The 52770-nt window shown below is 69.2% G+C and carries 61 protein-coding genes (1 of these 61 cut by a window edge); 26 read left to right on the plus strand and 35 right to left on the minus strand.

From position 1 onward, the window contains the following. Positions 1-528: WD40/YVTN/BNR-like repeat-containing protein (locus M1L36_RS15570; RefSeq protein ID WP_369694262.1), on the minus strand; the 528-nt coding region annotated here is incomplete at its 3' end. A gap of 123 nt (positions 529-651) precedes the next feature. Here M1L36_RS15570 and M1L36_RS15575 point away from each other — a divergent pair. The 6 genes from M1L36_RS15575 (at position 652) to M1L36_RS15600 (ending at position 6574) form a co-directional block, all read left to right on the plus strand. Then, positions 652-2586, plus strand: coding sequence for an ATP-binding protein (locus M1L36_RS15575; protein WP_250874661.1), 1935 nt, complete (start codon positions 652-654; stop codon positions 2584-2586). A gap of 102 nt (positions 2587-2688) precedes the next feature. Then, entirely contained in the window at positions 2689-3108 is a 420-nt protein-coding gene (locus M1L36_RS15580) for a universal stress protein (RefSeq protein WP_250874662.1), read from the plus strand. Positions 3109-3189: 81 nt separating this feature from the next. Further along, positions 3190-3606: a MoaD/ThiS family protein gene (locus M1L36_RS15585; protein ID WP_250874663.1), complete on the plus strand. Its 417-nt coding sequence runs from the start codon at positions 3190-3192 to the stop codon at positions 3604-3606. A 41-nt stretch (positions 3607-3647) separates the two neighbouring features. Continuing rightward, positions 3648-4343 (plus strand): helix-turn-helix domain-containing protein, encoded by a 696-nt coding sequence (locus tag M1L36_RS15590; RefSeq protein ID WP_250874664.1) that lies wholly within the window; start codon positions 3648-3650, stop codon positions 4341-4343. Positions 4344-4451: 108 nt separating this feature from the next. After that, positions 4452-5120, plus strand: coding sequence for a nitroreductase family protein (locus tag M1L36_RS15595; RefSeq protein WP_250874665.1), 669 nt, complete (start codon positions 4452-4454; stop codon positions 5118-5120). A 185-nt stretch (positions 5121-5305) separates the two neighbouring features. Continuing rightward, on the plus strand, positions 5306-6574 hold the full coding sequence (locus M1L36_RS15600; RefSeq protein ID WP_250874666.1) for an acyl-CoA dehydrogenase family protein: 1269 nt from the start codon (positions 5306-5308) through the stop codon (positions 6572-6574). A 40-nt stretch (positions 6575-6614) separates the two neighbouring features. On the opposite strand, the gene M1L36_RS15605 is transcribed toward M1L36_RS15600, so the two are convergent. Continuing rightward, the gene (locus tag M1L36_RS15605; RefSeq protein WP_369694268.1) at positions 6615-7568 is read right to left on the minus strand and encodes a DMT family transporter; all 954 of its coding nucleotides are present in this window, start codon (positions 7566-7568) and stop codon (positions 6615-6617) included. 141 nt (positions 7569-7709) lie between these two features. Between M1L36_RS15605 and M1L36_RS15610 the strand changes: the two genes are divergently transcribed. After that, positions 7710-8345: a ribonuclease HI gene (locus tag M1L36_RS15610; protein ID WP_250874668.1), complete on the plus strand. Its 636-nt coding sequence runs from the start codon at positions 7710-7712 to the stop codon at positions 8343-8345. A gap of 106 nt (positions 8346-8451) precedes the next feature. Next, entirely contained in the window at positions 8452-8739 is a 288-nt protein-coding gene (locus M1L36_RS15615; RefSeq protein ID WP_250874669.1) for a hypothetical protein, read from the plus strand. A gap of 28 nt (positions 8740-8767) precedes the next feature. On the opposite strand, the gene M1L36_RS15620 is transcribed toward M1L36_RS15615, so the two are convergent. From M1L36_RS15620 to M1L36_RS15635, 4 genes are all read right to left on the minus strand, one after another. Beyond that, entirely contained in the window at positions 8768-9724 is a 957-nt protein-coding gene (locus M1L36_RS15620; RefSeq protein WP_250874670.1) for a beta-ribofuranosylaminobenzene 5'-phosphate synthase family protein, read from the minus strand. Between the two features lie 124 nt (positions 9725-9848). Then, a complete protein-coding gene (locus M1L36_RS15625) occupies positions 9849-10880 on the minus strand; it encodes a glycosyltransferase (protein ID WP_250874671.1) in 1032 nt (343 codons plus the stop codon). A gap of 94 nt (positions 10881-10974) precedes the next feature. After that, on the minus strand, positions 10975-11670 hold the full coding sequence (locus tag M1L36_RS15630; protein ID WP_250874672.1) for a glycosyltransferase family 2 protein: 696 nt from the start codon (positions 11668-11670) through the stop codon (positions 10975-10977). Between the two features lie 93 nt (positions 11671-11763). Then, positions 11764-12624 (minus strand): Rieske (2Fe-2S) protein, encoded by an 861-nt coding sequence (locus M1L36_RS15635; RefSeq protein WP_250874673.1) that lies wholly within the window; start codon positions 12622-12624, stop codon positions 11764-11766. 231 nt (positions 12625-12855) lie between these two features. Between M1L36_RS15635 and M1L36_RS15640 the strand changes: the two genes are divergently transcribed. Continuing rightward, positions 12856-14232: an NAD-dependent succinate-semialdehyde dehydrogenase gene (locus M1L36_RS15640; RefSeq protein ID WP_250874674.1), complete on the plus strand. Its 1377-nt coding sequence runs from the start codon at positions 12856-12858 to the stop codon at positions 14230-14232. Between the two features lie 122 nt (positions 14233-14354). On the opposite strand, the gene M1L36_RS15645 is transcribed toward M1L36_RS15640, so the two are convergent. From M1L36_RS15645 to M1L36_RS15655, 3 genes are all read right to left on the minus strand, one after another. After that, positions 14355-15206: a DUF2182 domain-containing protein gene (locus tag M1L36_RS15645; protein WP_250874675.1), complete on the minus strand. Its 852-nt coding sequence runs from the start codon at positions 15204-15206 to the stop codon at positions 14355-14357. A gap of 227 nt (positions 15207-15433) precedes the next feature. After that, positions 15434-15541, minus strand: coding sequence for a rubrerythrin-like domain-containing protein (locus M1L36_RS15650; RefSeq protein ID WP_250874676.1), 108 nt, complete (start codon positions 15539-15541; stop codon positions 15434-15436). A gap of 7 nt (positions 15542-15548) precedes the next feature. Next, a complete protein-coding gene (locus tag M1L36_RS15655; protein WP_250874677.1) occupies positions 15549-15992 on the minus strand; it encodes an SRPBCC family protein in 444 nt (147 codons plus the stop codon). Positions 15993-16095: 103 nt separating this feature from the next. On the opposite strand from M1L36_RS15655, the gene M1L36_RS15660 reads away from it, so the two are divergent. Further along, positions 16096-17745: a thiamine pyrophosphate-binding protein gene (locus M1L36_RS15660; RefSeq protein ID WP_250874678.1), complete on the plus strand. Its 1650-nt coding sequence runs from the start codon at positions 16096-16098 to the stop codon at positions 17743-17745. Between the two features lie 51 nt (positions 17746-17796). On the opposite strand, the gene M1L36_RS15665 is transcribed toward M1L36_RS15660, so the two are convergent. The 4 genes from M1L36_RS15665 to M1L36_RS15680 form a co-directional block, all read right to left on the minus strand. Further along, positions 17797-18060 carry a hypothetical protein gene (locus tag M1L36_RS15665; protein ID WP_250874679.1) on the minus strand — a complete coding sequence of 88 codons (264 nt, stop codon included), beginning with the start codon at positions 18058-18060 and terminating at the stop codon, positions 17797-17799. Between the two features lie 65 nt (positions 18061-18125). After that, complete coding sequence (locus M1L36_RS15670; protein WP_250874680.1) at positions 18126-18587, minus strand: hypothetical protein; 462 nt, start codon at positions 18585-18587, stop codon at positions 18126-18128. A gap of 51 nt (positions 18588-18638) precedes the next feature. After that, complete coding sequence (locus M1L36_RS15675; protein ID WP_250874681.1) at positions 18639-19007, minus strand: DUF7977 family protein; 369 nt, start codon at positions 19005-19007, stop codon at positions 18639-18641. Beyond that, positions 19000-20046 carry a zinc-binding dehydrogenase gene (locus M1L36_RS15680; RefSeq protein WP_250874682.1) on the minus strand — a complete coding sequence of 349 codons (1047 nt, stop codon included), beginning with the start codon at positions 20044-20046 and terminating at the stop codon, positions 19000-19002. Before M1L36_RS15680 ends, M1L36_RS15675 begins: the two co-directional genes overlap by 8 nt. Positions 20047-20142: 96 nt before the next feature. Between M1L36_RS15680 and M1L36_RS15685 the strand changes: the two genes are divergently transcribed. Both M1L36_RS15685 and M1L36_RS15690 read left to right on the plus strand, forming a co-directional pair. Then, on the plus strand, positions 20143-20784 hold the full coding sequence (locus M1L36_RS15685; RefSeq protein WP_250874683.1) for a MogA/MoaB family molybdenum cofactor biosynthesis protein: 642 nt from the start codon (positions 20143-20145) through the stop codon (positions 20782-20784). Beyond that, entirely contained in the window at positions 20781-21662 is an 882-nt protein-coding gene (locus M1L36_RS15690; RefSeq protein ID WP_250874684.1) for an NAD-dependent epimerase/dehydratase family protein, read from the plus strand. The genes M1L36_RS15685 and M1L36_RS15690 overlap by 4 nt, the downstream gene beginning before the upstream one ends. On the opposite strand, the gene M1L36_RS15695 is transcribed toward M1L36_RS15690, so the two are convergent. Beyond that, positions 21631-21945 carry a cupin domain-containing protein gene (locus tag M1L36_RS15695; protein WP_250874685.1) on the minus strand — a complete coding sequence of 105 codons (315 nt, stop codon included), beginning with the start codon at positions 21943-21945 and terminating at the stop codon, positions 21631-21633. The genes M1L36_RS15690 and M1L36_RS15695 overlap by 32 nt on opposite strands. Before the next feature lie 154 nt (positions 21946-22099). Between M1L36_RS15695 and M1L36_RS15700 the strand changes: the two genes are divergently transcribed. Together M1L36_RS15700 and M1L36_RS15705 are read left to right on the plus strand one after the other, a co-directional pair. Further along, complete coding sequence (locus tag M1L36_RS15700) at positions 22100-22918, plus strand: aldo/keto reductase (RefSeq protein ID WP_250875580.1); 819 nt, start codon at positions 22100-22102, stop codon at positions 22916-22918. Between the two features lie 30 nt (positions 22919-22948). Next, the gene (locus M1L36_RS15705; RefSeq protein WP_250874686.1) at positions 22949-23869 is read left to right on the plus strand and encodes an MBL fold metallo-hydrolase; all 921 of its coding nucleotides are present in this window, start codon (positions 22949-22951) and stop codon (positions 23867-23869) included. A 45-nt stretch (positions 23870-23914) separates the two neighbouring features. Here M1L36_RS15705 and M1L36_RS15710 read toward each other — a convergent pair whose 3' ends face one another. After that, positions 23915-25027 carry a hypothetical protein gene (locus M1L36_RS15710; RefSeq protein WP_250874687.1) on the minus strand — a complete coding sequence of 371 codons (1113 nt, stop codon included), beginning with the start codon at positions 25025-25027 and terminating at the stop codon, positions 23915-23917. Between the two features lie 56 nt (positions 25028-25083). Here M1L36_RS15710 and M1L36_RS15715 point away from each other — a divergent pair, with 56 nt between their 5' ends. After that, a complete protein-coding gene (locus M1L36_RS15715; protein WP_250874688.1) occupies positions 25084-25509 on the plus strand; it encodes a hypothetical protein in 426 nt (141 codons plus the stop codon). Between the two features lie 13 nt (positions 25510-25522). On the opposite strand, the gene M1L36_RS15720 is transcribed toward M1L36_RS15715, so the two are convergent. The 4 genes from M1L36_RS15720 to M1L36_RS15735 form a co-directional block, all read right to left on the minus strand. After that, entirely contained in the window at positions 25523-25852 is a 330-nt protein-coding gene (locus M1L36_RS15720) for a DUF7126 family protein (protein WP_250874689.1), read from the minus strand. Next, positions 25852-26769, minus strand: coding sequence for a glutamine-hydrolyzing GMP synthase (guaA, locus tag M1L36_RS15725; protein WP_250874690.1), 918 nt, complete (start codon positions 26767-26769; stop codon positions 25852-25854). Before guaA ends, M1L36_RS15720 begins: the two co-directional genes overlap by 1 nt. Next, complete coding sequence (gene pyrG, locus M1L36_RS15730) at positions 26769-28412, minus strand: glutamine hydrolyzing CTP synthase (protein ID WP_250874691.1); 1644 nt, start codon at positions 28410-28412, stop codon at positions 26769-26771. The genes guaA and pyrG overlap by 1 nt, the downstream gene beginning before the upstream one ends. Before the next feature lie 146 nt (positions 28413-28558). Then, positions 28559-29011 carry an ester cyclase gene (locus tag M1L36_RS15735; RefSeq protein WP_250874692.1) on the minus strand — a complete coding sequence of 151 codons (453 nt, stop codon included), beginning with the start codon at positions 29009-29011 and terminating at the stop codon, positions 28559-28561. Between the two features lie 201 nt (positions 29012-29212). On the opposite strand from M1L36_RS15735, the gene M1L36_RS15740 reads away from it, so the two are divergent. Then, the gene (locus M1L36_RS15740; protein ID WP_250874693.1) at positions 29213-30100 is read left to right on the plus strand and encodes an Ig-like domain-containing protein; all 888 of its coding nucleotides are present in this window, start codon (positions 29213-29215) and stop codon (positions 30098-30100) included. Positions 30101-30141: 41 nt separating this feature from the next. On the opposite strand, the gene M1L36_RS15745 is transcribed toward M1L36_RS15740, so the two are convergent. Next, the gene (locus M1L36_RS15745) at positions 30142-30552 is read right to left on the minus strand and encodes a DUF5788 family protein (protein ID WP_250874694.1); all 411 of its coding nucleotides are present in this window, start codon (positions 30550-30552) and stop codon (positions 30142-30144) included. A gap of 89 nt (positions 30553-30641) precedes the next feature. After that, a complete protein-coding gene (locus M1L36_RS15750) occupies positions 30642-31247 on the minus strand; it encodes a dienelactone hydrolase family protein (RefSeq protein WP_250874695.1) in 606 nt (201 codons plus the stop codon). 108 nt (positions 31248-31355) lie between these two features. On the opposite strand from M1L36_RS15750, the gene M1L36_RS15755 reads away from it, so the two are divergent. The 3 genes from M1L36_RS15755 (at position 31356) to M1L36_RS15765 (ending at position 33790) form a co-directional block, all read left to right on the plus strand. Next, a complete protein-coding gene (locus tag M1L36_RS15755) occupies positions 31356-32207 on the plus strand; it encodes a PspA/IM30 family protein (protein WP_250874696.1) in 852 nt (283 codons plus the stop codon). A gap of 61 nt (positions 32208-32268) precedes the next feature. Next, positions 32269-32685 carry a hypothetical protein gene (locus tag M1L36_RS15760; protein ID WP_250874697.1) on the plus strand — a complete coding sequence of 139 codons (417 nt, stop codon included), beginning with the start codon at positions 32269-32271 and terminating at the stop codon, positions 32683-32685. 49 nt (positions 32686-32734) lie between these two features. Then, positions 32735-33790 (plus strand): DUF7972 family membrane protein, encoded by a 1056-nt coding sequence (locus M1L36_RS15765; protein ID WP_250874698.1) that lies wholly within the window; start codon positions 32735-32737, stop codon positions 33788-33790. A gap of 76 nt (positions 33791-33866) precedes the next feature. Here M1L36_RS15765 and thrS read toward each other — a convergent pair whose 3' ends face one another. The 7 genes from thrS to M1L36_RS15800 all read right to left on the minus strand — a co-directional run bounded on the left by thrS (position 33867) and on the right by M1L36_RS15800 (position 40631). Then, positions 33867-35795 carry a threonine--tRNA ligase gene (gene thrS / locus M1L36_RS15770; RefSeq protein ID WP_250874699.1) on the minus strand — a complete coding sequence of 643 codons (1929 nt, stop codon included), beginning with the start codon at positions 35793-35795 and terminating at the stop codon, positions 33867-33869. Positions 35796-36105: 310 nt separating this feature from the next. After that, positions 36106-36588 carry an HTH domain-containing protein gene (locus M1L36_RS15775; RefSeq protein WP_250874700.1) on the minus strand — a complete coding sequence of 161 codons (483 nt, stop codon included), beginning with the start codon at positions 36586-36588 and terminating at the stop codon, positions 36106-36108. Positions 36589-36740: 152 nt separating this feature from the next. Next, entirely contained in the window at positions 36741-37790 is a 1050-nt protein-coding gene (locus M1L36_RS15780; protein WP_250874701.1) for a dipeptide epimerase, read from the minus strand. Continuing rightward, complete coding sequence (locus M1L36_RS15785) at positions 37787-38794, minus strand: N-acetyltransferase DgcN family protein (protein WP_250874702.1); 1008 nt, start codon at positions 38792-38794, stop codon at positions 37787-37789. The genes M1L36_RS15780 and M1L36_RS15785 overlap by 4 nt, the downstream gene beginning before the upstream one ends. A 76-nt stretch (positions 38795-38870) precedes the next feature. Beyond that, on the minus strand, positions 38871-39314 hold the full coding sequence (locus M1L36_RS15790) for a universal stress protein (protein ID WP_250874703.1): 444 nt from the start codon (positions 39312-39314) through the stop codon (positions 38871-38873). Positions 39315-39358: 44 nt separating this feature from the next. Beyond that, positions 39359-40249 (minus strand): Vms1/Ankzf1 family peptidyl-tRNA hydrolase, encoded by an 891-nt coding sequence (locus M1L36_RS15795; protein WP_250874704.1) that lies wholly within the window; start codon positions 40247-40249, stop codon positions 39359-39361. A 22-nt stretch (positions 40250-40271) separates the two neighbouring features. Then, positions 40272-40631, minus strand: a complete 360-nt coding sequence (locus tag M1L36_RS15800; RefSeq protein ID WP_250875581.1) for a DUF5802 family protein — start codon at positions 40629-40631, stop codon at positions 40272-40274. A gap of 162 nt (positions 40632-40793) precedes the next feature. On the opposite strand from M1L36_RS15800, the gene M1L36_RS15805 reads away from it, so the two are divergent. From M1L36_RS15805 to M1L36_RS15815, 3 genes are all read left to right on the plus strand, one after another. Beyond that, a complete protein-coding gene (locus M1L36_RS15805) occupies positions 40794-41489 on the plus strand; it encodes a DUF1405 domain-containing protein (RefSeq protein ID WP_250874705.1) in 696 nt (231 codons plus the stop codon). A gap of 93 nt (positions 41490-41582) precedes the next feature. Further along, positions 41583-42401 carry a hypothetical protein gene (locus M1L36_RS15810; RefSeq protein WP_250874706.1) on the plus strand — a complete coding sequence of 273 codons (819 nt, stop codon included), beginning with the start codon at positions 41583-41585 and terminating at the stop codon, positions 42399-42401. Positions 42402-42515: 114 nt separating this feature from the next. Continuing rightward, positions 42516-43196: an ArsR/SmtB family transcription factor gene (locus tag M1L36_RS15815; RefSeq protein WP_250874707.1), complete on the plus strand. Its 681-nt coding sequence runs from the start codon at positions 42516-42518 to the stop codon at positions 43194-43196. Between the two features lie 15 nt (positions 43197-43211). Here the strand turns inward: M1L36_RS15815 and M1L36_RS15820 are convergent, their stop codons facing one another. From M1L36_RS15820 to M1L36_RS15830, 3 genes are all read right to left on the minus strand, one after another. After that, positions 43212-43925 carry a DUF2270 domain-containing protein gene (locus M1L36_RS15820; protein WP_250874708.1) on the minus strand — a complete coding sequence of 238 codons (714 nt, stop codon included), beginning with the start codon at positions 43923-43925 and terminating at the stop codon, positions 43212-43214. A gap of 119 nt (positions 43926-44044) precedes the next feature. Next, the gene (locus M1L36_RS15825; protein ID WP_250874709.1) at positions 44045-44524 is read right to left on the minus strand and encodes a DUF8526 domain-containing protein; all 480 of its coding nucleotides are present in this window, start codon (positions 44522-44524) and stop codon (positions 44045-44047) included. A gap of 41 nt (positions 44525-44565) precedes the next feature. Further along, a complete protein-coding gene (locus M1L36_RS15830) occupies positions 44566-44844 on the minus strand; it encodes a hypothetical protein (RefSeq protein ID WP_250874710.1) in 279 nt (92 codons plus the stop codon). A 186-nt stretch (positions 44845-45030) separates the two neighbouring features. Between M1L36_RS15830 and gatD the strand changes: the two genes are divergently transcribed. Further along, positions 45031-46287, plus strand: a complete 1257-nt coding sequence (gene gatD, locus M1L36_RS15835) for a Glu-tRNA(Gln) amidotransferase subunit GatD (protein ID WP_250874711.1) — start codon at positions 45031-45033, stop codon at positions 46285-46287. Then, complete coding sequence (locus M1L36_RS15840) at positions 46284-47201, plus strand: GNAT family N-acetyltransferase (RefSeq protein WP_379820474.1); 918 nt, start codon at positions 46284-46286, stop codon at positions 47199-47201. The genes gatD and M1L36_RS15840 overlap by 4 nt, the downstream gene beginning before the upstream one ends. A gap of 47 nt (positions 47202-47248) precedes the next feature. Here M1L36_RS15840 and M1L36_RS15845 read toward each other — a convergent pair whose 3' ends face one another. Then, complete coding sequence (locus M1L36_RS15845; protein WP_250874713.1) at positions 47249-47713, minus strand: hypothetical protein; 465 nt, start codon at positions 47711-47713, stop codon at positions 47249-47251. A gap of 150 nt (positions 47714-47863) precedes the next feature. Here M1L36_RS15845 and M1L36_RS15850 point away from each other — a divergent pair, with 150 nt between their 5' ends. Then, a complete protein-coding gene (locus M1L36_RS15850; protein ID WP_250874714.1) occupies positions 47864-48733 on the plus strand; it encodes an ELKS/Rab6-interacting/CAST family protein in 870 nt (289 codons plus the stop codon). Between the two features lie 48 nt (positions 48734-48781). Here the strand turns inward: M1L36_RS15850 and M1L36_RS15855 are convergent, their stop codons facing one another. The 3 genes from M1L36_RS15855 to M1L36_RS15865 form a co-directional block, all read right to left on the minus strand. After that, entirely contained in the window at positions 48782-49060 is a 279-nt protein-coding gene (locus M1L36_RS15855; RefSeq protein ID WP_250874715.1) for a ubiquitin-like small modifier protein 1, read from the minus strand. An 81-nt stretch (positions 49061-49141) separates the two neighbouring features. Beyond that, the gene (locus M1L36_RS21690; RefSeq protein WP_250874716.1) at positions 49142-50326 is read right to left on the minus strand and encodes a cation:proton antiporter regulatory subunit; all 1185 of its coding nucleotides are present in this window, start codon (positions 50324-50326) and stop codon (positions 49142-49144) included. Continuing rightward, on the minus strand, positions 50323-51516 hold the full coding sequence (locus tag M1L36_RS15865) for a DUF8167 domain-containing protein (RefSeq protein WP_250874717.1): 1194 nt from the start codon (positions 51514-51516) through the stop codon (positions 50323-50325). The genes M1L36_RS21690 and M1L36_RS15865 overlap by 4 nt, the downstream gene beginning before the upstream one ends. 121 nt (positions 51517-51637) lie before the next feature. On the opposite strand from M1L36_RS15865, the gene M1L36_RS15870 reads away from it, so the two are divergent. Continuing rightward, positions 51638-52770 carry the 5' portion of an NAD-binding protein gene (locus M1L36_RS15870; RefSeq protein ID WP_250874718.1) on the plus strand. The gene runs 40 nt beyond the window's last position, so 1133 of the gene's 1173 nt are visible here — the first part of the coding sequence; its start codon is at positions 51638-51640; the stop codon falls past the right edge of the window.

Here is a 52770-nt window from a genome sequence, read left to right on the forward strand (position 1 = left end):
GCCGCCGGTCGTCCCCCACAGCGTGTCGGTGTAGGGGTCGCGGTAGACGCCGTGGAAGTGCCGGACGTCGTCGCGTTCGTGGAACGTCGTCCACGTCACCCCGTCGTCGCGGCTGACGAGGACGCGGGCGGGGTCGTCGCCCAACGGGTACTCCGCGAGGTAGACGGCGTCGTCCGTGACGCAGACGGACGTCGGGAGGACGCCCATCGGCCCCGAGGAGGCGGGGAGTTCGTGGACCCGCCGCCAGGAGTACCCACCGTTGGTCGAGCGGAACACGTCCTGGTCGGCGGTCGCGAGGAGCGTGTCGTCGCGGACGTGCCAGACGTTGCTCGTCGTGATGGTGCCGGCGAGGCGGTCGAGGAGCGCTCGCGTCGGCCCCCACGTGGTCAGCGAGAACGGGACGTTCGTCGGGTCCGTCTCGACGGGGAGGCGACCGCGTCGTCGGAACCCCTCTCGCGAGGTCCACGTCCCCACGTCCAGCCCCTCGGTACAGAACGCGACCTCGCCCACCGCCTCGCCGAGCTTCATGGATTCGCACGTTCAGACACGAGTGAGCGACCTAAGTCTACTGGCGCGCGGTCGAGCGCTCGTCGCGGCCGTGACGGTGGAGCACAGGGAAACGGGTTTGTGTCCACGGGCCAACCGGCGGATATGACCGACCTCGGGGACTTCTCTGACTTCTCGGCGGACGACCCGGACGCCGACCACGCGGACGAGGCGGCCGCCGACGGCGCGGCCGAGCGACCGAGCGCGGACCGCGGCGAGCAGAGTTCCGACGGCGAGACCGGGCGGACGAACGGGGCGACGGGCGACACCACGACCGACCGCAGCGTCGAACCCGACGACTTCCAGCGCGTCGACCGGCCGAACATCGGGCAGGACCGGGGCATCGGGACGCTCTCTGCTTCGGCGGGGCTCGTCATCAGCGAGGACGAGCGCGACACCTGTCTCCGGGCGTACGTCACCGTCTCGAACCGCTCGGACGTGCGCATCGGCACCTACCTCCTCGCGCAGTATCCGGATGGTGAGCGTCTGTTCTGCCGTATCACCGCCCTGGAGTACGTCCAGGAGTTCCGCTCGGACGACGCCAACGAGATCCACGCCCGTCGCGCGATGCGGACCAGCGGTATCGACGAACAGGACTACAAGTTCATGGCGACGCTCGAACCCGTCGCGGTCCTCTACGACGACAGCGCGGGGTCGGAGCCCTCGCGAGCAACCGGCGAAGCCGGCGACGGGGGCGACCTCAAACGACGGATGGCCGACCGGGTACCGAAACCCGAGACGGTCGTGCGCCCCGCGACCGACCCCGAGGAGATCAAGACCGGCCTGAAGATGCCCGAAGACGGTGTCTTCCTGGGGCACCTCGCGGTCGGTGGCGAGAAGGTCCGGGCGGCGACCGAACCGCCGACGGTCGACTACCGGCTGAAAGACGACTACGACTCGGGCGACCCGCTCGTGTTCCGGCACACGCTCGTCGCCGGGGGGACGGGGTCGGGGAAGACCCACGGCGCGAAGAACGTCCTCCGGCAGTACCTCGGGCGCACCTACGAGATGGGCGACGGGCGCTCGCCCGAGACCGCCGTCGTGCAGTTCGACCCGCAGGACGAGTACGCCCAGATGCACGACGACAACCCCGACATCACCGACGAGGTGGCCCGCGCCTACGACGCCGAGGGCATCCGACACGGCGGTTACGACGACACCGTCGCGTTCGTGCCGCGAGTCGGGGACGCGACGTACGCCGCGAGCCACCACCGCGCCGAGCAGGTCGAGTTCACCATCCCGTTCTCGATGGTCCGGGACTCGCCGTGGCTGGTCGCCGGCGCGTCGCTCAACGACAACCAGTACGGCGCGCTCATCGAGCTGCTCAACCGGTTCTTCCGGCAGTACGGCGATTCGGGGACCTACCGCGAGTTCTGCTCGTTCATGGACGACCCCGGTCTGCGCGAGGAGTTGAACGAGTCCGGCCGGGTCCACGAGGCGACCTACGACGCCGTCCGCCGGCGCGTCCTCGGGTTCGGGTCGGTGTTCGACCAGGACGCCCCGCCCATCACCGAGCAGATCCACCAGTTCGTCCGGCCCGGTGGCCTGACGGTCGTTCCGACGTACCACCTCAACGACTCGCGGGCGAAAGAGACCGTCGTGCTGGCGCTCTCCTCGCTGCTCATCGACGAGAAACTGTCGAACGACCCTCGTTACGACCGCATCAAGGACACGCCGCTCGTCGTCGGGATGGACGAGGCCCACAACTTCCTCACCGACGCCGAGAGCGTCCAGGCCCGGAAGGTCATCCAGAAGTTCACCGAGGCGGCCAAACAGGGTCGCAAGGAGCGCCTCGGCCTGTTCCTCATCACCCAGGACCCACAGGACGTCGCCGACCCGGTGTTCAAGCAGGTGAACACGAGCATCGTCCTCAACCTCGGCGACGAGGACGCCATCAAGTCCGTCAACCTCCCCTCGTCGCTGGAGGGGAAGGTGCCGTACTTCGAGAAGGGCCAGATGGCCGTCTACTCGCCGGACAACTCCGAACCCGTCGAGATAATCGGGCTGTCGCACTGCCTCACCCGCCACGGACGGGACTGAGTCGGCCCGAACCCACGCCGCCTTTACACCCCGTACTCACCACCGGTTCGCCACCCGCTTCCCGCCCGAAGCGTTTTGTCCCCCGATGGCCGACAGTCGGGTATGCGACACGTTCTCGTCCCGCTCGACGGCTCCGAGCAGGCCGAGGCCGCCCTCGACTACGCCCTCGACCTGTTCCCCGACGCTCGGTTCTCGTTGCTGGCCGTCATCGACCCGGCGGCGGGGTTCTCGGGGACGGGTGCGCCGGGGACCTCGGAGGTGTGGTACCGCAACGCCCGCGAGGAGGCGAGCGACCGTCTCACCGCGGGACGCGAGCGAGTCGACGCCGACGGTCACGCCGTCGCGACGCACGTCGAGACCGGCCGTCCCGCCCGTGTCATCACGCAGTTCGCCGAGGAGCACGGCGTCGACCACGTCGTCGTGGGGAGCCACGGCCGTGAGGGCGTCTCCCGGTTGCTCATCGGCAGCGTCGCCGAGGCCGTCGTCCGGCGCTCGCCAGTGCCCGTCACGGTCGTTCGGTGATGGCCGACCGACGGCGACGAGCGGGTCCAGCCGAACACGTTCGGGACTCACGCCTCGTCGCCGGCGCGCCTCCCCGTCAGCATGGCCCAGCACTCGCACGCAACGCTCCCCGCCGACACGCACAACCGCTCCACCGTCCAGGAGACGACCGTCCAGGTCCGGTGTACCGGCCACGTCCGGACGGAACTGGGGACGCCCGGCTTCGAGTTCACCTTCCAGGGGACGACGCTCCGCGAGTTCCTCGCCGCGCTGTTCGACGTCTACGACCTCGAAGCCATGCTCATCGCGCCGACCGAACGCGAGGCGACCGCCCGCGGGTGGGCGCGCGTCGAGAACCCGCCGGGGACGTGGCGGAAGAATCCCGAGGGCGAGCAGACCCGCGCGTTCGCCCGCATCATGGTCAACGGCCGGTTCAACGAGCACCTCGGCGGGTTCGACGCACCGCTGACCGACGGCGACCGGGTGGCGCTGGTCTACCCGTTCATGTTCTGCTGTTGAGCGCCGACAGCTATTCGACGCGAGCGCGGCCACCCTCGGGTATGCCGCGTGCACACCTCCGCGTCGACCTGCCGGTCGGGACGTGGGTGGCCGACGTCTCGACGACCCACCCCGACGTGACGATTCGGGTCCTCGCGGTGTTCGCCGCCGAGACGGGCGTCGGTCTCGCGCGCTTCTCGGGCCCACCGGCCGCCGTCGCCGCGGCGCTGGCGGCGACGCGCGCAGCCCCCGGCGTGACGGCGCTCGACGTGCTCGACGACCACGACGGCGCGGCGGTGGTCCGCTTCGAGACGACGACGCCCGTGCTGGCCCGGGCCGCGCAGGCGGCCGCGGTGCCGCTCGAACCGCCGGTCACCGTCGTCGACGGTCGGGCGGACCTCGTCCTCACGCTCCCCCACGAGCGTCTGTCGGCGCTCGGTCGCGCGTTCGAGGAGGCGGGTCTGTCGTTCGAACTGACGGCGCTCTCGCCGGCGGTCGACGAGGAGTCGGTGCTCACCGACCGCCAGCACCGACTGCTCGCGGCGGCGGCCGACCGCGGGTACTACGATACGCCACGCGGGACGTCGCTGACCGCCCTCGCCGCCGACCTCGGCCTTGCGAAGTCCTCGCTCAGCGAGACGCTCCACCGCGCGGAGGGGCGACTGGTGGCGGCGTACCTCGACAGCGAGAGCGACGGTTTCGACAGCGAGAGCGACTTCACGGCCGGCCTCGCTCCCGAGCGACCCGACGACAGCTGACGGCGTGACTGGTCAACTACTCTGGAACTGGGCCGGTGTAGCGTACCCCAATCGGCCGATACTGCCGCCGCTGTGCGATTCAAACCCGTTCGGCCCCTCCTCGACGTGATGGCAACCAACGAACCAGTGACCGAGGCTCCAGACGCCGCCGAGGCAGTCATCCGGGACCGTCGGTCGGTTCACCAGTACGCAGAGGAGGACGTCGACGAGGAGACGCTCCGCGAGGTGTTCGACCTCGTGCGCTTCACCCCGTCGAGTTTCAACCTCCAGCCCTGGGAGTTCCTCGTCCTCACCGACGACGAGAACCGACAGGCGCTCCGCGAGGTCGCCAACGACCAGGAGAGCGTCACCGACGCGCCCGTCGCCGTCGTCGTCCTCGGGAACACCGACCCGGCGGCCCACGCCGACCGCGTGTTCCAGGACTGGCTGGACAAGGAGTACATCCCCGACGAGGAGACCCGCGACAACCTGCAGGGACTCGTCGAGGGGATGCGCGAACGGAGCGACGAGGAGAACCGCGTCTGGACGACGCGGTCGACTTCACTCGCGGCGATGACGCTGATGCACGCCGCCCGCGCGAAGGGCCTCTCGACGTGTCCGATGGAGGGGTTCGACGCCGAGGGCGTCCGCGAGACGTTCGACGTCGACGAGCAGTTCGAACCCGTCATGCTCGTGACGATGGGCTACCCCGAAGACGACGCCGACGACCGCGAGAACGAGCGGAAGTTCCGCCGCCCGGTCGACGAGATCGTCCACTTCGACGCGTTCGACGCGTAACTCGGCCGGCGATTCGCGCCGCGTCGCTCGTCGACTCCTCGCTTCTTCCGTGCTCTCCCCTCTTCTTCCGTCACCCTCGCGCGCTCCTCCGTCCCCTCGATGGAACGGCCGGAGTCGTCCCGTCGCTGGTGTGGCGACACGTACCGAACTCACCAATTTAGGTACCCGGCCCTCTGAGTTGTGCCATGGAGTATCACGACTCCGAGAAAGCGCAGGAGGTCGCCGGGCGCGTCGAGGCGTTCATGGACGAGGTGGTGTTGCCCCTCGAACGCGAGATGCTCGCCACGGGCGACACCATCTCGAACGACGAGTTGGCCGAGCTGTGGGAGATGGCGAAGGAGCGGGACCTGTTCGCCCCCCAGATGCCCGAGGAGTACGGCGGGCAGGGGCTCGACTTCGCGGACATGCTGCCGTCGTTCGAGCAGGTCGGGCGCTCGCTCATCGGCGCACACTCCATCCGGGCGAACGCGCCCCAGGAGGGGAACATGCACACCCTGGAGATGGTGGGTACCGAGGAACAGAAAGAGGAGTACCTGCGACCGCTGGTGCAAGGCGAGATGACCTCCGGGTTCTCGATGACCGAGCCGATGCAGGGCGGCGGGTCGGACCCGAAGATGCTGCAGACGACGGCCATCAAGGACGGCGACGAGTGGGTCGTCAACGGCCACAAGTGGTGGACCTCCGACGGCTGGGACGCCGACTTCTTCCTCGTCATGGCCCGGACGGACCTCGACGAACACCCCTACGCGGGCACCTCCATCATCCTCGTGCCCCGCGAGACCGAGGGCGTCGAACTCGTTCGCAACGTCGGCCACCTCGGTGCGCCCGAACTGCTGGAGGCGTCGGGCGGCCACGCGGAGATCAAGTACAACGACGTCCGCGTACCCGTCGAGAACACCGTCGGTGAGGAGGGGAAGGGGTTCCAGATCGCCCAGATGCGACTGGGCGGCGGCCGTCTCACCCACTGCATGCGCTACTCGGGGATGGCCGAACGCGCCCTCGAGATATCGAAGGCGTACCTCAGCGAGCGCGAAGGGTTCGGGTCGGACCTCGCGGAGAAACAGACGCTCCGCCAGCGCATCGCCGACGCGGAGACGAAACTCCACATGGCGCGCTGTGGCGTCCGCCACGCCGCCCGCGAACTCGACCGGAGCGAGGCGCGCATCGAGGTGGCGATGTCGAAGGTGTACACCGCCAACGTCTGTAACGAGATAATGGACCTCGCCGTGCAGTGTCTCGGTGCGAACGGCGTCGCCAACGACCTCCCGGTCGCCGCGTTCTACGGCGACGTGCGTGCGTTCCGTCTGTTCGACGGCCCCGACGAGGTCCACCGCCGGACCATCGCCCGCCACGCCTTCGAGGACGTGGCGACCGAGGAGATAGAACACGCCCTCCGGTTCGACGAGGACCGCATCGTCGACGAGTTGAAGCGCGAAGCGCCGGCCGACGACTGACCGCGAGCCGCCGTTTTCGACCCGTCACTCGGAACGACGGTCAGTCGCCCTCGACGGGTCGGCCTCGCGCCGACCGCACCTCCGCCCGGATGGCCTCCCGTTTCAGCAGGACGAAGCCGACGACGATGACGAAAAAGCCCACGACGGTGGTGGCGTCGATGGCCTCCCGTAAGAACAGATAGCCCGTCAGCGCGGCGAACACCGGCGCGACGTACGAGACGAGGTTGATTTCGACCGGGCCGAGGCGCTCCAGCAGGTCGAAGTAGACGAGGAAGCCGAGCGCGCTGGCGACGAGCGAGAGGTAGCCCAGCGCGAGCAGCGCCTCGGTCGTCAGTTCGACAGACGAGGCTGGCTCGCCGAGTGCGAGGCTGACGACGTGCATCAGGAACGCGCCGCCGAGCATCGCCCACGCCTCCATCGCCTCGACGTTGAGTCCGGAGTCGATGCGTCGGGTGAGGACGCTCCCGAACGCGAACGCGAGCGTCGCGGCGAACACGAACAGTTTGCCGACGACGTTCTCGCTGAGCAGGTTCGCCTGCCCGAACGGGTCGGCGATTATCACCGCGCCGACCAACCCGAGTAGGAGGCCGACGACGCCGACGAGGTCGAGGCGCTCGCTCGGCAGGAGTCCACGCGCGACGGCCGTCGTGAGGACCGGCGATAGCGAGACGATGGTCGCGGCCGCCGCGCTCGTCGTGTTCAACTCGCCGACGAACAGGAACGCGTGGTAGGCGGCTATCATGAACGTCGCGGCGACCGCCACCTCGGCGACCTCGGCGCGGGTCCGCGGGAGCGGGTCGTCGAGGACGAGGGCGGCGTAGCCGAGCATCAACAGCCCGGCCACGTCGTAGCGGACGGCGGCGAACAGGACGGGCGTCTCGAAGAACGGGCCGGGCGCGCCCGGTTCGCCCAGACCGGCCTTGATGGCCATGAACGCCGCGCCCCAGGCGGCGGCGAGGGCGAGGAACAAGGCACCGTTCCGGTAGCGGGTCACGCTCTGGTCACGCATACCCTCCGGACAGCGCCCGCCTCAAGGTTTCGTTACGGAGTGTTCCCGTGAGATTCTGTCCACAATCACTGTCGATTGCGGCAGTTCTACCCGCAACGTTAAGTCGGTCCGTGAGAATATGTTGTCATGGCCGCTTACGGTCGGCCGACACTGCGTGACCTGTTCGACGAGTCCCCCACGCCGCACATCGCGCACCCCCCGCGCACCCATCACCGAGACTACTACATCGCGACCGATGGGTCGTTCCGGGAGTCGAACGGCGGACTGGGTGTCGTCATCGAGACCCGCGACGGCGAGACCGTCGCACGGCGCTCGGTGGCAGACGCCGTCCCCGACAACAACGTCGCCGAGTACCGGGCACTCCACCTCGGCCTCGACCTCCTGGCCGCGCGTGCGCCCCGCGACGCCAGCGTGGGTATCGTCCTCGACCACGACGACCTCGCCGCCAACGTCAATCGCGCGGCGCTGGCCGCCCGTCAACCCCGACAGGGACCGCCCCACCCGTATCGTGTCCCCATCACCACCCGCCACCACTGGCGGGGCATCCGGGCACGTGTCGCCGGCTTCCGCGAGATTCGCGCCGCCCGCATCGACAGCGGCGTCAACCCCGCTCACTGCCTGGCGAACGCCCCCGACCAGTACGCCTTCGTCAACGACGAACCCGCTCGGTGCGTCCTGCCGTCGCTGACGACGGAGTCGCCGGGACCGCAGTACCCGCCGCCGTCGCGGGCGAACCGCCACACCGGCAACGCCAGCGACTGACCACCGCCCGTTCGCCCGCCTCCTCGCCCGACGCCTCCGCAAGGACGACGCTTTCCTCCGACGCTTCGCCCGAAGAGATTTAGTCTTCAACCAACAAGTCCGAACCATGTCCCTCGAGCAGACGGTCGCCGAGAACCTCGGGTACACCCTCCTGAGCGGTCCCGTCCTCGCCGCGCTCACCTACCTCGTCGGCTCGGCGATGTTCGGCACCGCGGCGGCGGTCGGACTCGCCGTCGGCGTCTACGCGCTCGGGATAGCGCTCGTGGCGCGCCGCTCCGAGGACGACGCCGGCAGCGACGGCGTAGCCGACGCAGACGACCCCGAGGACCGGGAGCGTCGACGCGACGACCGGGAGAAGGAGTTGGCGGCCGAGGCGAGCAACGGACTGTTCTGAGCGGTCGGCCCGCCCGTCGCCGCGACGCTCACCGCACCGTCGCGCCCTCGTTGCGTCCGGCGACGACGCGGACGTCGCCCTCGATGCCGACCTCGTCGAGCGCCCGCTGGCCCGCCTCCCGTGCGCCGTCGGCGTTCGCGCGGTCGGTGACGCCGTAGACGGTCGGTCCCCACGAGGACTGGCCGACGCCGCCGACGGCCGCCGCGTCGCCGAGGGCGGCGACGAGTTCGCCGGCGGGTGGGCGGTAGACGCCGCCCTGCTCGTCGGCGTACCACGCGCCGTTGAGGCGGCCGAACTCCCCGACCGCGTGACCGAAGCGGTCGCGGTCGCCCGTCGCGACGGCGGGCAGGAGACCGCGGACGAGCGTCGCCGCGAGGTCGTCGGCGATGGCGGGGTCGGCGCGCTCGACGACCGCGCGCATGCTGTCGTCCTCCGTCTGGCCGGACTTTCCAGTCCCCTCCGGAACCACGAGCAGGAACCGCCAGTCCTCGGGTATCGGGTGCCGTGAGACGACCGGCGGGACCGACCACTCGCCGCGAGCGGGCGGCGTCGTGGTGAACCGCTCGGTGGGGTGGCCAGCGTCGACGACGAACCCGCCGGTCTCGAACGTGGCGACGCCGACGCCCGAGCGCCCGCCTCGACCCAGTGCCGGCGCGAGCGTCCGCACCTCGGGGTCGCGGTCGTAGGCGTAGGCGACCGCCGCGAGCGTCGCCAGCGTGTGCTGGGTGCCGCTACCGAGGCCGACGTGCCGCGGGAGCCCCTCGATCAGTCGGACACGAGCGCCCGGAACGTCGAGGCACTCACAGACCGCCCGCGTCGTCGATTCGAGTTCCGGGTCTGCGTCGACGCCGTCGCCACGGGTCGCCTCGACGACGACCCGTGGCTCGTCGAGTGCGAGGCCGACGCCGCCGTAGAGGCGTTCGTGGGCGAGCGAGAGGTTCGTGAATCCGACGTGGAGGCGCGCTCCCGTCTCGACCCTGACCATGGTGGTGACTCGCGCGGTGGGTGAAAGGTCGTTTCGTCACCGGAAACGTTCGCCACTCCCGGCGACGTCGGCGTCGACAGTCCCCACGCTGGTCGACGCGACCGCCACCCGCCAGTCTGCCGGGTCAGTGCAGGTCGGCGAGGACGCGCTCTGCGACGACGTGGATGCCGTTCTCGAAGGGGGTCGGGTCGGGAGTGGACCCGACGGCCCGGACGACGCCGCGCAGCGAGTGGGCGACGCGGAATCCCTCGACGGTGTCGAGCAGACGGCCGACGCCGTGTTGTTCGTCGGTGAACGGCCGGACGACGCAGGCAGTGCCGGCGACGGCCGCCTCCATCACCGTCGAGTAGCCCGAGCAGACGACGACGTTCGCGCGCTCGACGTACGGGAGGAGCGAGGGAACCGGCTCCCACCCCTCGCCGCCGACGCTGGTCACGTCGCGGCCTGCCGCTTCGAGTCGGGCGACGAGGTCGGTCTGGTCCGAGGAGTAGGCGCTGGGGACGAGCAACACGTCGAGGTCCGGTACCGCGTCCGTTCCGGACGACGAATCGACGTCGCTCGCGTCGTCGGTGGTCGCCTCGGTGCCGCCGTCGGCGGCGACAGTTCCCACGTCTCCCACGTCCGCGGGGAGTGCGACCGGGCCGATTCGCTCGACGCCGGCGGGGTCGTGGTCGGTCGCCCAGACGGCGGGGAAGAAGAACGTCCGCGAGAGGCCGACCTGGAGTCGGGTGAGACCGTCGGTCGCGACGCGTTCGAGCGGGTCGTCGTAGAGGACGGGGGCGTTGTGCGTCAGGACGTACAGCGGCACGTCCGCGAGAGGGGCGGCCATCGCCGCGAACATGTCGTCGGTGACGACGGCGTCGGGGTCCTCGCGGCGCAGCCAGCACACCACGTCGCGGACGCGGCGGGCGGCGTTCGGAACGCTGTCGCCGAGGACGGTGCCGTCGCCGTACTGGTAGCTGTCGATGAAGTCGACGGCCGTCGGCTCGTAGGGGTCGTAGCCGTTCAGTTCGACGAAGTGGGTCCCGGGGCCGCCGCCGGCGATGGCGACGGTCGCGCCGCGGCGCTCGAACCCGCGGGCGACGGCGAGCATCCGGGTGGCGTGTCCCGCCCCCTCCGGATAGTGGACGACGGCGATGTGCTCGGGGTCGCTCATACCGATGGTCCGGGCGCACGGGAGTAAGAACCCTCCCATCCGACAGCTTCCACCGGTCGGGGCGAGCGTGTGCCACCCGAGAGCGACGGCCGACTCAGCGCCGCCGGAAGTAGCCGCTGTCGCGCGGTCGGTCCAGCAGGTACCGGGCGTAGCCGACGGCGTACTCCGCGAGCAGTCCGAGGTAGCCCTGTCGGTGCTGGCGACGCGGTGACGTGGCGACCCACGCGTGGCGGTCGTACACCGCCCGGCCCCGCCGAGCCAGACGCATCGAGCAGTCGGTGTCTTCGAGGAACGGTAGGGCCTCGTCGAACCCGCCCGCGTCGAGCAGCGCGCGGCGGCGGTACGAGCAGTTGTTCCCGCTGGCCTGGACGAACCCGACCGGCCAGGACGCGCGGTACCACCAGTCCGAGAGGACGCGGAACAGCAGTCGGTCGCGGCGACTCCCGTCGAGCGGGCGGAGCGGGCCGCCGACGCAGACGACTCTGGGGTCGTGGTAGTGACTGGCGTGGCGGGCGACCCACCCTGGCGCGACGACGGTGTCGGCGTCGGTGAAACAGACCACCTCGGCGTCGGTGGCGCGAGCGCCCTGGTTCCGGGCGGCGGCGGGGCCGGCCTCGGCCGTGTCGGGGAGCACGTGATCGACGGCGGGGTGTGAGCGTGCGACGGCGGCCGTCCCGTCGGTCCCCCCGACGACGACGAGCACCTCGCAGTCCGCGCCGACGAGCGAGTCGAGCGTCCGCTCGACCGTGTCTCGTTCGTCGTAGGCCGGGACGACGCAGGCCACGTCCATGGCGACCCTACCACCGCGCCGCGCAAAAACGTTCACGCGGGGCGAACCGTTCGAGACGGGTACCGTCGCTCCCACCGCACATTTCTCCGTCTGTCACTCGCCTTCCGGTCGGGGCAGGGCGACGAACGACTCGCTGACGAGGCTGAACGGGTCGTACACCGACTGGTGGCACGGGCAGTAGACGTCGTTCTCGGCGTTGAACTGCGTGCTCTGGGGTGTCGACTTGAACCCCGGAACGCAACAGAAGTGCGTGCACTTCGAGAGCCACGCCAGCACGTTCTCGGGGGCGGCGGCGTCGAGCCACGCGGCCATCGTGGGGTCCTGGCGCATCCGGTCGGCCTCCGAGTCCGCGATTCTGAGGACCTGTACGGGGAGCGTCTCCTCGCTGTCGACGCCGTCCGAGCGCCACGTCCCGGTCGCGGGTTTCCCGAGGCCGGCCTGCCCGATGCCGTTGCCCCACGAGTTGTAGTCCTCGAAGTCCGCGACGTTCATCGGGTCGCCCGCGGTGACGTCCTCGCTCTGCCAATCGTACGGCGAACTCTCGTCGTACCGGAACGTGTTGTCCTGGTCGGCCTCGGGGTCGATGGCGGGGATGTCCTGGATGCCACAGTACTGGAACCACTCCGTCGAGTAGGTCGTCCCGCCGACGTCGGTCTGGGCGACGGCGACGGACCGGCCGCCGACGTCGCGCTGTTCGGCCTCGGGCCACAGTCCGGAGATGGTGCCGTCGTCGCCGATCTCGACGGGGATGAGAGGCATCCCACGTGGTGCGGGTCCCTCGACGAGTTCGATGCCGAGGAACTCGATGTTCCCGCCGCCCAGTCCCGCGGGGTTCGTCGCCGTCGTCACCGCCGCGCCGCCGGCGGTCCCGACGCCGGCGAGCACCGACGCGCCGAGGACGCCCTTCACGAAGCGCCGTCTGCTCGTCGTACCCGGGTATTTGTCGCTGTCCATGGTCGTCTCCGGTCGGACGCCGCTCGTCGTCGAGAGAGTGGAGGGGTCGCCAACCGTCGTGTCAGTAGGTGTCACACGACGATAGCGATTGCTGTGGAGTGCCCCGAGAGTCGGTGTGTCCGGCGTTCGAGTCGGTTTCGAGGCGGTTGCAGGGCGGTCGCGACTCGCGCCGTCGACAGCGCCGCCCCTTGCTGGGTCAACACCTATCGGCGAGGCGCGTGAGGCTCACGCATGGACAGAGTGAACCCGGCGACGGAGGAGTCGCTCGACCCCATCGAGAGCGACGACGAAGCGGACGTCGAAGCGGCGCTCGCGCTGGCCGACGAGGTGTACCCCGCGTGGAGCGAGCGGCGACTCGAGGAACGCCGACAGTTGCTCCAGAACGCCGCCGAGGTGCTCCGCGAGAACGAAGAGGAGTACGCCGAGTTGATGACCCGCGAGATGGGCAAACCCATCGAGGGGGCGCGCTCGGAGGTCGAGAAGTGTGCGTGGGTCTGTGAGCACTACGCCGAGTACGCAGAGACGTATCTCGCCGACGACGTCCACCAGAGTTCGCCGGAGGCGAAGGCGCTGACGTCCTACGAACCGCTCGGCCCCATCCTCGCGGTGATGCCGTGGAACTACCCGTTCTGGCAGGTGTTCCGGTTCGCCGCGCCGAACCTCGTCGCGGGCAACGTCGGCCTGCTCAAACACGCCTCGAACGTGCCGGGGTGTGCGCAGGCCATCGAGGAGGTGTTCTTGGAGGCAGGGTTCCCCGAGGGGGCGTTCCAGAGTCTCATCGTCGGGTCGGACCCCATCGAGGACGTCATCGCCGACGAGCGAGTTCGGGGGGTGACGCTCACCGGGAGCGAACCCGCCGGACGTGCGGTCGCCCAGACGGCGGGTAAGGAGCTGAAACCCTCCGTGCTGGAACTGGGCGGGTCGGATCCGTTCGTCGTGCTGGAGGACGCCGACGTGCAGACCGCCGCGGAGGTGGGGACGCGAGCACGGACGCTCAACTCCGGGCAGTCCTGTATCGCCGCGAAACGGTTCATCGTCCACGACGCCGTCTACGACGAGTTCGTCTCGGCGTTCGTCGAGGAGATGTCCGGGCTGACCGTCGGCGACCCGAGCGAGGACGACACCGACGTCGGCCCACAGGCCCGCGAGGACCTGATGGACGACGTCCACGAGCAGGTCCAGGAGACCCTCGACGCGGGCGCGACCCTGGAGACGGGCGGGGAACCGCTCGACCGCGAGGGTTACTTCTACCCGCCGACGGTCGTCAGCGACGTGCCCCGCGACGCGACGATGGCGACCGACGAGGTGTTCGGGCCCGCCGCGGCCGTGTTCCGCGTCGAGAGCGAGGACGAGGCCGTCGAACTCGCCAACGACTCCACCTACGGGCTGGGCGGTTCGGTGTGGACGGAGGACCTGGACAGGGGCGAGCGCGTCGCCCGCCGTATCGAGTCGGGGTGTGTGTTCGTCAACGAACTCACGAAGTCCGACCCCCGCATCCCCTTCGGCGGCGTGAAGGACTCGGGGTACGGTCGCGAACTCTCCGAACACGGGATGAAGGAGTTCCTCAACGAGAAGACCATCTGGGTACAGTCGGCGAGCGACCAGTAGGCATCCGGGCCTACTGCTCGGAGGGGAGTGGCGAACGGTGTCTGCGGGAGGGAGGGGTGCGTCAGCGACGGGAATGCGTCAGGTGGGGGCTGCGTCAGCGGGCGGCGAATCAGTCGCGGCGACTACATCGCCATCGTGAACCCGATGCCGAGCGCGGGCTGGACGACGAGGACGACGACGCCCGCGAGCAGCGAGACGACGCCGACCGCGACCGATATCTCCTTCCCCCACGACGGGATGCGCTCCATCGCGACGACGGTCGTCAGCGCGACCATCCAGAAGAAGTTCATCTCGCCGACGAACAGCATCACGAGGAAGAACACGCCGAAGCAGATGACGACGCACTCGATGCCGTGTTCGACGCCACGAGTCGCGCTGTCGACCAGCCCCTCGGCGTGACTCTCGACGGTCGCACAGCAGTCCCGCAGCAGGTCCTGTTTGGGCTTGCTCAACTGGAACAGCCCGGTCAGGACGAGCGCACCGCCGACGGCGAGGTGCGGGTTCGACTGCGTGAACCCGTGGATGCCACCGGGGAGCAGGGCGTGAATCGTGAGCGGAATCACGGCCGACAGCGCCCAGACGACCTGGTAGCTGGCGAGGAAGCCGGCGACGGCGGTCACGACCTCGCGCGCGGTCCCCTCGTGGGCGGACGTGTAGTCGCGCGTGAACCGGGTCATCGCGGGGAGCATCATCGCGCCCATCATCACGCCCCACATCACGGCGTAGCCGAAGACGGCCTCCAGCGTGCCGACGTGGAACACGCCGAGTTCCATCGCGCCCGGTGCGGCCATCGGGACGCCCTGTTCCATCAGCCACGACATCCCGGGCATCGGGACGTGGCCGCCGTACATGAGCACCCAGAGGAGGGCGTCCAGGCCGAGCATCGCGACCACGACGAGCGTCGTCCGGTCCACGTCCACGTCGAAGACGGCCTCGAAGAGGCCGCCGAACGGCGTGTCGACTCTCGTGCTCATTCGGCGTCCTCCCGCTCGACGGCGTCGGGGAGCGCCGAGCGAACACGTTCGCGAGCGTCTTCGTACAGGTCGCCGACGGTGTCGTTCAGGAGGGTTCGAAGCTCCATGGGCGAGACGACGCCCCCCAGGAACTTTATTCAGTAGCTAAGCAACAAAAAATTAAATGTCGCGAGGAACAGTCCCGGTTCGATGACTGTCCGCCGGCGAGGAGGGGCGTCGGCGGTGGCTCAGTCTCGGGTGACGCTGATGTTGAGCAGTCGGCCGCCACAGACCGGACACCGGCCGGGTGTGTCTGTGCGCCGCTCGCAGTCGTTACACTCGTACAACGAAGGCATGCTAACACTACGCAACGTCGGTAGATGAACCTGTCGCGTGGCTGGCCTCCGCCTGCTCGCGGACGGCCTCCATCACCTGCGGGAGAGCGTGGCGGTAGTGTCGACCCAGTGTCCGCGAGAAGACGCGGCCGAGGGGTCCCTCGAACCACACTTCGTGGGTGAAGTTCGTCCCGCCGTCGTGGCTGTGGAGCGACCGTCGGACGACGAGACGCGCGAGCGGCAGGTCGGCGACGTACGTGTACGACCGGACCGGGTCGACGTCGGTGACGACGAAGGAGGTGGCTCGGCCGCGGCGCGGCGTCAACTCGCCCGTCGCCCCCTCGCAGAACTCGCCGTCGAGCGTCGCCTCGCGCAACTCGGTGTCCCAGGTCGGCCACTGCTCGACGGTCGTCCAGACGTCCCACACCCGCCTCGGCGGTGCCGTCGTCTCCGTGCTGTGACTGAACCACATGACACTCCGTACGGGGCGCGGTGAGATTAGCTGTGCGTGCCGACACGCCCCCATCGTCGGTGGCCGGGTCGGGGTTGATGTGTCGTCCGTTCGTGGCGGGAGTATGAACACTGCCGAGTTACTCGTCGACTGTCTCGAAGCCGAGGGCGTCGACTACGTGTTCGGACTCCCGGGCGAAGAGACGGAGGACCTGCTGTTCGCGATGGACGAGTCGTCGGTGGACTTCGTCCCCGTCCGCCACGAGCAGGGTGCGGCGTTCATGGCCGACGTCCACGGCCGCCTCACCGGCGACGCGGGGGTTTGCCTCTCGACGCTCGGCCCCGGCGCGACCAACCTCCTGACCGGCGTCGCCGACGCCCACCTCGACAAGTCACCGCTCGTCGCCATCACCGGCCAGGGCGGACGCGAGCGGCTCCACCAGGAGAGCCACCAACTGCTCGACGTCGTCGAGATGTTCGGCCCCATCACGAAGTGGAACACGCGTCTCGACGACCCCGACGTCGTCCACGAGTCCGTCCGGAAAGCGTTCAAACTCGCCGAACACGAGAAACCCGGTGCGACCCACCTCGAACTCCCCGAGGACGTCGCCGCCGCCGAGACGACCGCCGCGGCGCTCACCCCCGGCGACCGCGCGGTCCACCGTTCCCGCCCGGACCCCGAACGCGTCGACGCGGCGCTGTCCGTGGTCAGGGAGGCCGAGCGCCCCCTCGTGCTCGCGGGCAACGGCGCGGTCCGGTCCCGCGCCTCCGAGCAGTTGCGGACGTTCGTCGACGACACCGACATCCCCGTGGTCGCCACGTACATGGGCAAGGGCGCGGTGTCCGACCGCGACGAACAGTCGTTGATGACCCTCGACTCGGGCAGCGGCGAGGTCGACCGCGTCATCGAGCGCGCCGACGCCGTCGTCGCCATCGGCTACGACATCGCCGAGCACGACCCCGAGAGCTGGAACCCCGAGGGCGACAAGCGCGTCGTCCACCTCGACGCCGAACCCGCCGAGGTGTACGAACACTACGTCCCCGACGTCGAACTGGTGTGTGACGTCGCCGCCGGCATCGAGGCGTTCTGCGCCGCCGACCTCGACGCCGTCGACACCGACTGGTACGCGGACCTCCGGCAGGGTCTCGTCGGTGAGGTGAGCCGCGAACCCGAGGCCGACGAACCGGTCACCGTCGCCCGGACGCTCCCCCTGCTCCGTGAGGCGATGGCCGACGACGACGTCCTGATTTCGGACGTCGGTAGTCACAAGATGGCCATCGCCCAGTCGTACCCCACCTTCGAGCCGAACACGTGTCTCATCTCCAACGGACTGGCGTCGATGGGTATCGCGGTCCCCGGCGCGGTGGCAGCGGACGTGGCGCTGTCGGGGAGCACCGCCGTCTCCGGCGAGGACGACACCCAGCCCGACGGGGAAGGCGAGGTAGACGGCGAGGCGCCGAACGTCGTCGCCGCCACCGGCGACGGTGGGTTCCTGATGAACGCCGCCGAACTGGAGACCGCCCGGCGACTGGACTGCTCGTTCACCGTCGTCCTGTTCGTCGACGACGACTACGGCCTCATCTCCGAGAAACAGGAGGACCACCGCGGCGCGTCCACCGGGACGCGCCTCGGCAACCCCGACTTCGTGACGTTCGCCGAGTCCTTCGGCGTCGAGGCGTACCGGCCCGAGACGTGGTCCGAGGTCCGCGAGACGCTCGACGAGGTCGTCGGCAGTGACTCGCTGTCGCTCGTCGAGATCAGGTTGGACGAGTAGCGTCGCTCGCGCGGTCGCCCGTCGGCATCTATCGCCCCGGTCGGCCGTGACTCACTGGTCGCTCACCGCGCCGTGGACCCGGTCGGCGACCCACGGGCCGACCCAGCCCTGGACGACGACGACCAGCACGAGCAAGGAGAGCGTCACGACAGAGAGAAAGCCGACACGCGCCGCTGCGGCCACCATCCCCTGTGTCCAGCCGTAGAGGCTGATGAGTGCGAACACCGCCGCGAGCGAGGCGAGCACCCAGCCGAACCGGCCGAGCGTCTCCGCGCTCTCGACGAACGTCTCGACTCTCTCGCCGAGTCGAACCATACGCTACTACTGACGGTCCAGCCTCAAAACACTCTTGGATTCCTCGACTCCCAGGGGTGTGTGACCTACTCGATACGCAACTCGTCGGACTCGGGGACGGCCTGCTTGTCCCAGTGCAGCGAGAACGTCACCGTCTCCGCACCGCTGGACATCATCGAGGAGTCCTCACCGACGTCGACGTTCAGCGTCACCTCCTCGGGGGGGTTGACCGTCGCGCTGTCGTTGCCGACGAGGAACGTCACCTTCCCGTACTGTCCCGTCTGGGCGTTCTGAGTACCCTGCGTCTCCTGTGTCGTCTGGCTCTCTCCGGTCGGTGTCCCCGTCGTTCCCTCGGTGGTCGACCCGTCGGCAGACCCGTGGTGCGTGGTCTCGCCCGTCGCGTCGCCCGTCGTCGGTTTCCCGGTCGTCGACCCCGTCGTCCGGTCTGTGCCGCCGTGTCCCCCGTTCGCCAGTTTGTCGGCGAACTCGCGCAGGTACTCGGCGGCCTCGGTGCGTGTCACGGTCCGCTCGGCGTTGAGTCCGGACATGGGTCGTCCGACTCGCGCCGCCGGTAGCCCCCTTGTGCTTGCCCGTGCGTGTCAGTCGCTCACCGCGACCCACACCGCGAGCGACCCGAGCACCAGCGCGGGCACCAGCGGCAGCGTGAGGTACGCGTCACGCCACGTCAGCCCCAGCGACTCGATGAACCCCGTCGAGTACGGGACGAGCAGGATGGCCGTCGGCACGCAGACGAACGCGACGAAAATCGCCCCGACCAGCACCCACCCCTTCGCGCCGAACTCCCCGGACTGGGGCACCTCGGGGTGGTACGCTCGAGTCGTCCGGACGTCGCCGGGGTCCTCCTCGCGTCCCGGGTCGTCCCCGTCGTCGAACGTCGCCGGGTCGTGGACGTAGCCACCCGCTCCGTCGTCGCCGTTGGTGGTGTCTCCCGTCGCGTCTTCAGCCATCGTACTCGCTGTCCGGGACGACGACGACCTTCCCGAACCCTTCGCGCTCCTGGAGCATCTCGTGTGCACGCTGCGCCTCGCTCATCGGCAGCACCTCGCGGACGCGCGGTTCGAACGTGCCGTCCCACACCAGCGGGAGGACGTCGTCGATCTCACCGGGCGTCGCCATCGTCGACCCGAGCAGTTCCAGCTGGTTCCAGAACAGCCGGTTGATGTTCGTCTCGGCTTTCGGTCCCGTCGTCGCGCCGCAGGTGACGAGGCGGCCGCCCTTGGTGAGCGCCTTCGTCGAGTCGTCCCACGTCGCCGGACCGATGTGGTCGACGACGACGTCGACGCCGCGGCCGTCGGTGTGCTCGTAGACGAACTTCGAGAACGACTCCTCCTCGTAGTTGACGACGTGGTCCGCACCGCACTCCTTGGCGTACTCCAACTTCTCCTCGGTGCTGGCGGTGGCGTACACCTCCGCGCCCGCGTGGTCGGCTATCTGGACGGCGGCGTGACCGACGCCACCGGACGCCCCGAGGACGAGGATGGACTCGCCCTGTTTCAGCTCCGCCTGGGTCATCAGCATCCGCCACGCGGTCTGGAACACGAGCGAGGAACTCGCCGCCGTCTTCCAGTCGACGTGGTCGGGGACGGGCACGAGGTTCTCGGCGGGAACGGCGGCCTGTTCGGCGTGGACCCCCCGAACGTGCTCGCCGATGAGGTGGTAAGAGTCACACTCGGGTTCCCGGCCGTCGCGGCAGGCTTCGCACTCGCCGCAGTACCTGCCCGCACAGACCGCGACGCGGTCGCCCTCCTCGAACCGCGAGACGTCGGCCCCGACGTCGGTGACGACGCCCGCGGCGTCGCTGCCGGGGATGTGGGGCATCTCCAACTCGACGCCCGGCAGGCCGCGCCGCGTCCAGACGTCGAGGTGGTTGAGCGCCCCGGCCTTCACGTCGACGAGCACCTCGTCGTCGCCGACGTCGGGGTCGGGGAACTCGTCGTACTCCAGCACACTCGTCTCGCCGTGCTCGCTGAACTGGACGGCTTTCATGACCGGTCGTCCGGAGGGGCGGAGCAAAACCCTGCCGATGACTGGCACGGTCGGGGCCGTCGGAGCTTTATGTCAGCGCGCGCCGAAGCGCTGCCCATGGACGACGACCGCTCCGGGGACGGGCACGTTCGGCGGGCAGACGGGGGGCACGAACACGAGGGGCACGAACACGACGAGGAGGGCCACGGCGACCACCACGACCACGGCCACCACCACGGCGAGGCGGGGACGCACGACCACCACCACCACGACGTCGAACAGCTCTCGGTCGCCGTCGTCACGGTCTCGTCGACCCGCGAGGCGAGCGAGGACGTCGCCGGCGACGCCATCGAGGAGGAGTTGCGAGCGGCGGGCAACGACGTCGCCTCCCGCGTCGTCGTGCCGGACGACGCGGCCGCGGTCCGGGAGGCCGTCCAGGAGGCGGTGGGCGACGACGCCGTCGACGCCGTCGTCACGACCGGCGGTACCGGCGTCACCCCCGACGACGTCACGGTCGAGGCCGTCGAGGAGCTGTTCGCCAAACACCTGCCCGGCTTCGGCGAACTGTTCCGCGACTTCTCGCGCGAGGAGGTCGGCACCCGCGTCGTCGGCACGCGGGCGACGGCGGGCATCGTCACGCGCGAGGACGGCGGCGTCCCCGTCTTCTCGTTGCCCGGCAGCGAGAACGCCGCCCGCCTCGGCACGCGGGACGTCATCGTCCCCGAAGCGCCACACCTCGCGGGGTTGGCCCGCCGGTGACGGTCCTCGTCGTCGGGGCCAGCGGCTACCTGGGCCGCTCGGTCGTCGACGCTCTGCGCGCCGCGGGTCAGGAGACCGCCGGCACCCACTTCAGCAACGCCGTCGACGGCGCGACCCACCCCTACGACTTCTTCGAGAGCGACCTCCGAGACCTGCCCCTCGGGGCGGTCGACGCCGTCGTGTTCGCCGCGCACGTCGAGCGCACCGGTCACCCCTTCGAGCGGTTCGCGACCGCCGCCGAGGGGTTCGTCGACGCGGTCCGCGACGCCGCGGTGCGTCTCGTCTACGTCTCCAGTGCGGGCGTGTTCGACGGCAGCGGCACTCGCTACACCGAGTCCGTCGACCCGACGCCGAAGTCACGCTACGGCCGGCGACTCCGACGGTTCGAGCGGTGCGTCGCCACCCTCCCGGACGCGTGCGCGTTCCGCGCGGACTACCTGTTCGGCCACTCGCGAGGGGTGCTCGACGAGCGCCTGTCGCGAACCAGACGGCTGGTCCGGGCGGGACAGACCGTGCCGTACTACGCGGACATGTGGAAGAGTCCGTGTCACGTCCAGGAGGCGGGCCGGGCGCTCGCGGTGCTCTCGCTCGGCGACGCACGGGGTGTCGTCCACGCGCCGACGCCCCGAACCAGCGCGTGGGCGTTCCACCGCGCCGGGATGGCCGCGCTCGGCGAGGACGCACGGCTGGTCGTCCCCGAACCGATGCCGGAAGACCCGACGCTCCACCGCGACTCCTCGCTCGCCTCCGATCGCTTCGAGCAGGTGTGTGGCTTCCGGCCGCGGTCGGTCACCACGGCGCTGCGCGAACCCCACGACTCGGCGTCACCCTCGGCGGCGACCGCGCTCAGTTCGGTAACGGACAGAGCGAGGCGGTGAACACCGCCACGTCGTCGCTCTCGTTGCGCGCGCCGTGTGGTTCGCCGCGCTCGTGGAGCACGACGCCGGGCGCTTCGACGGTCTCCTCGGTGTCTCCCTGGACGACCACGACCTCGCCCCGGAGGACGTGGAACACGTTCGTCGCGTCGTCGTGTTCGTGCGTCGGGAGTTCCGCCCCCGGTCCGAGCGCGAAGTACTTCACCAGCACGTCGTCGGTGACGACGAGTTCGCCGGACGTTCGTTCTCCCTCCGCAGGTTCTTCGACGTCGAATCGGTCGAGCATGGTCGGTGGTTGGTCGTCCGGTGGCTTCAATCGGTCCCCGAAGTGGGCTCTTCAGACAGCCAGTTGGGCGGTCGGTCGTGACACGGATTCAGTCAATCGCACGACGGTGGCGGTAAGCTATACCCGGCCGCCGCCCCAACTCCCGGTCATGGCAATGGAGTACGTCACGGTCCAGGGCGTCGAGGTCCCCAAACTCGGTCTCGGGACGTGGCGACTGACCGGCGACGACTGTCGTAACGCGGTCCAGACGGCCCTCGACCTCGGGTATCGCCACGTCGACACCGCACAGGCGTACGGCAACGAACGACAGGTCGGCGCGGCCATCGCCTCCAGCGACGTCGACCGCGAGGACGTCTTCCTCGCGACGAAACTGGAGGGTGGCAACCGTGACTACGACGGCGTGTTGCGCTCGACCGACGAGAGCCTCGCGAAACTCCGGACGGACTACCTCGACCTCCTCCTGATCCACTGGCCGAACCGTCGCGTTCCGACCCGCGAGACGCTCGACGCGATGGCCGAACTGGTCGACGACGGGAAGGTGAAGCACGTCGGCGTGAGCAACTTCAAACGCGACGCGCTGGACGAGGCGCGGACCCAGGCCGACGTCCCCATCTTCACCGACCAGGTGCAGTTCCACCCCTACTGGGACCAGACGGACCTGCTCGACTACTGCGCCATCCACGACGTGTTGCTGACGGCGTACAGTCCGCTGGGGCACGGCGGCGTCCTCGACGACCCCGTGCTCGCGGAGGTGGGCGACCGCTACGACAAGTCCCCGGCCCAGGTCGCGTTGCGGTGGGCCACCCAGCACGACCCCGTCGCCACCATCCCGAAGGCGACGAGTCCCGAGCACCTCGAAGCCAACCTCGCTGTCTTCGACTTCGAACTCACCGACGCGGAGATGGAGCGCATCAGTCAGCCCTCGAAACTCCGCACCCTCTCGGGGTTCGTGAAGTCCCGCGCGCCGCTATAGCTTTTCCCGCTGGGGGCGATACGTGTAGCTATGCCGACGGAACTCCGACCTGGCTGCTGGCTCATCGAGCTGAGTGCGGTGAACGCCTACCTCGTCGAGGACGTGGAAGGGACGACGACGACGGAGAGGCAGGCCTCCGCACGCGACGACCCCATCTCGGTCGACCTCTCGGAGGGCGCGGACGAGACCGCGACCGAATCCGAGAACGGCGACGATGGGGCGACGGAGGAGGTCGACGACGCCGAGGCTGTGGTCGACGCCGAAGAGACCGACGACACCGAAGAGACCGACGACAACGAGGAGGCAGCCGACACCGACGAGTCGACCACGGAACCGGACCGCGAGGAGCGCACCGTCCTCACGCTCGTCGACGCGGGGATGCCGTTCGACGCGCCGAAGATAGAACGCGCCATCGAGGAGGCCGGCTACACCACCGCCGACGTCGACCGCGTGCTCGTCACCCACTACGACGTCGACCACGTCGGTGGCCTCTCGCGGCTCGACCTCCCCAACGCGACGGTCTACATGGGGTCGCCCGACGCCGACTACCTCACCGGTCGACGCAGTCCGCCCGTCGGTGACCACAAGGGCGCACTCCAGCGTCTCTCCTCGCTGTTCGTCTCGACGGACCTCGACGTCGAGACCGTCGGCGACGGCGACCGCGTCGGGAGTTTCACCGTCTACGAGACGCCCGGTCACACCGAGGGCCACGTCGCGTACGTCAGCAGCGACCTCTCGGTGGCGTTCGTCGGCGACCTCGTCCGGGAGTCCGGCGGTGACCTCCAGCCGTCGTCGTGGGCCATCAGCCACGACACCGCGGCCGTCGCCGACTCCATCCACGACCTCGCCGACCGCGAACCCGCCGTCGAGGTCCTGGCGATGGGCCACGGCGTCCCGTTCATGCGCGGCGGAGCGGTCCGCCTCGCGAAGCTCGGCCAGCGCGTCGACTGACAGGCACCGCGCCTCCACCGCGCTGTTCGTGACAGCGCCCCGGCTCTACAGCGCTCGCCCGAGCGAGAACGCCGGGATACCCAGCGCGAGCGTCAGGACGGTGACGGGGACGAACACGAGGAGCGACCACGCCCCGCCGATGCCGAACGCGACGGCGAGACCCACGGGGAACAGCCCCAGTGCCACCAGGAACGGCCACCGTCGACGAGCCCCGTCGATGGCCCCCAGCGCGACGAACAGTGCCGTCGGGACGGCGAGCGAGAGCGCGAGTGCCGGCGCGATGGGTGCCGACCCCGCCGCGAGTTTCGCGGTCACGAGCGCTATCGCGACCACGACGACGCCGAGCGCGACCAGCGGTATCGCCGCCGGTTCGCGCGCTTCGTCCCGTCGTTCGTGACGACGAGTGAGCGCCAGTCCGCTCACGGTCAGCGCGACGCCGGGAACCACGGTCGCGGAGAACAGTTCGCCGAGGTACACCGGACCGTTCTGGACGACCGCAGCCAGCAGTCCCCTGAGCGCCGGGAACAGCGTCTCGTCGTCGCCGAACGTGAGTCGCCCCTCCACCCGAGGGGCGTAGTCGCTCGTCGCGTCGGGGCTGGTCCAGACGACGCCGTCGGGTGTCGTCTCGGCGGCCGAGCCGTCCGGGCCGTCGACCAGGTGGTACCCCTCGGGAGCGACGAGCGTCGCGCGAGCAGCGCCGACGTACACCGACGGCTCGTTGCCGGTCCGGTGGAACTCGCCGACGGTCAACACGCCCATCGACTGCGCCCCGAGGCCGGGAACGCGGTACGTCGTGACGAGCGTCTCGCCCTCGACGCGGAGGCGGGTGTCGACCCGCTCGTCGTCGTCGACGACGTGCCGGTGGAACGCGCGCTCGACCGTCTCCGATCGGAGCGTCGCGTTGGTGGTGAGCCCCTCGGCTCCCCCGACGACCCGGACGCGCTCGGTCCAGCGCGACGAGCCGTTCTCGAACAGTTCGACCTCGACGCTGCTGTTCGTCGGGTCGACGACGACGCTCCCGTCGTCGTAGTGGTCCTCGCTCAGGCCACAGGTTCCACAGAGCGACTCCGGCGGCGGGGCGGCGACCACCGCCCCCACGACTGGCACGAGCAGGAGGGCCGCGACGAGGACGGCGAGGACGTGTCGGCGGGAGGGCATCTACCGGAGCAGTGTGCGTCCGTTGGTATCAATAGTCCGATGGATGAAACGAGCGTGTGAGCGACGCGGACGGGACCGTCGCGGGGGAGAAACCCGCAAACCCGTCGGCCGACGCCGGGTACTTCCCCGCCCCACCCGTACTCGACACGATGAGCCAGAACGACTCGCTGCCCGACGGCTGGACGGAGCGCGACCACGACCCGCAGGTCGTCGACAAGTACGACCCGCGCCAGCCCTCGCTGTACGAACACGAGGACGGCACCCACGTCCAGGCCGTCCCCGACGCGGGCAACCAGGCGACGAGCGGCGAGGACCGCTGGCGGGTCGACGTGGTCGACGGCGACCCGAAAGCGCCCGACGAGACGCGGACGCTCGGGCTCCGGACGGGCCAGGGCGACGCGCTCGACTTCGCTCGCGAGGCGATGGCGGCGTACGCCGAGAACGGGAGTTTCGACGCGGTCGCAGAAGAGACCGAGCGGTAGCGGAGTCGGCCGCTCAGCGCTCGGTCGTCAGTTCCTCGGCGACGGTGTCGACGTCTATCAACTGCGGGTCGACGACGAGACCGGCGCTGGTGCGGGCGAACTCCGGGATGGAGTCCTCCGAGTAGACGACGACGCGGAACGAGTCGTTCAGTTCGCGAGCGACGGGAATCGACGTGGCGAGGCCGACGTCCGTCACGACGAGCGCGTCGGTCTCCTCGACGCCGGCGTCGACCAGCGCGTCGCGGTCGGCGGTGCCGGCGGCCCGACTGACGGTCACTCCGCGTGCTTCGAGGGCTTCTCCCAGTCCGTCGGGGTCCGACCCGACGACGACAGCGTGGTTCATCACTCGTACTCGATTGTCGCCGGGGGTTTATGTGTGACGTCGTAGACCACGCGGGCGACGTTCGGCAACTGCCCCGTGATTCGACTCTGGATACGCTGGAGCGTCTGCCAGTCGAGTTCTTGGGCGCGGGCGGTCATCCCGTCGCGCGACTCGACCGACCGCACGGCGACGACCCAGCCGTGGACGCGGTTGTCACCCTTCACGCCCGTCGCCTTGCCGATGACGGCGGCGAACGCCTGCCACGGCTCGTACTCCTCCAACTCCTCCTCGACGACGTGACAGGACTCGCGGGCCACCTCGACCTTCTCCTCGGTCACCTCGCCGACGATGCGGACGGCGAGGCCGGGACCGGGGAACGGCATCCGTTCGGCGACGAGTTCGTCCAGACCGAGTTCGCGCGCCACGTCCCGAACCTCGTCCTTGTAGAGGTCCCGGACGGGTTCGACGATACCGTCGAAGTCGACGACGTCGGGCAGACCCCCGACGTTGTGGTGGGACTTGATGTTGCCCTCGCTCTCGATGCGGTCGGGGTAGATGGTGCCCTGGACGAGCCACGACGCCTCCACCTCGGTGGCGACCGTCTCGAACTCGCGGATGAACTGCTCGCCGATGACCTTGCGCTTCTCCTCGGGGTCGGTCACACCGGAGAGCGCGTCGAGGAATCGGCCCTGTGCCTCGACGACGCGGAGGCTCTCCATGTAGTCGAACGTCTCGCGAATCTGGGCGGTCTCGCCCTTGCGCATCAGCCCCGTGTCGACGTAGACGGGCGTCAGACGGTCGCCGATGGCCTCGTAGGCCAGTGCGGCGGCGACCGACGAGTCGACACCGCCCGACAGCGCGATGAGCGCGCGGTCGTCGCCGACCTGCTCGCGAATCTCCTCGGTGGCCTCCTCGATGAAAATCGGTGCGTCGACCATCAGGCGCTCACCTCCTCGCGCTCGGCCTCACGGTCCAACGCGGCGTCGATCAGACCGAGGAACGGCGGCGAGGCGCGACCGGGGCGCGAACGGAACTCGGGGTGGAACTGCGTCCCGACGAAGTACGGGTGGTCGGGCAGTTCGAGTATCTCCATACGGTTGTTCACCCGCCCGGAGAACGTCAGTCCGGCGTCTTCGAGGTCGTCGATGTACTCGGGGTTGACCTCGTAGCGGTGGCGGTGGCGCTCGGTGCAGGAGGTGCCACCGTAGAGGTCGGCGGCGAGCGAACCGGGTTCGATGTCGGTCTCGTACGCGCCCAGACGCATCGTGCCGCCCATGTCCTCTATCTCGTACTGCTCGGGCAGCAGGTCGATGACGGGGTTCTCGGGTTCGTCGGCGAGTTCGCTGGAGCCAGCGCCCGCCAGTCCGAGGACGTTCTGGGCGTACTCGACGACCGCCAGTTGGAAGCCCAGACAGAGGCCGAGGAACGGGACGCCCGCCTCGCGAGCGTAGCGGATGGCGTCGACCTTCCCGCTGGTTCCGCGAACGCCGAACCCGCCGGGGACGACGACTGCGTCGGCGCGTTCGAGACGGGCGGCGTGGTCGCCGTCCATCTCCTCGGCGTCGACCCACAGCACGTTGACGTCGACGCCGGCTTCGAGGCCGGCGTGCTTCAGCGCCTCGTGGACCGAGAGGTAGGCGTCTTCGAGCGCGTACTTCCCGACGAGCGCGACGTCGACGTCGCCGGTCGTCTCCTGGGTGACGAGTTCGCGCCACTCGTTGTTCCGCTCGGCCGAGGGGAGCGCGCGCTCCTGGAGACCGAGTTCCTGCATCACGTACTGGTCCAGTCCCTCCTCCTCGACGGTGAGCGGGACGTGGTAGATGTCCTCGACGTCGGGGTTCGAGAACACCGCGTCGGTCGGGACGTCACAGAACAGCGCTATCTTCTCTTTGACCTCGGGGTACAGCGGCTGTTCACAGCGCCCGACGAGGACGTCGGGCTGGAGACCGATAGAGCGGAGTTCCTTCACGCTGTGCTGGGTGGGTTTGGTCTTCTGCTCGCCGTTCTTCGAGAACGGGACGAGCGTGACGTGGGTCAGCAGGAAGTCGTCCTCGTCCTGCTCGTGGACGAACTGGCGCAGGGCTTCGAGGAACGGCATCCCCTCGATGTCCCCGACGGTGCCGCCGACCTCGACGATACAGACGTCGTGGCCCTCGGCGGCCTCGCGGATGCGGCGCTTGATGTCGTCGGTGATGTGCGGGATGATCTGGACGGTCTTCCCGAGGTAGTCACCGGCGCGCTCCTTCTCGATGACGTGCTGGTAGACCTTCCCGGTGGTGACGTTGTGGTCGGAGGTCATGTCGATGTCGAGGAACCGCTCGTAGTTCCCCAGGTCGAGGTCGACCTCCCCACCGTCTTTCAGCACGTACACCTCGCCGTGCTGGAACGGGTTCATCGTCCCCGCGTCGACGTTGAGGTAGGGGTCGATCTTCACGGCGGTCACGTCGAACCCGGCGTTGGACAGCAGGCGGCCCGTCGACGCCGCCGTGATGCCCTTCCCGAGTCCCGACATGACCCCGCCCGTGACGAAGATGAACTTATTCCCCAGTGATGGGTCGTAGCCCGTGGGCGCTGTCGGCATACTGACGGTGTGCAGGTGTGGACAAAAACGGTTTCGGGGTTCGCCCGCTTCGAGAGGGGTTCGCACGTTCACGCGCGGCGAGTGGTCGGTCGGCGGTCACGAGTGGTGGCAGTCGCCGGCGCGGAAAGAATCGGTCGTCGGTTGTCTCACGCGTCGGTCGGTGCCGGTGGTTCGAACAGCTCCGGGGAGAGCTCTCCGACCTGCATCAGCATGGGCAGGAAGTTGACCTCGGACCACGTCTCGGCGAGTTTGCCGTCCTCGAAGCGGTTGATGTCGATGCCGGTGATGGTCACCTCCTCGTCGGTCGGTTCGATAGCGCCCATCCGCCCGACGTGCCGCCCCGTCTGCGTCCAGCGCGCGACGGCGTAGTCGTCGACCGCCAGCAGGAGGTCGGTCTCGACGTGCCCGTCGACGATGTCCGCGCCCATCTCGGCCATCTCGCGGTAGCCTTCCGGTCCGCGAATCGGCTCCGGGAGCGTCGAGTCGTGGAACTCGTAGTCGGGGGCCACGAGGTCGCCGACGGCGTCGTAGTTGTGGTTCTCCCAAATCTCCTCGGAGATTCGACGATACAGGTCCTCGGGGGTCGCAGTCGTCGCCATGGTCGTGACTCGGCCGCCCGGTCGAGCCACTCGAAGGGAGGGTGCGGACGGGCTTCAGGAGCGCGGCGTGAGTGGAGAATCCGATATCTCTCCCGGACCAGTCATCGGCCGGTTCGGTCGCGGACCGAGACGGTGTCGGGTCTCGGGAACGGTCCGCGAGCGAAGTCGAAGACACTTTGTCACGAAACGGTGACATCGACCGTGAACCGACGCGCCCTCCTCGCCGCGGTCGGGACGAGTCTGCTCGCCGGCTGTTCGGGTCGCGACGAGCGTTCGACCCTCGACTTCACCCCCGCTACCGAACCGCCACCGCCCGAGAACGTCACGACTATCACCGAGACGAAACCGGTACCGACGCCGGCCGACGTCACGAGTCGCGAGGCCGCGCGCTCGTTCGTCGAGACACACGAGCAGCGATACGTGTACAACGAACTCGTCGGCGGCGGGATGGTCGACCGGCAGCGTGCCGCCACCAGCGTCGACGTCGAACCGGCGGAGGTCGCCGTCGTCGCCGCCGTCGACGGTGGGTACTACCTGCTGTCGACGTGCCGCGGGACGGCAGAGTACTACTCGCCGGGGAGTTCCTCGCGTGGCGGCGGGAGAACGGCGGGGAGCGTCGCCCACTACGTCGACGCGTCGACCCACCGCCGCATCCCGTTCAACTTCTTCAGTTGCGAGTCGTTCGCCACGCCCGCCACGCCGGGGGAGGCCGAGTCGCTCCCCGCGCGACTCCAGGTGTACGACTTCGACACGCCGCCCGACTACGACCGACCGGACCAGGGCGGCCACCGCGTCGACGTGACCGTCGGGGCCGCCGACGGGAACGCCGTCCTCGACACCGAGGTCCGGACGTCGTTGCCGCTGACGGTCCTCCCCGGAGTCACCGAGACGCCCGGAACGTACCAGCTCTCGGCGTCGCTCCCCGACGCCGACTCCGTCACCTACGAGTGGTCGCCGTCCCCAGACGACCCGTCGTGGTGGGCGACGGCCGTCGTCGTCACGAACGACGGGGGGCTGGAGGCCCTGCAGCTCCACCCGAACGAGGCGGTCGGCCTCCCCCGGCAGAGTTCGTGTGAACGACGGCGATAGCGGCCGCTCGTCGACCGACGAGGGGTCGTCGCGAACGGCGCTCAGAGCGACCGCAACACGTCCCGCAACGCCAGCACCTCCCGCGCGTCCTCGCGTTCTTTCTGTCGGAGCCGTTCGCCGTAGTCCGGCGCGTCCAGCCCTTCTAACGCGTTCAGCGCGCGGTCGATGCCGTGGACGCTCTCGACGACGTCCTCGGCTTCCTCGACGGTGAGGTCCGCGCGGGCGACGCGCTGTTTGCGCTCCAGTCGCTCGCGACGGAGGGTCCGTTTCGTCGCCTCCAGGTCCTCGCGCAGGTCCGCGGGAATCGTCTCGAGGCGCTCGCAGTCGAAGACGAACTGTCGGAGGTCGACGGTCGTCCCGTCGACGACGAGTTCGTCCGGCATCGACGCACCGATGGTCTGGGAGGGTCGCTCGATCCGGTCGAGGAGTCGCTGGCGGGTTCGCTCGTCCATCGTCGTTCGTTCCGACGTGGACGAGCGACCGACTAAGCTGTTCTCGAAAACGTACTTCACGACGGCGGACGTATCTCGTGGGTCGCGGTTCAGCAGTACCCAGCGAGGAACTCCGCACAGTGCCCCGCCACCTTCGACTCCTGCCCGAGGAAGAAGTGGTCGCCACTGAACCCCACCGTCTCGACGCCCACCTCCCGCGCTCGCTCGACGACGGGTTCCCACTCCGCCGTCGTGTCGCGCTCGCCGTAGACCACCTGCAGCGGCGCGTCGATGGCGTCCAGCGCCGCCACAGCGTCGAGGTCGGGAGAGATGCGCGCGGCCGGCGCGAGCACACTCACCGCTACCAGGTCCTCGCGTTCGGACGCGACGACCAGAGCGAGACAGCCACCGAAGGAGAACCCGAACAGGGCGACGTGGTCGTAGCGTTCGGCGGCCCAGCCGAGGGTGGCGTGGACGTCGGTGCGCTCGCCGTCGCCCTCGTCCCACGGGCCGTAGTCGAAGCGCAGGCAGTCGACGGCGGGTGAGAGCGCCTCCCCGAGCGCTCGGAGGCGGGCGTCGGAGCGTGACCCACCCATCTCGGGGTGGGGCGGGCAGGCGACGACGCAGGCGTCGACGTCGCCCGCCCCGGCTTCGCTGGCCGTGTCGAGGGTCGCACGGACGTCCCGGGTGTGGGGGACGACGATGGGGTCGGTCATGGTCGGAGGTCGGCGGGCGTGGACTTCAACGCCGGTGGTCGATTCGGGAGGTGACGACGCCCTGTCAATCCCCTGTGCGTTTAAGCCTCCGGACACTAATCGTGCGATATGGGAATCCTCTCACGCACCTCGTACGTCATCCGGTCGAAGATCAACTCCATCCTCGACCGGGCCGAGGACCCCACCGAGACCCTCGACTACTCGTACGAGCAGTTGCGCGACGAACTCCAGAACGTCAAACGCGGCATCGCCGACCTCACCACCCAGAAGAAGCGACTGGAGATACAGAAGCGACGGCTGGAGGAGAACGTCTCGAAGCACAACGAGCAGGCACGCCAGGCGGTAAAGCAGGACCGCGACGACCTCGCCCGCAAGGCCCTCGAACGTAAGAAACAGAAGATGACCCAGATCGAGGAGCTGGAAGGGCAGATCGCGGACCTCCAGCAGACACAGGACAAACTCGTCGACAAGAAGGACACCCTCGAACAGCGTATCGAGGAGTTCCGCACGAAGAAGGAGTCGATGAAGGCCCGCTACGAGGCCGCCGAGGCCAGCAGCCGTGTCAGCGAAGCGATGACCGGCGCGGGCGACGACATGGCCGACATCAGCCGCTCCATCGAACGTGCCGAGGAGCGCACCGAGGACATGGAGGCTCGTGCCGAGGCGATGGACGAACTGCAGGAGACCGGCGCGTTCGACGACGCGCTCTCCGACAAGGACTCGCTCGACCGCGAACTCGAACAGATGTCCACCGACAGCGAGGTCGAGGCCGAACTCGACACGCTCCGGTCGGAGATGGGCAAACCGAGCGCGAACGGCGGCGACGCCGAGAGCGACACGGACATCGAGGCCGAACTGGAGGAACTGGAGACCGAGACGGAGGCAGAGGCCGACGCGGGCGGCGACGCCGAGTCCGAGGCCGACGCCGAACTCGAAGAGCTGAAAGACGACGACCAGTAGTCGACCACGACCGACCACGGCCGGCCGCAGGTTGATAACCTCGGCGCGAGTCGGACCGGGTATGAACGACGACGGCTCCCGGCGCTCCCGCCGCCGCTTTCTGACCGGGACGGCGGCGCTCGGGGCGACGGCGCTGGCTGGCTGTGTCACGACCGGTCTCTCCGTCTCTGCACCGAACGTCGGCGACTCGCCGGTGTTCGACTCCTTCTCGGTCGCCAACGGTGTCGTCTGGGCCGACGACGCCGCCCGGGTGAGCGCGACGCTGACCGAGGCCGCGACGACCAGCGAGAAGGTCCGTGAGTTGAGCGCCATCACCGCCTCCGGCAGCGAGTCGTGGGCCGGGACGGTGACGGGCGGGCAGACCAGCGTGACCATGCACCTCCCGGTCGGTACGGACCTGACCGTCCACGCGTTCACGTCGTCGGCCGACCCCGTCGACGCCCAGCCGTTGCGCATCGAGGGGGACTCGTTCCCGTGACCCGCCGACTCCCAATGGTTTTTCCAGCGGGCCGGAGTAGCGTCACCAGATGAGCGACAGGGCCGGGTCGGAGAACGCCGAAGCCGGCGACCAGCCCGAGGACACGATGCGTCAGCGGACGAGCCGCAGTACGGTCGTCCTCCGACTGCTGTTGGAGGTCGACCGCCGACTGCTCGCGCTGGGGATGTTCGTCGTCCTCGTCCTGTCGCTGACCGTCGTCGGCGTCGCCCACCCGACCTCCGCGACGATTCTCCGCACCGGTGACGCCGTCGAGACGCTGTTCAACGCGCTCATCTCCGCGACCATCACCGGCGTCACCCTCGTCCTGACGCTCAACCAGCTCGTCCTCTCACAGGAGCTCGGCGCTATCGGCGACCAGCGCGAGCGGATGGAGGGAGCGATGGAGTTCCGCCGTGACGTCGAGGACGTCCTGGAGACGCCCGTCAGCCCCGCCGACCCGTCGGCGTTCCTCCGGTCGCTCGTCGAGGTCACCGCCGCACGCGCCGAGGAGGTCCAGGAGGCCCTGGAGACGGACAACGAGGACCTCCGGGAGTACGTCGACCAGCTCGTCTCCTCGACGACCGGCAACGCTACGCAGGTCAGCGAGAGCCTCGAAGGCGAACAGTTCGGACGCTACTCGGTGTTGTCCGCGGCGCTCAACTTCAACTACTCCTGGAAGCTGTACGCCGCCCGGCGCATCCAGAACCAGTTCGCCGACGAACTGAACGAGGACGCCGACGAGGCGCTGGACGAGTACATCGAGACGCTGATGCTGTTCGGCCCCGGTCGCGAGCACTTCAAGACACTGTACTTCCAGTGGGAACTCATCAACCTCTCGCGGACCATCATCGCCGCGGCGGTGCCGGCGCTCATCGTCGCTATCTCGACGCTGGTCTACTACGACCCGGCGGTGTTCGACGGCGTCACTCTCGGCGTCGACCACCTCGTCGCCCTGGTCGCCGTGACGGCCTCCATCGCCGTCTCGCCGTTCGTCGTGTTGCTGTCGTACGTGCTGCGCATCGCGACGGTGACGAAGCGGACGCTCTCCATCGGCCCGTTCATCCTGCGGGACACCGACCGCGACGAGGACATCTCCTGGGACTGACTCGCTGAACCGGTCGCCCCCGTGACGAGGCGAGCGGAAAGTCGGCTGCTTCGGAGAATCGGCTGCTCGCGCCGCGTTACTGGCTCAGGAACGTGACGGCCGTGTGCTTCTGGTCGCGTTCGCGTTCGAGGTGGTCGCGGAACTGTTCGAGCGGAACGTCCTGTCGCTCGCGCTCCTCGCGGTCACGGACCGAGACCGTGCCGTCGGCCTCCTCGTTGTCGCCGACGACGAGCATGTACGGGACACGGTCGTCGTGGGCCTGCTGGATCTTCTTGCCGACCGTCCACGAACGGTCCTCGATTTCCACTCTGAACTCGCCGAGTTCGGCGGCGACGGCCTCGGCGTAGTCCACGTGGTCGTCCGTGATTGGCAGGATGCGGACCTGTTCGGGCGCGAGCCACAGCGGGAACTTCCCGTTGAAGTGCTCGATCATGACGCCCATGAACCGCTCGAAACTGCCGAGCAGGGCGCGGTGGACCATCACCGGCCGGTGTTCGTCGTTGTCCTCCCCGATGTAGGTGAGGTCGAGACGCTCGGGGATGTTGAAGTCGAGTTGGACCGTCCCGATGGTCCACTCCCGACCGATGGCGTCGACGGCGTCGATGCCGACCTTCGGGCCGTAGAACGCGGCTTCGCCCTCGCCGACGGTGTACTCCAGGCCCTCCGATTCGAGTGCGTCGCGCAGCGCGTCGGTCGCCTCGTCCCAGATGGCGTCGCTGCCGACGGCGTTGTCGCCCTGGGTCTCCAGCACGTACTCCATCTCGAAGTCGAAGTGACCGAGGATCTCGTCAATGACGTTCAGCGCGTCGACGATCTCACCCTGGATCTGGTCCTTGCGGATGAACGCGTGGCCGTCGTCCTGCGTGAACCCGCGGACGCGGAGCAGTCCCGACAGTTCGCCGGACTGCTCGTTGCGATACACCGTTCCGAACTCCGAGAACCGGATGGGGAGGTCGCGATAGGAGCGCTTCTCCCGGCCGTAGATGTACGCGTGGTTCGCGCAGTTCATCGGCTTCAGGCCGTACTCGGTGTCGTCCTGTTCCCAGTTGAACATCTCGCCCTCGGCGGTGAAGTTGTCGTAGTGGCCCGTCGGCTTCCACAGTTCGGCCTTGTTGAGTTCGGGCGTCCACACCTCCTCGTAGCCGAGGTCGTCGTTCTTCGTGCGGATGTACTCCTCCAGTTCGCGGCGCATCGTCATCCCGTTGGGGTGGAAGTGGACACACCCCGGCGAGTGGGCGGGCACCGAGAACAGGTCCATCTCCTTGCCGATCTTCCGGTGGTCGCGCTCTTTGGCCGCCTCGCGACGTTCGAGGTACTCCTCCAACTGGGACTCGTTGGGGAACGCCGTCCCGTACACTCGGGTGAGCGTCTCGTTGTCCTCGTCCCCGCGCCAGTACGCCGCCGAGATGTCGAGCAGTTTGAACCCGCCGATGTCGCCGGTGGACTCGACGTGCGGCCCCTTACAGAGGTCCTCGAACTCGCCCTGTCGGTAGAACGAGATGGGGTCGTCGCCCGCCGCTTCCGTTTCGAGGATGTCGCGTTTGAACTCGTTGTCCTGGTAGTGTTCGAGGGCCTTCTCGCGGGGGAGTTCGAAGCGCTCGATGTCGAGGTCCTCCTCGACGATGTCGGCCATCTCCGCTTCGATGGTCCGGAGGTCGGCCTCGTCGAGGTCGACGCCCGTGACGTCGTAGTAGAACCCCTCGTCCGTCCAGGGGCCGATGGTGAGCTTCGCGTCGGGGTGGAGACGCTGGAGCGCCTGGGCGAACAGGTGCGCTCCCGAGTGGCGCAGCACGTCGAGGTACTCGTCGGACTGGTCGGTGACGATCTCGATACGGACGCCGTCGTAGACGGGCGTCGCCTTGTCGACGAGGTCGCCGTCGAGGACGCCCGCGACCGTGTCTCGACCGAGTCCTGGACCGATGGAGTACGCCACGTCCTCCACGGTGGCCCCCTCGTCGACGGAGAGTTCGGAGCCATCCGGGAGTTCGACGGTGATGTCGCTCATATGAACCGGGGTTGCCGCCATGCAGGGAAAAGCGTAGCCATCCCCCGTCGACCGGTCACACTCCTCCGCAAGCGTTTTGCGAGTCCTCGGAGGTGGAGCGGTCGACGCCGCCACCGCTCGGCGGTGTGTGGTACGGTCGCGGTCGCGAGTGAGTCCGCGGGCGAGTGCCCACGGGAAGCGGGTTGGCAGTAGAGTGAGGGAGTCCCGCTTCACCCTTCAGTGTTCTACCCCTCGACATAGCTCCCCTCCCTAGAATGATTGGGGAGCGTGACTGTCACTCACGCGTTCACGGGGCGGGTTCGCGGGTCGGTCAGTCGTCGGCTTCGAGCACTACGGCGTCGCGAGCGGACCGCTCGCGGCCACGCGAGATGTCGCCGAGTCGTTCGGCGACGGTGTGGACGCCGTCGTCGTGACACGGCGCGACCCACGTCACCGCTCCGTCCCGGCGCTCCGCGAGCGCTATCGTCGGTACCGTGAGGTTGTGTCGAACCTCGCCGGTCACCGCCGAGCGGACCGTCCGCTCCTCGAATCCGGGGAGGTCGCGACCGGTCTCTTCGGCCCACGCGCGGAGTTCTCCGACCGCGTCACGGATGGTGCGGGCGGCGTCGGTGGCGAGGACGCGGTCGTCGAGACTCACCCCGTCGCCCCACACGACGACCTCGTAGCCGTCGATACGGTCGGTCTCGTCCAGTCGGGCGAGTCGGTCGAGGACGGCCGCGACCCGTGCCGTCCCGGCCTCCGCCGAGAGCGACCGAACGTACAGTTCGAGGGTTAGCGTGTCACTTCGTCCCATACCTACGTCGAGGCTCGGTAGTTCTCGGCTATGAACGTTGTGTATATCGAGACTAGAGGCCACTGTGTCGTACTAGGCCCCTTAGTTCAGCCCGCGAGGACGGTCCGCTCCCGAGACGGGTGGAGACAGCCTCACGCCGGGGCCGCGTCGGACTACGCCTCGCGCGCACCCGTACCGGCGCGCTCGACCCCCGAGAGGTCGACGTCGCCGCCGGGAATCGGGACGCCGTCGTACGGGTCGGCGTCGAGCAACAGCGACCCGTCGAGGTCCGCGTAGTCGAGCAGCGGCGCGAGTTGGACGGACGCGGCGATGGCGGCGTTCGTCTCTATCATACAGCCGAGCATCGTCTCGAGACCGTGCGCGCGGGCGGCGTGGAACATCGCGACGGCCTGCCGAGGGCCGCCACACTTCATCAGTTTCACGTTCGCGATGTCACACGCATCGGCGATTCGTGGGATATCCGCCAGCGTCACACACGACTCGTCGGCGGCGATGGGGACCGCCGAGCGCTCGTAGACGTAGCGCAACCCCTCGGGATGCTCGGCGGGCACCGGTTGCTCGCAGAACTCCACGTCGTAGTTCGCCAGCCACTCGCAGTTGTCGACGGCCTCGCGGGGCGTCCACGCCTCGTTGGCGTCGACGCGGATTCGCGCGTCGGGGGCCGCCTCGCGGACGGCGGCGAGTCGCGCTTCGTCGTCGTCGGTTCCGAGTTTGGTCTTCAGGACGGTGTAGCCGGCGTCGACGGCGTCGCGGGTCTTCTCGGCCATCCGCTCGGGGTCGTCGATGCCGATGGTGAACGAGGAGGTGACGGTCTGCGTGCCGTCCAGCCCGAACAGTCGGTAGAGTGGCACGTCGAGGCGCTTCGCGGCGAGGTCACAGCACGCGATACGGACGGCGGCCTTCGCGGCGGGGTTGTTTCCGACGACGCGGTCGAGGCGGGCGTCGACGGCGTCGAGCGCCAGCGGGTCGGCGACGTCCTCGACGGCCGCGAGCAGGTCGGGCAGGACCGCCTCGACGGTCGCTGCGCTCTCGCCGTAGTGTCCGGAGGGGGCGGCCGCACCGACGCCGACGTGCTCGCCGTCCTCGACACGGACGACCACGTTCGCGGCGGTGTACTGGGTCCCTCGGGCGATGGTGAACGGCGTCTCTAGGGGTAGCTCGACGCGTTCGAACGCCGTCGAGAGGTCGACGTCACCCGTCATAGCGCGTCCAGGATCTCCTCACAGCCGAAGCGGACGGCGTCGGTCGCGGGCTCGTCGAGCGCCTCGCCGAACTCGTCGACCGCCTTCCGAGCATCCTCCTCGCTCAGTTTCGAGGTGTTGAGCGACCCCGCCACGACGCTCGTCGGCGAGACGGGTTCGGCGAGGTTCTCGTACAGCGAGGCGTGTGCGCCGACGTCGGGCAGCGAGAACGACTCGTAGCCGTGGACGGCCTCGCGGCCCGCCTCGTGACAGTAGACGAGCGCGTCGGGCATCGAGCCGTGGAGGATGCCACACGTCACGGCGGAGTACGCCGGGTGGGTGATGGCTCCCTGGCCCTCGACGAACAGGTAGTCGTACTCCTCGGCGCGTTCGACGAGCATCCGTTCGACCGCCCCGGCGGTGAAATCCGAGATGGTGCGGTCGATGGGCAGACCCCACCCCTCGATCATGATGCCGGTCTGGCCGGTCGGGACGACCCCGGCGCTCCACCCACGTTCGCGGGCGGCCTCGACGAGTTCACAGGTCGCGGTCATCTTCCCCGTCGAGCAGTCGCTGCCGACGGTGGTCACGACGGTCGCGTCGAGGTCACGGGCGACGCCCTCCGCGACGGTGAGGTCCTCGGGCGGGTCGCGCACGTCCCACAGTCGTGTGTCGTGTTCGTCGGCGAGGGCCGCGAACGCCTCGTCGTCGGCGAGGTGGTAGTGCAGACCCGACCACACCTCCGCGCCGCGTTCGAGTGCGCCGGTCACGTCGTCGCGCCAGGTCTCGTCGAAGCCGCCGCCGATGGGGGCGATACCGACGACGAACGCGTCGATGTCCGGCACGTCGTCGATACCGGCGACGACGGGGGCGTCCTGCACGTCCTCGATGTGGTCCCGGACGCGGTCGCCAGCGTGGTCGCGGTCGAGGACGGCGACGACTTCGTGGTCGGTGTACCGGAGCAACCCGACGGCGGTCTTCGCCCGGTCGGGGAACTTCTCGTGCGCTAGGATGGCGAGTCGCATACCTCCCCGAGTGCGGGGAGACGGCATAAACGATAGTGGGACGGTCCGACCGGGTCAGGTTCGGTCGACGACCCGGTCACTCCGAGGGGAGACGGACCGCGAGGACGGGCGTCTCCGAGAGCCGCAACACCTTCTCGGCGACGCTGCCCATGAGCAGGCGTTCGAGGCCACGACGACCGTGGGTCGCCATCACGACGAGGTCGACGTCGTCGGTCGCGTCGACGATGGCGCGGTGTGGGGTGTATCCGACGGCCACCTCCGTCTCGCAGTCGACGCCCGCCTCTCCGGCGCGCTCTGCGGCCTCGGCGACGATGCGGTCGCCGCGCTCGCGGAGGTGGCGTTCGACCGCGCTCGCGTCGAAGTCGAACCCCTCGGGGTCGCCGTCGGGGTACCAGACGTCGGCGACGACGTGCAGGACGTGCAGCGTCGCGTCGTAGCGTCCGGCGAGGTCGACGGCGTGGTCGAGTGCGTACTCCGCCCCGTCGCTCCCGTCGGTGGGAAAGAGGATGTCCTGGTACATCGGCTCACGATTCACCGGCCACCGACATGAAACGAGCGGACTACTCAGAGAACTGACAGTCGTGTCGTCCAGAACTCCTCGCGGGCGTCGGCCAGCGCCGCTTCGGGGTCGCCCGTCGCGTCGACCGCCCGCGTGGCGGCCGCACGGTCCCCGACCTCGTCGAGGAGCGTCCGCTGGCCGACGACGAACAGCGGGTCGGGGGCGTCTGCCAGCGCGTCGCGACAGCGGTCGAGGTGGTCGGCGATCTGACCGTCGCGGATGCGTTCGAACCGCCCCTGCGAGAACCCGCCCTTCGAGTGTTGCTCCTTCACGTCGCTCTCGAACCCCTCGAAGTCGACCCGTCGGTCGCCCTCGTAGACGCCCAGTGCGAACGTATCGGAGCGCACGAGCGCGAGCGCGTGGCGCTCGTCGTCCTCGGGGACGAACCACGAGCGCTCGACGCGGAACGAGTCGGCCCACTCACAGAACGACTCCGGGAGGCGGGGCGGGGCGAGCGCGACGCTCACGAGTTCGGCGTCGTCGGCGTACACCAGACACGGCGCGGCCCGCGAGACGAGTCCGGTGCGCTCGCCGAGCAGGTCGGAGACGGCGTCGGACACCGGGTCGTCCGCGCCGACCGTCGCCGACAGCGCGCCCTCCGGGCCGGTCTCGACCGAGTCGAGTCGTCCGAGCACGTCGTCGAGCCGTCCGCCCCGCAACCGCTCGCGCAGACGGAACGTCGGGCCGTCGTCGGCCGACTCGGCGCGTTCGCCTTCGAGGCCGGCGATGCGGTCTTCGAGTCGGTTGATGCGTTCTTCGGCGTCCTGCCGGTCGGTGACCGCCTCGCTACGGCGGCGCTGTTCGGCCTCTAACTGCCGTTCGAGGTGGCGTTTCTCCTCGTCCAACGTCGCGATTCGTTCGCGAAGCTCCTCGCGACCGAGCAACCGGTCGAGCATACCGGGACGTGGGAGCGGGGGGTTAAATACCGACGGGAGCGCCCAGCTCGATGAGCTGTTCGGCGTGGGGCGCTTTCGCGAGCAACACCTCCCGGAGGTCGGGGTAGGTGCCGCCGTCGTCCGTGAGGTCGAACGGGACGGCGAGCGTCCGTTCTGGGACCTCGTCACGACCACGCACCGCGAGGTGTCGGGCACCGAGTTTCATCACGAGCGGTCGCTGGCCGTCGGCGATGGGGTCGGAAGGGGCCGGTGTGGTCCCGTCAGCGTAGAGCTGTCGCGTCACCTGTTCGTGGTCGAGCCGGCTCATCGCCGGTCTGTCACCCTCGTACGGCTCGACGTAGAGCCGCCCGAGATAGTATCCGCCGGAGAACTGTTCGAACATCGGTACGAATTGTATGTTTGTCATTGTGTAGCATAAAGCTTCCCCGCAACGCTCTTGTCGGCGTGCGAACAGCGGCTTCGAGACCACCGGTGGCTGCCGGCGGGTTCGATGGCCTCACCCCCAGACGACACGGCTTTCACCGGCCCCCGCGCGTTGAAGGGTATGATACCCGAGCGGTGGGCGGAGTACTACCTCTCGAACACGCCGAGTCTCGTCTGGTTGCTGGTGGCGAACGTCGCGGCCGTCCTCGTGGGCGTCCGGTACTACGTCGCGTCGATGCCCGCCGTCGAGACGTTCGCCTGGCCGCTGTACGCCGACTCGCCGACCGCCGTCTTCGTCGCGACGCTCTCCATCGCGACGCTGTTGCCGAACCTCGGCCGACGACTGCGTGAGGCACCGATTAACCTGCCGTTGGCGTACCTCCACACCCTCTCGTTCGCACTGCTCGTCAAGACCGGTCTGTGGACCGTACTGGCGCTCAACCTCCGGTTCTCGCTGTACTTCCCCGAGGTGTGGGCGTACTTCGGCATCATCCTCACCCACCTCGCGTTCCTCGCCGAGGCGTACCTGCTCCCGCACTTCGGCCGGACCACTCGCGGTGCGCTGGCGTTCGCACTCGTCGTCATGCTCGTCGGCGACTTCGTCGACTACGGGTTGGCCGAGACGGTCGGCTGTGTCCTCGGGTCGCCGCTCGGTCGGTGTGACATCTACCCGCCGCTCCGCTACGACCCCGGTCTGGCACTCCCTGTGCTGACCGTCCTGACGACGATACTGACTGTTGCACTCGCATCGCGCGCGTTCGACCGCTACGAGGCCGATTCTGCCGGCCCCCCGACCGCCGACCGAGACGTCCCGTAGACCGTTTATCGGGTCCTTTCGCCCTCGATGGACGGTCTGAACGGTCCGAACGGAGTGTAGCCCTTTTGACCACGGGAGCGACAGTACCACTCGATGAACCGGCAGTGGGTCTCCGTAGTGTCCGTGTTGGCGCTCGTCGTGCTCGCCGCACCGACGAGCGGAGTCGTCTCGCCACCCGCCAACGACTCGAACAACACCAGCCTCGGGACCGACATCTCCTCGTTCATGCAGGTGAGTTCCGTCGAGGCGAGCGGTGAGGTCGACCGCGGGATGTTCGCCGCGGCGGTGGCGAACGCCCCCAACGAGACGGTCCGCCAGCGCCTCCTCGACCAGCGCGCCGACCGCCTCTCGAAACGGCTGGCAGCGGTCCGGCAGTCCGTCGAGAGCGCTCGCGACAGTCGGGGCGCTCGCGGAACCGTCGCACAGAGTGCCGCCAACGCCCGCGTCGACGCCCTCGAACGCGGCGTCGCGGACGTCGAGTCGGTCGCCGACCGGACGGGGACCACCCCTCCCGGCCTGACCGACCTCCGCGAGAACGTCCGCGGCCTCGGTGAGCCACCGATTCCGCCGGTGCTGGACGTCGGTGACGACGTCGACCTGGGCGGCGAGGCGGCCCCCGGCGGCGACCCGCCGGTCCCCGTCGACCCGAACGGTGGGTCCGACGCGGGCGACGCGAGCGACGGGAACTCCGGTGGTGGCGACGGTGCACCGCCGTCCGGTAGCGGCGGGGACGGTGTCGACGTCGGTAACGGCGACGCGGGCGGTGACGCGAACGACGGCAGCAGCGACGGGCCGTCCGTCGAGGGCGGGGTCGGCGTCGACCAGGACGGCGAGGTCGACGGCCCCACCATCGAGGTGTCTTCGAACGAGACGTCGACCGAGGACACCACCGCTCTCGCCGGCCCGCAGTGACGCTGCCCTCCGAGGGGTTGTGACTCGGCCCACCGGTCCCGACTCGCTTCGAGCGGTCACCGACCGAGACCGTGGTGCGCCACCGTTATACCTTCGAACGACTAACCTCGGGTAATGGACTCCGCGGCGTTGCTGGATTTACTCGGCAACGAGAACCGTCGGCGCATCCTCAGACTGCTCGCTCGGAAGCCCTGTTACGTCACCGAGATCAGCGAGTACCTCGGGGTCAGCCCGAAAGCCGTCATCGACCACCTCAGACGGCTCGAAGAGGCCGGACTCGTCGAGTCGCGCGTCGACGACCAGCGGCGCAAGTACTTCTCCATCGCCCGGAACCTCCGTCTGGAGGTGAACGTCTCGCCGTACGCCTTCGGCGCGAAGTCGGCGTACCCCGCCAGTCGCGGCCTCGACATGTCGCGGTGTCAGTACCTCACCATCGAGTGCTCGACGCCCGACGAGGCCGCCCAACTCGCCGAACTCGCCAGCGAACTCCGTCGACTCGAACGGCTGTCGAGCGAGCTGTCGATGGCCCAGCGCTGGGTGCAGGGTCGACTGACCGAGGTGATGGACGGCATCTCCGACCGCGTCGGCGAGACCCCGTCGCTCGGTGCGCCGGGCGGTGCGGACGCCCGGTTCTACGCGGAGGTGCTGGCCGCCCTCGCCAACGGCGCGGAGACCGTCCGAGAGGTCGCCCACCGCGCCGACGCGCCCCCGGACCTGACCGAGGAGTCGCTCCAGCGACTCGCCGACCACGGCGTCGTCTCCACCGACGGCGAGCGCTGGTCGCTCGTCGAGTGAGTCGGGTCGAGGGACTCACTCTCGGTCGGTCTTCCACTCGCCGAGCTGCTCGCCGTGGATCTCGCCTTTCGCGTCCCGACCGGTCGGCCACAACGCGATTACGACGAGTCCGAGGTAGAACGTCCCGAGGCACGCGACGACGACGACGCCCGGAACGCCAGGCACCCGTGCTGCTTCGGTCCACTCGATGCCCGAGAACAGTGCGATCTTCGCCAGCCAGGCGACACCGAGCACCGCGAACAACAGCCCGTAGATACGTTTGACCCGGCGCGACAGCGTCTCGCGAACCGACACCTTGAACCGTGGATAGCGGAGGTCTCGACCGAGCTCCTCGCGCCACTCCGAGTGCTCGACGCCGGTCGGGTCGAGGGCGTTCGCGAAGACGTTCTCCTCGAAGAACCGAACCCGTGCTCTGTGGAGGTCGAAGTATCGGTACCGACGAATCTCGTAGACGAGGAAGATACCGAGGATGGCGATTCCGACCAGCAGCAGGTAGGCGGGCATGTCGGCCGACGAGAAGGCGATGGAGAGCAACGCGGCGAGCAGCGTGATGGCCCAGTTCGTCGTCTGGTCGATACGGCTCTGCGTGTTGTTGGCCTGGCTGACCTCGCCTCGGTAGTAGTGCGGCAACGTCGAGAGGAGCGCGTCGGCGTCGTCGGCGACTTCGGCGGCGACCTCCTCGTCGACTTCGGTGGGCGACTCTTCGCCCGATGTGGCGTCGGCACTCATGCAGGGACAACTGGCTACCGACGGCTAAGGCAGTTTGTGCGGGGAACCGATACCGTCGGCTCGCCGGGAGTGTCTCGGTTCGTCGCCGGTCGCGCCGGATGACCGTCGACTCGGCGTGCTCACTCGCCGATGTCGGCGGTGAGGCCGGCCCGGAGGTCGCGGCCGAAGTAGTTGCCGACGACGCCGGCGAGGAAGCCGACGGCACCGATAGCCAGCGCTAGCTGTGGTCCGAAGCCGTTGAACAGGCCGATGCTGAACGTGGTGAGGTTGAGCAGCAGGAACCCGACCGCCGAGACGACGCCACCGGCGAGGCCGGCTTCGAGGTAGCGTCGTTCGCTGGTGACGAGACCGTAGACGAACGCCGCGAACGCGACGCCGAGGAAGCCGGTGCCCGGAATCAGCGGGATGGCGCTCCCGAGGAGCATCCCACCGGCCACGAACAGCAACGCAGCGAGGAACTTCTTCGGCGAGAAGACACCGACGGCACGTCGCTTCGCCCGAGCACGGCGTGTGTCGCTGGCGGGGGGTTCCGACGAGGGCGACCGGGTGGAGGACTCGTCCGACTCTAACTCGCGGAGGAGTTCGTCGGTACTTGACATGGTGACCCGTCAGACGTCCGGGGCAATGGCTCTTTTGCCCGTCAGTCGGCCCACTCGGCGACCGTCGAACGGTCGACGGCGGTCGTCCCGGTCGCACAGCGTGCGGCGATGGCGCTCCAGAGCAGTCCCGTCGCCAGCGACCCGAGCGCCGAGAACACCAGCCCGAGACTGAAGAACGCGACGGCGTAGACGAACGCGACGAGGGCGCTCGGCACGCTCGTCGTGCGGGGAACCGACGAGCGGACGTCGGTGAGCGTCGGGGCGAGCGTCAGGATGGCGATGAACGAACCGGCGGTGAACACGAGGTCTTGCCACGGCATGGACCACGGTCGGCGACACGACGTGCTGAGCCTCGGGGCTTTAGGTGGTCATCTGCCAGGCCGTGACAGCACTACGACTGTAGCCCCGTGAACGACCGTGAGGGTCAGTCCGTCGACCGGTCGTCGCACACCTGTCGCCACCCCGGTACCGTCGGCTTGAAGTCGGGGCGGCGGGAATCCGCCAGTATGAACCCCGGAGACCGCGTCCACGTCGAACGCGGCGACACCGAGTACGAGGGTATCCTGATGCCCTCCACGTCCGACACCGAGGTCGTCGTCAAACTCGACGGCGGCTACAACGTCGGCATCGCCCGCGAGCACAGCGACGTCGAGGTGCTGGAGACCGACGTGTTCGCCGTCGGTGAGAGCGAGACGAACGACGCCTCGACCGTCGAGTTCGACGACGACCTGCCGACCGTCGCGCTCATCTCGACGGGCGGCACCATCGCCTCGACCGTCGACTACCGCACCGGCGCGGTCACCGCTCAATTCGACGCCGAGGACGTGCTTCGCGCCGTTCCGGACCTCGCGGGCCGGGCGAACTACCGCGGCCGGGTCGTCGCCAACATCCTCTCGGAGAACATGACGCCCGACGTCTGGCAGGACCTCGCCCGGGCGGTCTACGAGGAAGTCGAAGCGGGTGCCGACGGCGTCGTCGTCATGCACGGCACCGACACGATGCAGTACACCGCCAGCGCGCTGTCGTTCATGCTCGACACGCCCGTCCCCGTCGTCTTCACCGGCTCGCAGCGTTCGGCGGACCGTCCCTCCTCGGACAACGTGATGAACGCGGTCTGTGCGGTCGAGGCCGCGAAGGCCGACTGCGCGGAGGTCATGGTCTGTATGCACGCCACCGAGTCCGACGACCGCTGTGCGCTGCATCGCGGCACGCGCGTGCGGAAGAACCACACCTCCCGGCGTGACGCCTTCGAGACCGTCGGTGCGGAACCGCTCGGGACGGCCGACTACGCCGGCGTCGACAGCGAGGAGGTCACCGTCTCGTTCCGTCGCCCACACGTCGAGCGTGACGAACACGAGGTGGCGCTCCACGACGACCTGGAGACCGACGTCGAACTGCTGAAGTTCGTCCCCGGGATGGACCCACAGTTCCTCGACGTGCTGGAGGGGAAGGCGGGCGTCGTCCTCGAAGGAACGGGTCTGGGCCACGTCCACACCGACTTCATCGACCGTATCGGGGACCTGGTCGACGACGGGACGACCGTCGTGATGACCAGTCAGTGCGTCGAGGGGCGAGTCTGTGACCGCGTCTACGACACCGGTCGGGACCTGCTGGACGCGGGCGTCGTCGAAGGGGAGGACCTCCTCCCGGAGACCGCGCTCGTGAAACTGATGTGGGCGCTGGCGAACGAGGACGACCCGGAGACGGCGATGGGTCGCCCACTCGCGGGTGAACTGACCGAGCGCTCGGTGCCGTGGACGTGACCCCGACCATCGAGCGCCGGCAGGTCCGTCCCGAGGACAAGGAGCACGTCGTCGCGTTCACCGAGGACACGTGGGCCGACCGCGGCGGCAGCGACTACATCCCCCACATCTTCGACGACTGGATCGCGGCCGACGGCGACGACCAGCGGACGTTCGTCCTGGACGTGGACGACGGCGAGGACGTCGCCGGCATCTGCCAGGGCGTCCTGCTGAGCGACGAGGAGGCGTGGGCACAGGGGATGCGCGTCAACCCCGACTACCGCGGGCACGGCGTCAGCCTCGACCTGACCCACGGCGTCTTCGAGTGGGCCGCCGACGCCGGCGCGACCGTCTGTCGGAACATGGTGTTCTCCTGGAACATGGCGGGTCTGGGGCAGTCGCGAGCGGCCGGGTTCGACGCCGCCACCGAGTTCCGCTGGGCGCACCCCACTCCCGACGCCGACGCCGAGAGCGACCACGAGGTCACCGACGACCCCGCCGCTACCTGGCGGTGTTGGCAGGACTCCCACGCCCGCGACCACCTCCGGGGCCTCGCGCTCGACACGGACGAGTCGTGGGCGCTGTCGGAACTCACGCGCGACCGCCTCCAGCGCGCGAGCGACGAGACGCGGACGTTCGCGGTCCAGGACCAGGGCACCCCCGCCATGGCGTTCCGGACCCGAACCTACGAGCGGCCGAACGAGGACGGCGAACAGGTCCGGTGGGCGGAGTACGGCGTCGGCGCGTGGGAACACGTCGACCACGCGCGGTCGCTGTTCGCGGCCATCCAGCGCGACGCCGCGAGCCTCGACGCCGACCAGACGCGCCTGCTGATTCCCGAGACGGTCCACCACGTCTCGGACGTGGCGTTCGCTCGGGCGGGCAGTTCCGACGAACCGGACTTCGTGATGGCCGCGGACCTCACCGACTGGTAGGGCCGGTCACCGGTGGCGGTTCGGGCGGGTCCACATCGCCACCGGTCTCAACTCGCGTTCGCCCGTGGCTCGCCCCCGGTCGCGCGAACGACCCCCATGACGAGGAACTCCACGAGCAACAGCACCGGCGGGAACCCGAGGACGACGACGGTGTACGGGTCGATTCCCGTCGCGTCGGTGACGAACGGCACCGCGACGACGAGTGCGAGCGCGGCGAACGCGGTGTACCGTCGCGTTCGCGGGGTGTCGTTCCCGAAGTCGAGACGGGGGAGCGCGCGACGCAGGAGCCACACCTGCGCGTAGACGGCGAGGACGAACACGACGAGCGCGACGGCGCTCGCGGTGTTGGCGTACAGCGTCCGCGGGATGCCCATGCCGACGAGCACCAGCGGGAAGTGGGGTTTCGCGAGGTGGACGAGGCCTGTCACCAGCCACCCGTTGAGCCAGCAGACGAACAGCACCCACCCGAGGACGTACGGGCGTTCGACGGAGACACGCGCGAGCCACGACATACCACAACGTGGAACTGTCGAGTCACAAGAACCCTTCCATTGCTCACACGCGAGTCTCACCGATGGCGCACCGGTTCGACGACCACGACCGTTCGGCACCCGCAACGTCGCTGTTGATACCCGTCGGACGACTACGATGCTCGACAGCTCGTGACCCTCGATGTTATCGCCGACACAGGCGCAGACGACGGTGGAGCGACGGCTGCCGACACGACACAGGCCATCGCACGCCTCGTTCGGCGGGCCATCGTCGCGCTGTTACAGTCGACCGTCGGGGGCGACGAGCGAGCGGGCGACGAAGCGCTCGCGGAACTCGACGACGTGCGCCGGACGCTCGCGGCACTCCTGGAGACGGTCGACCCGGCGACGATAGCCGCTGCAGTCGATCCCGAACGCCTCCTGATGCTCGTCGACTGGTCGGGCGTCCCCGAAGCGCTCTCGACCGGCGACTACCGCTCGGTCATCGCCTACGAGAACATCCCCGAGTTCCTCGACGCTCCTGCCCTCCTCGATGCGACGGACGTTCGCGAGGGGTGGCGACAGAGCCGCGACCTGAGCGAGACCGTCGGAGACCTGGCCGACCGAGTCGTCGGCCCCGAGACGGACGACGCCGCCGCCGCCGACCCGGAGACCGAGGAGGAGCGAGCGGTCGAAGCGGCCAACGACGCCAAAGAGCGCGATGCGGGTATCGAAGTCGCGAAGTCGCTGTCGACGACCGACAAGGGTCGTCGCTTCCTCGTCCAGAAGGCGGTGAGCGACGCCGTCGAAGACGCCCGTGAAGAAATCCTCGACGCTCACGACCGCATCGACGCGGCGGTCGCCGACGTGGACGAACGGGTCGGCCGCGTGGGACGACCCAACTCGCGGAACCCGACGGCGTTCTCGACGCTCCCTCGGTCACGCGCCCGGGTCGGTCGCGCGACGACGTACTCGACGGTGCCGACCGAAACGCGCTACTCCGACGCGCCGAACTTCGAGCGCATCTACGGCCCTCGGTTCGACCGTCGCGACGAGACGTAGTCCGTCGGTTCGTCCGGTTCGACTCGTCGCCGCGACGGAGTCGATGACTCAGCCCCCGGAGACCGGCGGGAACATCGCGAGTTCGTCGCCCGCTTCCAGGGTCGTCTCGTAGCCCGCGTCGGCGACGAACGGGTTCTGGGAGTTCCGCAGGACGCGGATGTGGTCGCGGAGGTTCCCCTCCTCGTCGGTGACCTCCTCGCGGAGTTCGGGGTGGGTCTCGAACAGGGCGTCGAGGGCGTCGCGGAACGTGGCCCCCGCTTCGACGTCGACGTCGACTTCGCGTTCGCCCGCCGTCTCGGCGAGGTTGGCGAACAGCTTCCAGCGCATACTCGGCCTACCGGTCGCGGAAAGAAGAACCCTCCCGATTCCGAGCGCGGTCGACGGTCTCTGTCGTCGTGGCCCGGCGACTCAGTTCTCACTCGGGGTCGCCGCGACCTGCACGCCGTCGTTGGTCTCCAGGCGCCGGAGCGCATCGGGTCTACCAACGGCGTAGAGCGTCTCGCCGCCGGCGACCGTCGTCGCCGGCTCGGGCAGCGTCGTCACGCCGCCGTCCGCTCGGCGGACCGCGACGACCGTCGCTGCGAGCGTCCCGACCGACTGGCCGACGAGCGGACTGCCCTCGCTGACGGTGACGACGGCCAGCGTCTCCTCGGCGGCCCGGAACAGCGCGGCGAACTCGCGGTCGACGCGCGCCTCCGCGGGGAGGGTCACCAGCCGATAGCTCGTCTCGCCGTCGACGGCTGCCGCGTCGGCGTCGTCGAGCGCGAGCGTCGCCACGTCCTCGGACACCCCGCGGAGTTCACCGGTGACGACCCGTTCGGGCGGGTCCCACACCTGGACCAGGTCGCCCGCACTCGCGCCGGTAGCGGGGTCGGCCCGGACGGCGACCGCCGCGTGGCCCGGCGGGAGTGTCGGCCCGATGCCTGCCGCCCGGCCACCGAGTGCGAGGTACTCGACGGTGCCGTCGGGGGCGAGGTCGACGTCGACGTGGCCGACCTCGTAGTCGTCGCGAAGCCGGTCGACGAGTCGGCTTCGGAGTTCCTCGACGGTGAGGCCACGCGGGAAGCCGAACGACGCGCCTTCGAGCCGTGCTCTCGTCTCGGGGGCGACCGGGTCGTGGTCGGGGATGTCGTCGACGGTGTCGGGGAGCATGACGGTGATCTGCCGGCCGACCGCTCGAACGATGTCGCGGGCGTCGGGGGCGTCGTCGAACACCGACCGCGCGATGCGGTCGCCTGCGCGCCCCGCGAGGAAGGCGACGACGGTCGCCGCGAGGAACGTCCCGACGTTGAACACGACCGGTCCTTCGAGCAACGGGCCGTCCTGGTTGACCATCGCGTCGCCGAGCGCCGTCTTCGTGTTCAACCCGAGGGCGACGACGCTGATACCGGCGAGCACGGATAGCCCGTCGGGAACCTGTGTCTGGGCGTACCAGCGGTGGAGACCGCCGACCGCGCCGGCGACGAGCGCCCCGAAGACGACCAGCCCCCCGCCGACGAGCAGCGGGACGAGGAGGTCGTTCGCGATGGCCTGCAACTGCGCCTGCGAGGAGAGTGCGCCGAGGGCGGCGCTCGTGTGGCGAGGAACGCTCACGCGACCACCTCACCGAAGCGGTCGAGCGCCGCTCCCGTTCCGACGGCGAACAGTTCGTCGCCCGTCTCCAGTCGGGTCTCGCCGGACGGTGCGAACTGCCAGTGACCGTCGTGGCGTACCGCCAGCACCGCCACGTCGTAGCGCTCGCGCACACTGGCCTCCGCGAGTGTCGTCCCCGCGAGGTCGCCGTCGAGGACTGCGACCCGTCTGACGCGTCGCCCCGCCCGGCGCAGCAACGACAGCAGTTCGAACTCGCGGCGTTGGCCGCGCGCTCCTACGACGAGCGTCGTCGTCTCGGCCGCCAGGACTGCCGGCGCGTCCGAGCGGGTGACCGAGAGCGTCACTCGTCCCGCGCCACCGGCCGCCTCGACCGAAGGCGGACGTTGCGGAGTGTCCGCCTCGTCTCCGTCCCCATCCTCGACGTCGTCACTTCGTGTCACCACCGGGACCCCGAGCACGGTCGCCTCGACGGTCGTCTCGGGTGTCCGGACGGTCACTTCGTCACCCGGCGCGAGGCCGGTCGGGACGAGCGTCTCGACGGTGACCGCGCGGTGGCCGTCGGGGACGCGTTTCGAGAGTCCCGATAGCGGCGGGGCCACGCCGACGGTCGCCCGGCCACGCTCGTCGATGGCGACCGACACCTCCGCGAGGTCGAACTCGCCGCGCAGCCGGTCGGCGAAGCGCGTCTCCAACTCGCGGACGGGGAGGTCCGCGGGGAGCGTCGCGCTGAAATCGGCGACACGCGTCCGGAGGTCGTGGCTCGCCGGTGGGAACCCCTCGATATCCTCGACGGTGCCGTGGACGCGGACCCGTGCGTCGCCGCCGACACGCTCGACGAGGTCCGAAGAGAGCGTCCGGTTGCGCAGGGCACGGAACGACACCCGCTTGGGGAAGGTCGTCCCCATCGCGTCTCCCTTCGCGTGTGCGTACAGCGACATCATCACGATGACGACGATGGCGACGACGACCCGCCCACCACCGCCGAGGACGGCGGGGTCCTGGAGCGCGAGCAGGCCACCCTGGACGCCCGCGACGGCGAGACCGAGGACGACCACACCGAACCCGGGGATGGAGATGCCGGTGAAGTAGCGGACGGTGAACCCCAGCACCCACGAGATGAGCGCCGGGATGACGCCCGTGAGCAGCCCGAGGTAGACGCCCACAAGGAGTTCGACGGGGAGCGATGGCATGACAGTCGCTTGGAACCGACCGACAAAGGGTTGACGAACCGACGCACGAGGGGTCGCTCGGCGTTCGACCCCGCCCGACCGCGAACGGGCGGCTTTTGTACCACTACGGCCACCGACCGGTATGGCCGACGACCATCCCTCGACGGCACGCCTGTTGCGGGTCCGGTTCGCCGTCGTGTTGGTGTTCGTCACCGCCGTCCTCTCGTTCGTCACGGGCCTAGCCGCCATCGGCCTGGAGTCCCTCGACTTCTCGGTGGGCGTCGTCGGCGTCGTTCCGCAGGTCATCCGAGCGGCGGTGTCGTTCACCGCCGTCCTGACGGGGTTCCTGTTGCTCGTCACCGCCTACGCGCTCCGGAAACGCTTCGAGGCGGGGTGGTACCTCGCACTGGTGTTGCTGCCGCTGTCGGCGCTCCAGGGCGTGTTGCTCGTCAGCGCGCTCTCCGTCCCGCTGGTCGTGCTCTCGCTCGTGGCGATACCGGGCGTCTACGTCAACCGGTCGGCGTTCGACCGCGAGGAGTGGCTGTCGACCAGCCAGCAGGCCGCGCTCGGTGCGCTCGTCGGTAGTCTCGCCTACGGGACCGCCGGCGCGTGGTTCCTCCGCGAGGAGTTCTCTGAGGGTGCCATCACCGCCCCCGTCGACGCGCTGTACTTCGCCGTCGTCACCGCCAGCACCGTCGGCTACGGCGACGTCATCCCCACGACGTCGACGGTCGCTCGCCTGTTCACGCTGACGTACCTCGTCGTCGGCATCGCCAGTTTCACCGCCGCGCTGGGGACCCTGCTCGGTCCCGCCATCGAAGCCCGCTTCGCAAGTGCCCTCGGAACCATGACCGACTCATCACTCGAACTGCTGGACGACCACGTCATCGTGGTCGGCTTCAGCGACCTGACCGAACCCATCGTATCGGAGCTCGACCGCGAGGACGTCCCGTTCGTCGTCATCACGCGCCACCCCGAGCGCGCCACCGTGCTCCGCGACCGGGGCATCGACGTCTACACCGGCGACCCGAGCAGCGAAGCACCCCTCCACGCCGTCGGCATCGAGCGCGCCCAGTCGCTCATCGCCGCGACCGAGGACGACGCGCAGGACGCGCTCGCAATCCTCACGGCCCGAGAGCTCAACCCCGAGGTCCGCATCGTCGCGGCGGCGACCGACGCCGACAACCAGCGAAAGCTCAAACGGGCCGGCGCGGACACCGTCATCAGCCCCTCGGTGCTGGGGGGCCACCTCCTCGCGCTCTCGGCGTCGGGCGG

This window comes from Halomarina rubra (genome assembly GCF_023699475.1).
Lineage (GTDB): Archaea > Halobacteriota > Halobacteria > Halobacteriales > Haloarculaceae > Halomarina > Halomarina rubra.

Excerpts from the sequence above, each read along its gene's own strand:
- M1L36_RS15575 (WP_250874661.1), top strand. The coding sequence starts at position 652 with ATGACCGACCTCGGGGACTTCTCTGACTTCTCGGCGGACGACCCGGAC.
- M1L36_RS15580 (WP_250874662.1), top strand. The coding sequence starts at position 2,689 with ATGCGACACGTTCTCGTCCCGCTCGACGGCTCCGAGCAGGCCGAGGCC.
- M1L36_RS15585 (WP_250874663.1), top strand. The coding sequence starts at position 3,190 with ATGGCCCAGCACTCGCACGCAACGCTCCCCGCCGACACGCACAACCGC.
- M1L36_RS15590 (WP_250874664.1), top strand. The coding sequence starts at position 3,648 with ATGCCGCGTGCACACCTCCGCGTCGACCTGCCGGTCGGGACGTGGGTG.
- M1L36_RS15595 (WP_250874665.1), top strand. The coding sequence starts at position 4,452 with ATGGCAACCAACGAACCAGTGACCGAGGCTCCAGACGCCGCCGAGGCA.
- M1L36_RS15600 (WP_250874666.1), top strand. The coding sequence starts at position 5,306 with ATGGAGTATCACGACTCCGAGAAAGCGCAGGAGGTCGCCGGGCGCGTC.
- M1L36_RS15610 (WP_250874668.1), top strand. The coding sequence starts at position 7,710 with ATGGCCGCTTACGGTCGGCCGACACTGCGTGACCTGTTCGACGAGTCC.
- M1L36_RS15615 (WP_250874669.1), top strand. The coding sequence starts at position 8,452 with ATGTCCCTCGAGCAGACGGTCGCCGAGAACCTCGGGTACACCCTCCTG.
- M1L36_RS15620 (WP_250874670.1), bottom strand. The coding sequence starts at position 9,724 with ATGGTCAGGGTCGAGACGGGAGCGCGCCTCCACGTCGGATTCACGAAC.
- M1L36_RS15625 (WP_250874671.1), bottom strand. The coding sequence starts at position 10,880 with ATGAGCGACCCCGAGCACATCGCCGTCGTCCACTATCCGGAGGGGGCG.
- M1L36_RS15630 (WP_250874672.1), bottom strand. The coding sequence starts at position 11,670 with ATGGACGTGGCCTGCGTCGTCCCGGCCTACGACGAACGAGACACGGTC.
- M1L36_RS15635 (WP_250874673.1), bottom strand. The coding sequence starts at position 12,624 with ATGGACAGCGACAAATACCCGGGTACGACGAGCAGACGGCGCTTCGTG.
- M1L36_RS15640 (WP_250874674.1), top strand. The coding sequence starts at position 12,856 with ATGGACAGAGTGAACCCGGCGACGGAGGAGTCGCTCGACCCCATCGAG.
- M1L36_RS15645 (WP_250874675.1), bottom strand. The coding sequence starts at position 15,206 with ATGAGCACGAGAGTCGACACGCCGTTCGGCGGCCTCTTCGAGGCCGTC.
- M1L36_RS15650 (WP_250874676.1), bottom strand. The coding sequence starts at position 15,541 with ATGCCTTCGTTGTACGAGTGTAACGACTGCGAGCGGCGCACAGACACA.
- M1L36_RS15655 (WP_250874677.1), bottom strand. The coding sequence starts at position 15,992 with ATGTGGTTCAGTCACAGCACGGAGACGACGGCACCGCCGAGGCGGGTG.
- M1L36_RS15660 (WP_250874678.1), top strand. The coding sequence starts at position 16,096 with ATGAACACTGCCGAGTTACTCGTCGACTGTCTCGAAGCCGAGGGCGTC.
- M1L36_RS15665 (WP_250874679.1), bottom strand. The coding sequence starts at position 18,060 with ATGGTTCGACTCGGCGAGAGAGTCGAGACGTTCGTCGAGAGCGCGGAG.
- M1L36_RS15670 (WP_250874680.1), bottom strand. The coding sequence starts at position 18,587 with ATGTCCGGACTCAACGCCGAGCGGACCGTGACACGCACCGAGGCCGCC.
- M1L36_RS15675 (WP_250874681.1), bottom strand. The coding sequence starts at position 19,007 with ATGGCTGAAGACGCGACGGGAGACACCACCAACGGCGACGACGGAGCG.
- M1L36_RS15680 (WP_250874682.1), bottom strand. The coding sequence starts at position 20,046 with ATGAAAGCCGTCCAGTTCAGCGAGCACGGCGAGACGAGTGTGCTGGAG.
- M1L36_RS15685 (WP_250874683.1), top strand. The coding sequence starts at position 20,143 with ATGGACGACGACCGCTCCGGGGACGGGCACGTTCGGCGGGCAGACGGG.
- M1L36_RS15695 (WP_250874685.1), bottom strand. The coding sequence starts at position 21,945 with ATGCTCGACCGATTCGACGTCGAAGAACCTGCGGAGGGAGAACGAACG.
- M1L36_RS15700 (WP_250875580.1), top strand. The coding sequence starts at position 22,100 with ATGGAGTACGTCACGGTCCAGGGCGTCGAGGTCCCCAAACTCGGTCTC.
- M1L36_RS15705 (WP_250874686.1), top strand. The coding sequence starts at position 22,949 with ATGCCGACGGAACTCCGACCTGGCTGCTGGCTCATCGAGCTGAGTGCG.
- M1L36_RS15710 (WP_250874687.1), bottom strand. The coding sequence starts at position 25,027 with ATGCCCTCCCGCCGACACGTCCTCGCCGTCCTCGTCGCGGCCCTCCTG.
- M1L36_RS15720 (WP_250874689.1), bottom strand. The coding sequence starts at position 25,852 with ATGAACCACGCTGTCGTCGTCGGGTCGGACCCCGACGGACTGGGAGAA.
- guaA (WP_250874690.1), bottom strand. The coding sequence starts at position 26,769 with ATGGTCGACGCACCGATTTTCATCGAGGAGGCCACCGAGGAGATTCGC.
- pyrG (WP_250874691.1), bottom strand. The coding sequence starts at position 28,412 with ATGCCGACAGCGCCCACGGGCTACGACCCATCACTGGGGAATAAGTTC.
- M1L36_RS15735 (WP_250874692.1), bottom strand. The coding sequence starts at position 29,011 with ATGGCGACGACTGCGACCCCCGAGGACCTGTATCGTCGAATCTCCGAG.
- M1L36_RS15745 (WP_250874694.1), bottom strand. The coding sequence starts at position 30,552 with ATGGACGAGCGAACCCGCCAGCGACTCCTCGACCGGATCGAGCGACCC.
- M1L36_RS15750 (WP_250874695.1), bottom strand. The coding sequence starts at position 31,247 with ATGACCGACCCCATCGTCGTCCCCCACACCCGGGACGTCCGTGCGACC.
- M1L36_RS15755 (WP_250874696.1), top strand. The coding sequence starts at position 31,356 with ATGGGAATCCTCTCACGCACCTCGTACGTCATCCGGTCGAAGATCAAC.
- M1L36_RS15760 (WP_250874697.1), top strand. The coding sequence starts at position 32,269 with ATGAACGACGACGGCTCCCGGCGCTCCCGCCGCCGCTTTCTGACCGGG.
- M1L36_RS15765 (WP_250874698.1), top strand. The coding sequence starts at position 32,735 with ATGAGCGACAGGGCCGGGTCGGAGAACGCCGAAGCCGGCGACCAGCCC.
- thrS (WP_250874699.1), bottom strand. The coding sequence starts at position 35,795 with ATGAGCGACATCACCGTCGAACTCCCGGATGGCTCCGAACTCTCCGTC.
- M1L36_RS15775 (WP_250874700.1), bottom strand. The coding sequence starts at position 36,588 with ATGGGACGAAGTGACACGCTAACCCTCGAACTGTACGTTCGGTCGCTC.
- M1L36_RS15780 (WP_250874701.1), bottom strand. The coding sequence starts at position 37,790 with ATGACGGGTGACGTCGACCTCTCGACGGCGTTCGAACGCGTCGAGCTA.
- M1L36_RS15785 (WP_250874702.1), bottom strand. The coding sequence starts at position 38,794 with ATGCGACTCGCCATCCTAGCGCACGAGAAGTTCCCCGACCGGGCGAAG.
- M1L36_RS15790 (WP_250874703.1), bottom strand. The coding sequence starts at position 39,314 with ATGTACCAGGACATCCTCTTTCCCACCGACGGGAGCGACGGGGCGGAG.
- M1L36_RS15795 (WP_250874704.1), bottom strand. The coding sequence starts at position 40,249 with ATGCTCGACCGGTTGCTCGGTCGCGAGGAGCTTCGCGAACGAATCGCG.
- M1L36_RS15800 (WP_250875581.1), bottom strand. The coding sequence starts at position 40,631 with ATGTTCGAACAGTTCTCCGGCGGATACTATCTCGGGCGGCTCTACGTC.
- M1L36_RS15805 (WP_250874705.1), top strand. The coding sequence starts at position 40,794 with ATGATACCCGAGCGGTGGGCGGAGTACTACCTCTCGAACACGCCGAGT.
- M1L36_RS15810 (WP_250874706.1), top strand. The coding sequence starts at position 41,583 with ATGAACCGGCAGTGGGTCTCCGTAGTGTCCGTGTTGGCGCTCGTCGTG.
- M1L36_RS15815 (WP_250874707.1), top strand. The coding sequence starts at position 42,516 with ATGGACTCCGCGGCGTTGCTGGATTTACTCGGCAACGAGAACCGTCGG.
- M1L36_RS15820 (WP_250874708.1), bottom strand. The coding sequence starts at position 43,925 with ATGAGTGCCGACGCCACATCGGGCGAAGAGTCGCCCACCGAAGTCGAC.
- M1L36_RS15825 (WP_250874709.1), bottom strand. The coding sequence starts at position 44,524 with ATGTCAAGTACCGACGAACTCCTCCGCGAGTTAGAGTCGGACGAGTCC.
- M1L36_RS15830 (WP_250874710.1), bottom strand. The coding sequence starts at position 44,844 with ATGCCGTGGCAAGACCTCGTGTTCACCGCCGGTTCGTTCATCGCCATC.
- gatD (WP_250874711.1), top strand. The coding sequence starts at position 45,031 with ATGAACCCCGGAGACCGCGTCCACGTCGAACGCGGCGACACCGAGTAC.
- M1L36_RS15845 (WP_250874713.1), bottom strand. The coding sequence starts at position 47,713 with ATGTCGTGGCTCGCGCGTGTCTCCGTCGAACGCCCGTACGTCCTCGGG.
- M1L36_RS15855 (WP_250874715.1), bottom strand. The coding sequence starts at position 49,060 with ATGCGCTGGAAGCTGTTCGCCAACCTCGCCGAGACGGCGGGCGAACGC.
- M1L36_RS15865 (WP_250874717.1), bottom strand. The coding sequence starts at position 51,516 with ATGCCATCGCTCCCCGTCGAACTCCTTGTGGGCGTCTACCTCGGGCTG.